57 protein-coding genes and 1 pseudogene (1 of these 58 running past the window's edge) are annotated in these 55,010 nt (G+C 61.9%); 26 read left to right on the top strand and 32 right to left on the bottom strand.

What is annotated here, in order from left to right; translation table 11 throughout:
- Positions 1-5: the start of an XAC2610-related protein gene (locus tag AACU78_RS28935; RefSeq protein ID WP_106579022.1), read on the bottom strand. 1,381 nt of this gene lie to the left of the window's left edge; 5 of the gene's 1,386 nt are visible here — the first part of the coding sequence; its start codon is at positions 3-5; the stop codon falls past the left edge of the window.
- Positions 6-131: 126 nt separating this feature from the next.
- On the opposite strand from AACU78_RS28935, the gene AACU78_RS28930 reads away from it, so the two are divergent.
- Positions 132-692, top strand: coding sequence for a cysteine hydrolase family protein (locus AACU78_RS28930; protein WP_106579021.1), 561 nt, complete (start codon positions 132-134; stop codon positions 690-692).
- Here AACU78_RS28930 and AACU78_RS28925 read toward each other — a convergent pair.
- Together AACU78_RS28925 and AACU78_RS28920 are read right to left on the bottom strand one after the other, a co-directional pair.
- Positions 689-1,144 (bottom strand): NUDIX hydrolase, encoded by a 456-nt coding sequence (locus AACU78_RS28925; protein WP_106579020.1) that lies wholly within the window; start codon positions 1,142-1,144, stop codon positions 689-691. The genes AACU78_RS28930 and AACU78_RS28925 overlap by 4 nt on opposite strands.
- Positions 1,145-1,149: 5 nt before the next feature.
- Positions 1,150-1,794 carry a TetR/AcrR family transcriptional regulator gene (locus AACU78_RS28920; protein WP_106579019.1) on the bottom strand — a complete coding sequence of 215 codons (645 nt, stop codon included), beginning with the start codon at positions 1,792-1,794 and terminating at the stop codon, positions 1,150-1,152.
- Between the two features lie 72 nt (positions 1,795-1,866).
- Between AACU78_RS28920 and AACU78_RS28915 the strand changes: the two genes are divergently transcribed.
- Positions 1,867-2,733 (top strand): aldo/keto reductase family oxidoreductase, encoded by an 867-nt coding sequence (locus tag AACU78_RS28915; RefSeq protein ID WP_106579217.1) that lies wholly within the window; start codon positions 1,867-1,869, stop codon positions 2,731-2,733.
- Positions 2,734-2,741: 8 nt separating this feature from the next.
- On the opposite strand, the gene AACU78_RS28910 is transcribed toward AACU78_RS28915, so the two are convergent.
- Both AACU78_RS28910 and AACU78_RS28905 read right to left on the bottom strand, forming a co-directional pair.
- Entirely contained in the window at positions 2,742-3,188 is a 447-nt protein-coding gene (locus AACU78_RS28910) for a bleomycin resistance protein (protein WP_106579216.1), read from the bottom strand.
- Complete coding sequence (locus tag AACU78_RS28905; protein WP_106579018.1) at positions 3,188-3,634, bottom strand: HIT family protein; 447 nt, start codon at positions 3,632-3,634, stop codon at positions 3,188-3,190. Before AACU78_RS28905 ends, AACU78_RS28910 begins: the two co-directional genes overlap by 1 nt.
- Before the next feature lie 174 nt (positions 3,635-3,808).
- Between AACU78_RS28905 and AACU78_RS28900 the strand changes: the two genes are divergently transcribed.
- On the top strand, positions 3,809-4,453 hold the full coding sequence (locus AACU78_RS28900; protein ID WP_106579017.1) for an aspartate/glutamate racemase family protein: 645 nt from the start codon (positions 3,809-3,811) through the stop codon (positions 4,451-4,453).
- 22 nt (positions 4,454-4,475) lie between these two features.
- Here the strand turns inward: AACU78_RS28900 and AACU78_RS28895 are convergent, their stop codons facing one another.
- On the bottom strand, positions 4,476-5,966 hold the full coding sequence (locus tag AACU78_RS28895) for an FAD-dependent oxidoreductase (RefSeq protein ID WP_106579016.1): 1,491 nt from the start codon (positions 5,964-5,966) through the stop codon (positions 4,476-4,478).
- Between the two features lie 79 nt (positions 5,967-6,045).
- Between AACU78_RS28895 and AACU78_RS28890 the strand changes: the two genes are divergently transcribed.
- On the top strand, positions 6,046-6,513 hold the full coding sequence (locus AACU78_RS28890; RefSeq protein WP_145161118.1) for a MarR family winged helix-turn-helix transcriptional regulator: 468 nt from the start codon (positions 6,046-6,048) through the stop codon (positions 6,511-6,513).
- Positions 6,514-6,530: 17 nt separating this feature from the next.
- Here the strand turns inward: AACU78_RS28890 and AACU78_RS28885 are convergent, their stop codons facing one another.
- Complete coding sequence (locus AACU78_RS28885) at positions 6,531-7,217, bottom strand: SDR family NAD(P)-dependent oxidoreductase (RefSeq protein ID WP_106579014.1); 687 nt, start codon at positions 7,215-7,217, stop codon at positions 6,531-6,533.
- A 241-nt stretch (positions 7,218-7,458) separates the two neighbouring features.
- Between AACU78_RS28885 and AACU78_RS30210 the strand changes: the two are divergent.
- Positions 7,459-8,580 (top strand): annotated as a pseudogene (locus AACU78_RS30210) (cache domain-containing protein); the annotation flags it as partial.
- An 87-nt stretch (positions 8,581-8,667) separates the two neighbouring features.
- Positions 8,668-9,435 (top strand): methyl-accepting chemotaxis protein, encoded by a 768-nt coding sequence (locus AACU78_RS30205; RefSeq protein WP_371924178.1) that lies wholly within the window; start codon positions 8,668-8,670, stop codon positions 9,433-9,435.
- On the opposite strand, the gene AACU78_RS28875 is transcribed toward AACU78_RS30205, so the two are convergent.
- The 5 genes from AACU78_RS28875 to uvsE form a co-directional block, all read right to left on the bottom strand.
- Positions 9,432-10,232 carry an alpha/beta fold hydrolase gene (locus tag AACU78_RS28875; RefSeq protein WP_106579013.1) on the bottom strand — a complete coding sequence of 267 codons (801 nt, stop codon included), beginning with the start codon at positions 10,230-10,232 and terminating at the stop codon, positions 9,432-9,434. The genes AACU78_RS30205 and AACU78_RS28875 overlap by 4 nt on opposite strands.
- Positions 10,233-10,312: 80 nt before the next feature.
- Positions 10,313-11,215: a LysR family transcriptional regulator gene (locus AACU78_RS28870; protein ID WP_106579012.1), complete on the bottom strand. Its 903-nt coding sequence runs from the start codon at positions 11,213-11,215 to the stop codon at positions 10,313-10,315.
- Between the two features lie 44 nt (positions 11,216-11,259).
- Positions 11,260-12,030: a nucleotidyltransferase domain-containing protein gene (locus tag AACU78_RS28865; RefSeq protein ID WP_106579011.1), complete on the bottom strand. Its 771-nt coding sequence runs from the start codon at positions 12,028-12,030 to the stop codon at positions 11,260-11,262.
- The gene (locus AACU78_RS28860; RefSeq protein WP_106579010.1) at positions 12,027-12,506 is read right to left on the bottom strand and encodes an AAA family ATPase; all 480 of its coding nucleotides are present in this window, start codon (positions 12,504-12,506) and stop codon (positions 12,027-12,029) included. Before AACU78_RS28860 ends, AACU78_RS28865 begins: the two co-directional genes overlap by 4 nt.
- 41 nt (positions 12,507-12,547) lie before the next feature.
- Positions 12,548-13,576 (bottom strand): UV DNA damage repair endonuclease UvsE, encoded by a 1,029-nt coding sequence (uvsE, locus tag AACU78_RS28855; protein ID WP_106579009.1) that lies wholly within the window; start codon positions 13,574-13,576, stop codon positions 12,548-12,550.
- A gap of 253 nt (positions 13,577-13,829) precedes the next feature.
- Between uvsE and AACU78_RS28850 the strand changes: the two genes are divergently transcribed.
- The 3 genes from AACU78_RS28850 (at position 13,830) to AACU78_RS28840 (ending at position 15,956) form a co-directional block, all read left to right on the top strand.
- On the top strand, positions 13,830-14,153 hold the full coding sequence (locus tag AACU78_RS28850) for a hypothetical protein (protein ID WP_106579008.1): 324 nt from the start codon (positions 13,830-13,832) through the stop codon (positions 14,151-14,153).
- Between the two features lie 88 nt (positions 14,154-14,241).
- Positions 14,242-14,667 (top strand): DUF2231 domain-containing protein, encoded by a 426-nt coding sequence (locus tag AACU78_RS28845; RefSeq protein WP_106579007.1) that lies wholly within the window; start codon positions 14,242-14,244, stop codon positions 14,665-14,667.
- Positions 14,664-15,956, top strand: a complete 1,293-nt coding sequence (locus AACU78_RS28840; protein ID WP_106579006.1) for a PQQ-dependent sugar dehydrogenase — start codon at positions 14,664-14,666, stop codon at positions 15,954-15,956. Before AACU78_RS28845 ends, AACU78_RS28840 begins: the two co-directional genes overlap by 4 nt.
- 30 nt (positions 15,957-15,986) lie before the next feature.
- Here the strand turns inward: AACU78_RS28840 and AACU78_RS28835 are convergent, their stop codons facing one another.
- On the bottom strand, positions 15,987-16,895 hold the full coding sequence (locus tag AACU78_RS28835; protein WP_106579005.1) for a LysR substrate-binding domain-containing protein: 909 nt from the start codon (positions 16,893-16,895) through the stop codon (positions 15,987-15,989).
- Between the two features lie 92 nt (positions 16,896-16,987).
- Between AACU78_RS28835 and AACU78_RS28830 the strand changes: the two genes are divergently transcribed.
- Together AACU78_RS28830 and AACU78_RS28825 are read left to right on the top strand one after the other, a co-directional pair.
- On the top strand, positions 16,988-18,010 hold the full coding sequence (locus AACU78_RS28830) for an EamA/RhaT family transporter (RefSeq protein ID WP_256587003.1): 1,023 nt from the start codon (positions 16,988-16,990) through the stop codon (positions 18,008-18,010).
- Between the two features lie 142 nt (positions 18,011-18,152).
- Complete coding sequence (locus AACU78_RS28825; protein ID WP_106579004.1) at positions 18,153-19,070, top strand: bifunctional helix-turn-helix transcriptional regulator/GNAT family N-acetyltransferase; 918 nt, start codon at positions 18,153-18,155, stop codon at positions 19,068-19,070.
- Positions 19,071-19,109: 39 nt separating this feature from the next.
- On the opposite strand, the gene AACU78_RS28820 is transcribed toward AACU78_RS28825, so the two are convergent.
- Together AACU78_RS28820 and AACU78_RS28815 are read right to left on the bottom strand one after the other, a co-directional pair.
- Complete coding sequence (locus AACU78_RS28820) at positions 19,110-20,513, bottom strand: MFS transporter (protein WP_106579003.1); 1,404 nt, start codon at positions 20,511-20,513, stop codon at positions 19,110-19,112.
- Between the two features lie 143 nt (positions 20,514-20,656).
- Positions 20,657-21,187: a GNAT family N-acetyltransferase gene (locus AACU78_RS28815; protein WP_106579002.1), complete on the bottom strand. Its 531-nt coding sequence runs from the start codon at positions 21,185-21,187 to the stop codon at positions 20,657-20,659.
- Between the two features lie 153 nt (positions 21,188-21,340).
- Here AACU78_RS28815 and proP point away from each other — a divergent pair, with 153 nt between their 5' ends.
- Both proP and AACU78_RS28805 read left to right on the top strand, forming a co-directional pair.
- Positions 21,341-22,843, top strand: coding sequence for a glycine betaine/L-proline transporter ProP (gene proP, locus AACU78_RS28810; protein WP_106579001.1), 1,503 nt, complete (start codon positions 21,341-21,343; stop codon positions 22,841-22,843).
- 52 nt (positions 22,844-22,895) lie between these two features.
- The gene (locus AACU78_RS28805) at positions 22,896-23,402 is read left to right on the top strand and encodes a GAF domain-containing protein (protein ID WP_106579000.1); all 507 of its coding nucleotides are present in this window, start codon (positions 22,896-22,898) and stop codon (positions 23,400-23,402) included.
- A gap of 222 nt (positions 23,403-23,624) precedes the next feature.
- Here the strand turns inward: AACU78_RS28805 and AACU78_RS28795 are convergent, their stop codons facing one another.
- A complete protein-coding gene (locus tag AACU78_RS28795) occupies positions 23,625-24,446 on the bottom strand; it encodes an AraC family transcriptional regulator (RefSeq protein ID WP_106578999.1) in 822 nt (273 codons plus the stop codon).
- Between the two features lie 97 nt (positions 24,447-24,543).
- Between AACU78_RS28795 and AACU78_RS28790 the strand changes: the two genes are divergently transcribed.
- Both AACU78_RS28790 and AACU78_RS28785 read left to right on the top strand, forming a co-directional pair.
- Positions 24,544-25,755, top strand: coding sequence for an MFS transporter (locus AACU78_RS28790; RefSeq protein ID WP_106578998.1), 1,212 nt, complete (start codon positions 24,544-24,546; stop codon positions 25,753-25,755).
- Between the two features lie 111 nt (positions 25,756-25,866).
- A complete protein-coding gene (locus AACU78_RS28785) occupies positions 25,867-27,033 on the top strand; it encodes a GGDEF domain-containing protein (protein WP_106578997.1) in 1,167 nt (388 codons plus the stop codon).
- Positions 27,034-27,335: 302 nt separating this feature from the next.
- Here AACU78_RS28785 and AACU78_RS28780 read toward each other — a convergent pair whose 3' ends face one another.
- Positions 27,336-27,665 (bottom strand): DUF2834 domain-containing protein, encoded by a 330-nt coding sequence (locus AACU78_RS28780; RefSeq protein ID WP_106579214.1) that lies wholly within the window; start codon positions 27,663-27,665, stop codon positions 27,336-27,338.
- Positions 27,666-27,748: 83 nt separating this feature from the next.
- Between AACU78_RS28780 and AACU78_RS28775 the strand changes: the two genes are divergently transcribed.
- Positions 27,749-28,537 (top strand): helix-turn-helix domain-containing protein, encoded by a 789-nt coding sequence (locus AACU78_RS28775; RefSeq protein ID WP_106578995.1) that lies wholly within the window; start codon positions 27,749-27,751, stop codon positions 28,535-28,537.
- A 55-nt stretch (positions 28,538-28,592) separates the two neighbouring features.
- Entirely contained in the window at positions 28,593-30,302 is a 1,710-nt protein-coding gene (locus AACU78_RS28770; protein WP_106578994.1) for an amidase, read from the top strand.
- 1,327 nt (positions 30,303-31,629) lie between these two features.
- Here AACU78_RS28770 and AACU78_RS28765 read toward each other — a convergent pair.
- Genes AACU78_RS28765 through AACU78_RS28755 form a run of 3 tightly spaced genes read right to left on the bottom strand, consistent with a single transcriptional unit; the run spans position 31,630 to position 33,060 of the window.
- Positions 31,630-32,367, bottom strand: a complete 738-nt coding sequence (locus AACU78_RS28765; protein ID WP_106578993.1) for a CPBP family intramembrane glutamic endopeptidase — start codon at positions 32,365-32,367, stop codon at positions 31,630-31,632.
- Positions 32,368-32,374: 7 nt separating this feature from the next.
- The gene (locus AACU78_RS28760; RefSeq protein ID WP_106578992.1) at positions 32,375-32,845 is read right to left on the bottom strand and encodes a RidA family protein; all 471 of its coding nucleotides are present in this window, start codon (positions 32,843-32,845) and stop codon (positions 32,375-32,377) included.
- 5 nt (positions 32,846-32,850) lie between these two features.
- Positions 32,851-33,060: a DUF6434 domain-containing protein gene (locus tag AACU78_RS28755; protein ID WP_106578991.1), complete on the bottom strand. Its 210-nt coding sequence runs from the start codon at positions 33,058-33,060 to the stop codon at positions 32,851-32,853.
- Positions 33,061-33,318: 258 nt separating this feature from the next.
- Between AACU78_RS28755 and AACU78_RS28750 the strand changes: the two genes are divergently transcribed.
- Positions 33,319-33,750, top strand: a complete 432-nt coding sequence (locus tag AACU78_RS28750) for a nuclear transport factor 2 family protein (protein WP_106578990.1) — start codon at positions 33,319-33,321, stop codon at positions 33,748-33,750.
- 29 nt (positions 33,751-33,779) lie between these two features.
- Here the strand turns inward: AACU78_RS28750 and AACU78_RS28745 are convergent, their stop codons facing one another.
- Positions 33,780-35,105, bottom strand: a complete 1,326-nt coding sequence (locus AACU78_RS28745; protein WP_106578989.1) for an aminotransferase-like domain-containing protein — start codon at positions 35,103-35,105, stop codon at positions 33,780-33,782.
- Positions 35,106-35,194: 89 nt separating this feature from the next.
- On the opposite strand from AACU78_RS28745, the gene AACU78_RS28740 reads away from it, so the two are divergent.
- On the top strand, positions 35,195-36,085 hold the full coding sequence (locus AACU78_RS28740) for a DMT family transporter (protein WP_106578988.1): 891 nt from the start codon (positions 35,195-35,197) through the stop codon (positions 36,083-36,085).
- Here AACU78_RS28740 and AACU78_RS28735 read toward each other — a convergent pair.
- Positions 36,082-36,648, bottom strand: a complete 567-nt coding sequence (locus AACU78_RS28735) for a YceI family protein (RefSeq protein ID WP_169366914.1) — start codon at positions 36,646-36,648, stop codon at positions 36,082-36,084. The two genes, AACU78_RS28740 and AACU78_RS28735, sit on opposite strands and share 4 nt — an antisense overlap.
- A 121-nt stretch (positions 36,649-36,769) precedes the next feature.
- On the opposite strand from AACU78_RS28735, the gene AACU78_RS28730 reads away from it, so the two are divergent.
- A complete protein-coding gene (locus AACU78_RS28730; protein WP_106578986.1) occupies positions 36,770-37,264 on the top strand; it encodes a PaaI family thioesterase in 495 nt (164 codons plus the stop codon).
- Positions 37,265-37,308: 44 nt separating this feature from the next.
- Positions 37,309-38,196 (top strand): YghX family hydrolase, encoded by an 888-nt coding sequence (yghX, locus tag AACU78_RS28725; protein WP_106578985.1) that lies wholly within the window; start codon positions 37,309-37,311, stop codon positions 38,194-38,196.
- A 204-nt stretch (positions 38,197-38,400) separates the two neighbouring features.
- Here yghX and AACU78_RS28720 read toward each other — a convergent pair whose 3' ends face one another.
- Positions 38,401-39,585 carry a DUF2252 domain-containing protein gene (locus AACU78_RS28720; RefSeq protein WP_106578984.1) on the bottom strand — a complete coding sequence of 395 codons (1,185 nt, stop codon included), beginning with the start codon at positions 39,583-39,585 and terminating at the stop codon, positions 38,401-38,403.
- A 75-nt stretch (positions 39,586-39,660) separates the two neighbouring features.
- Positions 39,661-40,551: a LysR family transcriptional regulator gene (locus AACU78_RS28715; protein WP_106578983.1), complete on the bottom strand. Its 891-nt coding sequence runs from the start codon at positions 40,549-40,551 to the stop codon at positions 39,661-39,663.
- Positions 40,552-40,679: 128 nt separating this feature from the next.
- On the opposite strand from AACU78_RS28715, the gene ampC reads away from it, so the two are divergent.
- A complete protein-coding gene (gene ampC / locus AACU78_RS28710; protein WP_106578982.1) occupies positions 40,680-41,834 on the top strand; it encodes a class C beta-lactamase in 1,155 nt (384 codons plus the stop codon).
- A 25-nt stretch (positions 41,835-41,859) separates the two neighbouring features.
- On the opposite strand, the gene dctM is transcribed toward ampC, so the two are convergent.
- The 8 genes from dctM to AACU78_RS28670 all read right to left on the bottom strand — a co-directional run bounded on the left by dctM (position 41,860) and on the right by AACU78_RS28670 (position 50,594).
- Positions 41,860-43,140: a C4-dicarboxylate TRAP transporter large permease protein DctM gene (gene dctM / locus AACU78_RS28705; protein ID WP_106578981.1), complete on the bottom strand. Its 1,281-nt coding sequence runs from the start codon at positions 43,138-43,140 to the stop codon at positions 41,860-41,862.
- The gene (locus tag AACU78_RS28700; protein ID WP_106578980.1) at positions 43,140-43,772 is read right to left on the bottom strand and encodes a TRAP transporter small permease; all 633 of its coding nucleotides are present in this window, start codon (positions 43,770-43,772) and stop codon (positions 43,140-43,142) included. Before AACU78_RS28700 ends, dctM begins: the two co-directional genes overlap by 1 nt.
- 193 nt (positions 43,773-43,965) lie before the next feature.
- Entirely contained in the window at positions 43,966-44,949 is a 984-nt protein-coding gene (locus AACU78_RS28695) for a TRAP transporter substrate-binding protein (RefSeq protein ID WP_106578979.1), read from the bottom strand.
- A 240-nt stretch (positions 44,950-45,189) separates the two neighbouring features.
- Positions 45,190-46,005: an HpcH/HpaI aldolase/citrate lyase family protein gene (locus AACU78_RS28690; protein WP_106578978.1), complete on the bottom strand. Its 816-nt coding sequence runs from the start codon at positions 46,003-46,005 to the stop codon at positions 45,190-45,192.
- A 15-nt stretch (positions 46,006-46,020) separates the two neighbouring features.
- Positions 46,021-47,214 carry a CaiB/BaiF CoA transferase family protein gene (locus tag AACU78_RS28685; RefSeq protein WP_106578977.1) on the bottom strand — a complete coding sequence of 398 codons (1,194 nt, stop codon included), beginning with the start codon at positions 47,212-47,214 and terminating at the stop codon, positions 46,021-46,023.
- Positions 47,215-47,223: 9 nt separating this feature from the next.
- Positions 47,224-48,573, bottom strand: coding sequence for an MmgE/PrpD family protein (locus AACU78_RS28680; RefSeq protein WP_106578976.1), 1,350 nt, complete (start codon positions 48,571-48,573; stop codon positions 47,224-47,226).
- A 10-nt stretch (positions 48,574-48,583) separates the two neighbouring features.
- Positions 48,584-49,747, bottom strand: a complete 1,164-nt coding sequence (locus AACU78_RS28675) for an acyl-CoA dehydrogenase family protein (RefSeq protein ID WP_106578975.1) — start codon at positions 49,745-49,747, stop codon at positions 48,584-48,586.
- 28 nt (positions 49,748-49,775) lie between these two features.
- Entirely contained in the window at positions 49,776-50,594 is an 819-nt protein-coding gene (locus AACU78_RS28670) for an FAS1-like dehydratase domain-containing protein (RefSeq protein ID WP_106578974.1), read from the bottom strand.
- A 258-nt stretch (positions 50,595-50,852) separates the two neighbouring features.
- On the opposite strand from AACU78_RS28670, the gene AACU78_RS28665 reads away from it, so the two are divergent.
- From AACU78_RS28665 to AACU78_RS28650, 4 genes are all read left to right on the top strand, one after another.
- Positions 50,853-51,743, top strand: coding sequence for a LysR family transcriptional regulator (locus AACU78_RS28665; RefSeq protein ID WP_106578973.1), 891 nt, complete (start codon positions 50,853-50,855; stop codon positions 51,741-51,743).
- Positions 51,744-51,775: 32 nt separating this feature from the next.
- A complete protein-coding gene (locus AACU78_RS28660; RefSeq protein ID WP_106578972.1) occupies positions 51,776-52,264 on the top strand; it encodes a GFA family protein in 489 nt (162 codons plus the stop codon).
- Between the two features lie 94 nt (positions 52,265-52,358).
- Complete coding sequence (locus AACU78_RS28655) at positions 52,359-54,182, top strand: serine hydrolase domain-containing protein (RefSeq protein ID WP_106578971.1); 1,824 nt, start codon at positions 52,359-52,361, stop codon at positions 54,180-54,182.
- Between the two features lie 17 nt (positions 54,183-54,199).
- Positions 54,200-54,991 carry a MipA/OmpV family protein gene (locus AACU78_RS28650; protein ID WP_106578970.1) on the top strand — a complete coding sequence of 264 codons (792 nt, stop codon included), beginning with the start codon at positions 54,200-54,202 and terminating at the stop codon, positions 54,989-54,991.
- The last annotated feature ends 19 nt before the right edge of the window (positions 54,992-55,010 follow it).

Raw genomic sequence — 55,010 nt, 5'->3', positions numbered from 1 at the left:
CGCATTCAGAGCATCCTTGCTGAAATGGGGGCCCGCAGTGTAAAGGCAAACAGCGACGGGTTCGAACAAATCCCTGTTGGCGTGCCTGCAATCGCTGATATGTTCGCTCCAGATCAGCAAAAGGATGTGCCATGGAACCGTTAGCGACAAACGCAGCATTGGTAATCATCGACATGCAACAGGGCATGAACCATCCCAAGCTTGGGCGCCGCAACAATGCAAAGGCTGAGTTGCACATGCAGCAGCTTCTGGGCGCCTGGCGGCAGTCGCAACGCCCGGTCGTGCATGTCCGGCATATGTCGCGCACGCCTGGCTCGGTATTTTGGCCAGGCCAGCCGGGCTGTGAATTCCAGGAAGCGCTGGCGCCGCTCACGCATGAGCAGGTGCTGGAGAAAAACGTGCCGGATGCGTTCGCGGTCACCGGCCTGGAGCGCTGGCTGCAAATACGCGCGATCAGGCAGTTGGTGATCGTCGGCGTGATCACCAACAACTCCGTCGAGTCTACGGCGCGGTCCGCCGGCAACCTGGGTTTTGACGTGATCGTGGCGGCAGACGCTTGCTATACGTTTGATCAGACCGACTTGTCGGGGCGGCTCTGGCCTGCCGAGGATGTGCATGCGCTGTCGCTAAGTAACCTGGCGATGGACTACGCCCGGGTCATGGACACACTCGATATCCTTGCCGCGGCTTAAGCGGCAAAAATGCCCGCGTTGACCAGCATTTCAATCAGTCCCTGGGGCCATACCGTGTCCTCGGTCGATCGCAACGCCTGAGCGGACCACCAGCGATGGTCCGCCATCACCTGCGTCTCTTGCGGCGTCCACTCTGCCCTGGAAAGCGCCTCGCTCGCGACGTGAACGATAAAGTAGTGCTCAATCGCCAATACCGTTTCACCGCTGGGCAGCATCAATTCGAAGCTGCTTTGTGCCACTGGCGCTTCAACAGTGCTGAGCACAATGCCTGTCTCTTCGCGCAGTTCGCGCAGAGCTGCCGCGTGGAAGGTTTCGCCCTCCTCGACGCCGCCGCCGGGCGTGGCCCAGTAATCCCTACCGGCCAGGGCGCCGTCTTTATGCACAAACCTGAACAGCAGCACTTCATCCGCCGGGTTTATAACCAACAATCGTGACGCCTTACGCTCGCGCATTCGCTTTATTCCTTGCTTGAAATCGGGTGCTGATGGGCTTGCAGATAGGCCCGTAACAGCAGTGTGGTCTGCTGCTCTAGTCCTGCTTCGAACGCAGGCGATGCGTTGCCTTCGAGCAGGGTCCGTACCGGGCCGACGATAGCGCTCAGGGAAATCCCGGCGGTCAGGATCGGGTCTTCAAAATGCGCATCCGGCGCCGTCTCCAGCATGGCGGCGATCACCGCCACCATGCGCGTGTTGATGCGCGCGACCAATTCGGCACCGCCCCGCTCGCCCGCAATGGCATACAACGCCTTGGAAACGCCCTGGTCGCGCAACTTGGCGGTGACCAACGCGCTGACCAGGCCGCACGCCATTTCCGCCACCGGCCTGCCTTGGTGCCGGTCGCACGCCAACTCAACCGCTTCGGCCACCCACTCGAGGTGTTTTTGCAGTACGGCGGCAAGCAGCGCGTCGCGGTTGGGGTAGTACTGGTAGAGACTGCCCACCGACATGCCGGCGCGCTCAGCCACTCGGGTGGTGGTGCAGCGGATCAAGCCCTGCTGGGTCAAAACCTGAAGCGTTGCGGTGTGCAGTGCCTCGACGGTGGCGACTGAGCGCGCCTGAACCGCTGATTTTCTTGGCTTTAAGGTGGCTTTGACGGTGCTCATGGAATGCGAATTCCAAAATCTGAAGGATCCTTCATATTAGAGCCTTACTCAGATGAAGCAAGGGTGATGGCTATGACGGACTTGGCAAACAGCGGCACTTTCAGATTGGGCGACCGCCAGGTAAACCGCATCGGTTACGGCGCGATGCAATTGGCAGGCCCCGGCGTATTCGGCCCGCCCAAGGATCGAGCGGCCGCGCTGGCCGTACTGCGCGAGGCCGTCGAAGCCGGCGTGAACCACATCGACACCAGCGACTTCTACGGGCCGCATATCACCAATCAGCTGATTCGCGAGGCGCTGCACCCTTACCGCGATGACCTCACCCTCGTCACCAAGATCGGTGCCCGCCGTGACAGCGAAGGTGGCTGGCATGCCGCGCCTTCGAGGGAAGCGCTAATACAGGCCGTGCATGACAACCTGCGCAACCTGGGCCTGGATGTACTGGACGTGGTCAATTTCCGCGCGTCCCACAACCTGATGGGCCCCGGCGAAGGCTCGAACGAAGCGTCATTGACTGCGCTGGCAGAACTGCAACAGAAAGGCCTGGTGCGCCATATCGGCATCAGCAACGTGACGCCGACGCAGGTGGCCGAGGCGCGCAACATCGTCAAGTTCGTGTGCGTGCAGAACCTGTACAACATCGCGCATCAGCACGATAACGCCCTGATCGACGAGTTGGCACAGCAAGGCATTGCCTACGTGCCGTTCTTCCCGCTGGGCGGTTTCACACCGGTGCAGTCATCGACACTGACGCGTGTTGCACAGCGCCTAGGTGTGACGCCCAAGCAGCTGGCGCTGGCGTGGCTGCTGCATCGCTCACCGAACATTTTGCTGATTCCCGGCACCTCGTCGGTGGCGCACTTGCATGAAAACCTGGCGGTGGGCGAACTGGCATTGACCGATGAGACTGTCGCTGAGCTGAATGCCATCGCGCACTGAACCACCCGCTATGTGGACACCCCGTCATCGAGCCGGCGTGCCCTTTCGCCAAGTCTTTCGACCAGCCTGACCAAATAACCGTCCGGGTCCTGCACGAGAAACTCACGCTGCCCGACCTCGACCTCACCGGCCCTGTACCAGACATCCTTGCAGCGTTTGAACACGGGATACGCCACAGCATCGAGCCGCTCAATGACCGGACCAACCGCCGCCACATAAATCTGCAGATTCATACCGCGCCCCAGCGGCAGGTCCAATGCCGCCGTTTGCCACTGATTGGCGCGCGGGTCGATTTGCTCGAGCATCACCTGCGCGCCGTTGAGGTCAAGGTAGGCAAAGCCTTCTTCCAAACGCTGGTAAGCCACCGTGAAGCCAACCCATGACACCCAGAATTCGAGGCTGGCATTCAGGTCAGTGACCATCAATTCCGGGACCAGCTTATTTCTTTGCATCATCATCCTGCGTCCAGTGTGGAGGTCAGCAATTGCGCGAGCTTCTTGCGCAGGTCACCGTGCTGCTCTTCAGCGTAAGGCGGTGCCGTTTTCCAGTCGTAGAACCATGCGGGCATCGTGCGCTTGTCGTCCGGCTCCGTGGCGTAGCGAGGGAAAATATGGCTGTGCAACTGCGGTTCCGAGTTTCCCAGAATCTCGTAATTGATGCGCAACGCACCGGTGGCGGCCAACAGGGCATCGCCGATGCGCGCCATGTCGAGCAGGTAGGCAGCGCGGGCGTTGGCGTCCAGGTCATTGAGGCTGGCGACCACGGGATCGGGCAGCAGCAGGCAGTAACCGGGCAAAAACTGTACGTCGCCCATGACCGCCCAACCCGAGGCCATGCGGCAGATAACCTTGTCGTTGGCACCCTTGCGGGCCAGTTCTACGCGGTGTGAAATCAGCGGCATGCATTGTCCTTAATGACGCAGGCAAGAAAAGTGACAGGCTATGTGAACCGGGCGCATCCATGCAAACATAGGCCGGGCTGACGCTGCCAGCCCAGCAATCGAACGGGTGCACGCCGTGCCGACTGACGAGTGACTCCGATAAACATTGCAGCGCAGCCAACGTGGAATAGCCCGATGCGAATGACCTGTCTGCATACCGCTTCCAGCAATATCAAGGTCTTCGATGCCGCCGCAGACAAGCTGGGGATCGCGCCCAATGTTCTGCATCATGAAGTGCGCGCAGACCTGCTCGCCGCCGCCGAACAGGCCGGTGGCCTGACCGTGGACATTGCCAACGCAACCGCCTCGGCACTGCGCCTGCTCGCGCTTGAGGCCGACGCCGTGGTGCTCACCTGCTCGACCTTGGGCCCGGTGGTCGACGGGCTTTCACCAGGCACAGCCATTTTACGTACTGACCAGGCACTGGCCTTCGCGGCGGTTCAGGCAGGCGGCAACATCGCCGTCCTGTGCGCCGTGGAAACGACACTGGAACCCACCGCTCGCCTGTTCCGGCAGGCCGCGCAACTCACCCGCGCGTCAGTGGATGTGCAATGGGTGCCAGGCGCGTGGGCGCTGTTTAAGGCAGGCGATCTGGACGGCTACCTGGCCGTCATCGCGGACGCGGCCAATCGCGCCTATACGAACGGCGCGTCCACCGTTGCACTGGCCCAAGCCTCCATGAGTGGCGCCGCCGCGCGGGTCACCGCAGGGCCGCCGCCCCTCACCAGCCCGACGGCAGGCCTGAGTGCCGCCCTGCAAATCCTCCTCAAGGGTCGATGACGGGCGGCAGTTAGCAGGCCTTTTACGGCAGCACCGGCGATAGCCCGACCTGCAACAAGTAAGCCTCCAGCGATTGGAGGCTGCCCGATGAAACAATCGCACCGACATAGCCATCTGGACGCACCAGCACCCACTCGCCAAGCGCCAGTTCGTAAGCGTCTTGAAACTGCCCTTGCTCATCGATTACCTCACCGTGTGCACCGATGAGGTGGATATGCAGCCCGGCCCGAGGCGACACCAAGCCGGGTGCAACGCCGTATCCCAACAGCGTCCAATGCGCGCCCTTGAACAGATCAAACAGGCGCAGTGATTGCCCGCCGGCGCCACGCAGTCGCGCATCCGGCGCACGGTTGCCGACGCGTTCGGCGTGCCCCAGCGCGAGTGACGATTGCGGGTAACCGAGGTCGAGTTGATGCACGTCCCTGCCCCGGCGCATGTCGCCGCGTTGCATGCCCTGGAGCAACTGGGTCGACAAGCCCAGCACCGAAGCGGCTATCGGGCGTCGCTCTTGTTCGTAAGTGTCGAGCAGCGTTTCAGGTGCACCGTTGGCCACCGCCGCCAGTTTCCAGCCCAGGTTGTAGGCATCCTGCACGCTGGTGTTGAGCCCTTGACCGCCGGTGGGTGGATGAATATGCGCAGCGTCGCCGACCAAAAATACCTGGCCGACGCGGTAGTGATCGGCCAAGCGGGCATTCATGCTGTAGGCCGACGCCCAGGACACGGCGTGCACCTGGATGTCATCGCGCCCGGTGCGTTTTGCGATGAATGCCGTCAGGCCCTGGGCGCTGAGGTCGACCTGAGCCTCGAGCGCAATTGGCGCCTGAATCTGGAACAGCTCGGTGCCGGCCAGAGGGCACACGGCGACCTGCCGTAGCAGGTCGCCTTCACCGAAGCGGTGCCAGCAGTCCCGCGTAAGCCCCGACAACTGCACATCGGCGACCAGCGCACGCACGCCCAGCGTCTTACCCGCAAACCCGATTTCAAGGGCGTGACGCACAAAACTGCGGCCGCCGTCGGCGCCCACCAACCAGCGCGCGCGCACTGATTGCGTGCCTGCCGCGCTGGCCAGTTGTACGCTGACGCCCTCGTCATCCTGTTCGAATGCCACCAGCTCGCAACCAAACTCCGGCCGGTGACCGAGCTCGAGCAAGCGTTCGCGCATCACGCGCTCGGTCAGAAATTGCGGCACCATCAACGGTTGTTGATACGGCTCGGCCGCCGTCGAGGCGTTGCGCTCGATGGAATCGGCCTCGGTGTAGCTGCCATCGTCGCGGTAGCGCCGCTCAGTCGGATAGACTCCACCCACGGCGAACAGGCGATCCAGAATCCCGAGGTCTTCGAAAATTTCCTGTGACCGCGGCTGGATGCCCTTGCCACGCGAGCCGTGAAAAGGCTCGGCGTTTTTCTCGACCAGGCGGAACGTGATACCCCGTCGCGCCAAGTCGATCGCCAGGGTCAGACCGGCCGCGCCGGCACCGCAAATCACTACATCGACAGCGCATCGCTCGTTCATACGGATCACCTATATGTGCAATACGCACATATTAAGACGGAGAGACACAGTGTCAACAAAAAGCGTGCAAAACGCACATATGAGCGCACAACTGCGTGACTTGCACGGCTCGCTCGTGGAGATCGTTGGGGTGATGAACCGCCCGCAGCGTGACGAAGCCATGGTGCGCGAGGCCGGGATTTCCCTGGACCGCGCGTTGTTTCCGCTGCTGGTGCTGGTTGAACGGCTGGGCCCGATTGGCGTTGTCGAACTGGCCGACCGCGTGGGCCGCGACTACACCACCGTGAGCCGCCAGGTGGCGAAACTGGAAAGCCTTGGCCTGATCCTGCGCCAGGAAAGTGCCGTGGACCGGCGTGTACGCGAGTCAGTCATCACCGAAAAGGGCAAGGCGATGACCGACCGCGTGGATGACGCCCGCGAGCGCATGGGTGTGTCGATCTTCTCGACCTGGGAGGAAGGCGATTTCGAAAACCTGGTACGCCTGATGCGCAAATTCGCCGAGGACATCAAGGACGATTCGATACGGGCAACCAAAGGTCTACGCTGATAACCCTCGGGCAAGGTTCACCAGGGTAAGGTCACGCCGTGCCGATCCGTGAACGTCAGGCCGGGCACACCGGCGTGCCCTTCCACGGTGTCCACCACCAGCGGGATGCTTTCGCCGATCTCGAGCAGCGCGCCGGGGCCGCCCATTTGCGTGCGCACCCAGCCGGGCGCTACCAGCAGATAGGCCAAGGAGTCGCCCTGATGGCGGCTATAAAAGGTCTTCATCAACATGTTCAAGGCGGCCTTGCTGGCGCTGTACAACTCCCATTGACCGCGGTTGCCTGCAACGCTGCCGAGTTCCGATGACATCACTGCCACGACGCCGTTGCGCTCGACATTGCCATGGAACAGCTCGACCGCGCGCATCGGGCTCAACGCATTGGTGAGCAGCATGTCGACAAAGTCCTGTTCGTCGACCTGCAGCGTGTTCAACTCATTGGCTTTGCAGATGCCCGCATTGATAAACAGCGTGTTCAGGCGATAGGCCGCCAACCGGCCCTGCAGCGCACGCACCGACGCCAGGTCGGCGATATCGACGTGCTCAAGGGTCAATTGCTTGGGGTAACAAATCTTCAGGTTCTCCAACGGTGCGCAATCGCTGCGGTACGTAGCAATGACGTGGTAACCGCGGGCGCAGTATTCTTCGGCGAGGGCCAGGCCGAGCCCACGTGAAGCGCCGAGGATCAAACAGGTTTTGTGGCTCATGACAACGTTCCTTCACACTTGGCTGACAGGCCGGCAGTGAAGCATCGCGCTTGGCGCGCCTTCAATATCCCGACCGTCATGGGGCAAGTGCTGCCACGTCATCAATCGAATGGGCGTGTTCTGCCGCTCGCACCCACAGAACAAAAACTATTTTTGTTGTACACAAAATACCGCTAAAGATTTACCACCTCCGAGCCGAAACAAGCAGTGATAGCAAATCGCCGCCTCTCAAGCCGAGACGATGATTTGGCCGCCCTCCCTGCCGATGGTCGTCTCGATGAAAATAAAAAATAAGCTGGTACTCGCGTTCGTCTCCGTGGCCTTTATCCCGGTCAGCCTGGTCGCGCTGATCTGCGTGATGAACACACGAACCCAGGCGGTGGAGCAATTCATCGACGGCAGCACCCGCGAAATACGCCAGATCGATGGCAACATCCGACAATTCTTTGATGGCACACTGCAGAACGTCGATCAAATGTCCGAAGATCCTGTATACACTTCGGTGAACACGCTCAAGAATTATCAGCCTGCCAATGCCGCCAGCCAGCCGCTGCCGGCCCAGGCTCAGCAGGTCATTGACCAATTCGCACGCTTTGGCGCCACCCACCCTTCGGCGGCGATTCTGTCCATCGGCCTGGAGGACGGCACCTACGCCAAATGGCCCGATGACCCGCAACTGTCCCAGTACGATCCGCGTACCCGCCCCTGGTACAAGGCCGCGATGGCCAGCCCCAACAAAACCGTGCGCACCCCTGCTTACTATTACGACAAGGATGACGTGGCCCTGGTGGGCACCGCGCGCGCGCTGCTGGACACCACCGGCAAGGCCAAGGGTGTGTTCGTGGTAAGTGTGTCGCTGAAGAACCTCACCGAGTTGCTCAAGAGCATCAAGCTGGGTGAAAGCGGCTACGTGATGCTGATCGAAGACGGCGTGGTGCTGGTCGACCCGCGCGATGCCGCGCACAACTTCAAGCCGCTCAAAGCGCTCGGCGCGCCTTATGCGCGCCTGGCCGAAACGGCCCAGGGTTCCACCGAGGTGGTCATCGATGGCGTGCGCTACATGGCCAACGTCTGGACCTCGCCCGGCCTCGGCTGGCGCTATGTCGGGCTGATCGAATACAACGAGGTGATGGCGGCTGCCACGCGCATGACTTACCTCACCGCAGCCATTGTGGCGGTGCTGGTGTTGATCTTCGGGCTGATTGCAGCCGCGTTTTCCAAGGTGATCGTCAAGCCGATCGGCCAGGTCAGCACCGGTTTGCAGTCCATTGCCCAAGGCGAAGGCGATCTACGCCATGAATTGCAGGTGCAGGGCAAGGATGAAACCGCCGAACTGGCTGGCTGGTTCAACAAGTTTCTCGCTGCTATCCGTCAGCTGATCCAGCATATCGGTGCGGCCTCGACCAACTTGCAGGACGCCTCACGGGTCAACAGCCAAGTGGCGCACAACATGAACGAAGCCGCTGGGCGCCAACGTGAGGCGGTGGAACTGGTATCCACCGCGTTCAACGAGATGGTCGCCACCGCCAACGAGGTCGCGCGCTCCTGCAGCGGCGCGGCAGAGTCGGCCGAGAACGGTCATCGCCGCGTGGCCGAGGGCAAGCAGCAGATCGAAGTCACCACCGATAACGTCAACCGCCTGGGCCGCCGCCTCACCGAGTCGTCCCAGGCGATGGTCGAGTTGGAAGCCGGCAGCCGCAGCATCAACCAGATCCTCGGCACCATTCGCGCCATCGCCGAACAGACCAACCTGCTGGCGCTCAACGCGGCGATTGAAGCCGCCCGCGCTGGTGATCAAGGCCGTGGGTTTGCCGTGGTGGCCGATGAAGTGCGTGCGTTGGCCAAGCGCACCTCGGACTCCACTGGCGAGATCGAGCAACTGCTCGGCACCCTGGGCAGCAAGACCGTGGAAGTCACGCAAAAGATGAGCAGTTGCCTGGACCTGTCACGCGCCAGCGTGTCGTCGATTGAAAACGCGCGAGACAGTTTTGAAGGCATTCAGCTGTCGGTGAATGAAATCCGCGACCAGAACCTGCAGATTTCCGCCGCCGCCGAGGAGCAACACAGCGTCGCCGAAGAGATCAACCGGCACATCCAGCAGATCTATGACGAGGCGCGACTGGTCGAAAGCCTGGCCCATTCAGCCCAGGACGATTCGGGGCGATTGGCAGGTTTGTCGGATGAGCTGAACGCCTTGGTGGGACGCTTCAAGTCCTAAAGCGTGCGACTTTGGAAGTCTGCAATCTGCTGCCACATCGCCGCCGGATTGGAATACATCGGGAAGTGCCCGCACTGGGCAATCGGCGCCAGGCGCACGCCATTGGCCTGGATGTGCGGCAAGTAGGAGAGCGTGGCGTTCTGCTCGCCGTACATGAACATCGTCGGGCACGGCAGCCCGAGGAACTTACTCATCAGTTCGGCGTGGTCAGACAGCTCGACCATCGACGCGAAGATCCCGCGCACTGCGCCGGCTCGTACTTTATGGCGCAGGCTCGCCGAATACAGCGCGCTGGCATACGCCGGTGCCTGGCGCGTGCGGTCGATGAAAGCGCTGAAAAACGCATCGGGATCATCGGCCGGGAAATCGACGATTTGCCGGCTGAGGAAACAATCCTCGGGGGCGATATTGCCTTCGATATCGGTGAAGCTCAGTACCCGCTCCGGAAAACGATGCGCAAGCAGCAATGCGGTCAAACCGCCCATCGAGTGGCCCACCAGATGGAAGCGCTCGACATCGAAATGCTCCAGCACCTGCAAAGCCGTCTCCAGCAGGAAGGGAATGCAAATCTTCGACAGATCGGCGCACTCGCTTTCACCGCAACCGGGCGCGTCAAAAGCGACAACGGCATGCCCGTCGAACGCTGGGTGCAGGACGATATCGGCGTAGTCTTCCTTGGTCGAACCAAACCCATGCAAAAACACAATGGGCGCGCGCGTGCCACTGCGATACAGCGCAGCGATGCTCAACGCAACGCCGTCTACCGTCAGCGGCACAGCGGTGTGGACAAACGACATGGTGGGCACTCCTTGAACAGACAGGCGGCGCATTTCAAGGCTTTCCCGGCCTTATGTAAATGACGGATAACAGAACAGACTCATACGCCAATCGTATGAGCCTGCAAGTGCGCGATCACCTGCGTGACCAATGGGTTGGGCCGTTCGCTATTCCACGCCACCGCCGTCGTCACCACGTTGAGCTTTTGTGTCAACGCGCGCAGCACTACATTGTCCGGTGCAAGCTTCTTCAGTGACGCCGGCACCAGGGCGATGCCCTGGCCACAGCTGACGAATGCGATTTGCGACGCCACGGAACGCACCTCATGCAGCACGCGCGGCGAAAACCCGCTGGCGCGACACGTGGCGATTAGGTTGTCGAAATACACCGGGCTGACCCTGCGCGAGAACATCACCAGTGGCTCGCTGGCCAGGCTCGACAGACTGATGCGAGTGCGCGCTGCCAGCGGGTGGTGGCTGGGCAAGGCCACCATCAGGCGATCCTCGAGCAATGGCAGCGACTGGATCGCGGGGCCCAGGTCGCCATCGAGCCGCGCAAAGGCCAGGTCGATATCCCCCGCCTCCAGAGCGGGCACGGCCTCGACACTGTCAATCTCGCGCACCGACACGGTGAGGTGCGGGTAGTGCTGTTTGAGTTGGTTGATCAACCCCGGCAACACATCAAACATCGCCGTGGAAATCGCGCCGATGGTGAGCAGGCCCGACTGCCCCGCCACCGCCTCCTCGACCGCCAGCTCCAGGCGTTCCAACTGCTCGGCGAACTTGCGCACCGCCGGCAGGATCGCCGCGCCCACCGGCGTGAGTTTGGCGCCGCGCCGCGAGCGTTCGAACAAGGTGACCTTCAGTGCCTGTTCCAACACCTGGATCTGCTCGCTCAACGGCGGTTGCGACATGCCCAAGCGCTTGGCGGCACGGCCGAAATTCTGTTCTTCGGCTACGGCGAGGAACAGCCAGAGGTGGCGAATCAGGCGAAAGTTGATCATAGGCTCGGCGTATGCAAAGTGAGGTTGAGCGCCAATATACCTATCTAAACCTGCTCTGAAACCATCCAGCTGACAAAGGCCTGCAGGCGCGCGGAAAACGCCGCGCATTCGGCACTCGGGTTGCGCGCTTCAAACAGGAAGTAGGCGATCTGGACACGCATCGACGGGTAATGCTGCACGAATAACGCCACGTGCTCTTCAAGGGTTTGCGGCCAGCCCGACGCATCTGCCGCGCGCAGAATGTGCGTCGACCGAATCAACTTGCGCGCCGCTTCGCGTTGCAGGCGAAGTCGCTCGGGTGGCGAGCTGGCGTGTTCAATGCGTGTGAGGTAACCGCCCAACACCGGCTCGAAGTCAGCATTGAGCGCCATGGCGATGTCACGTGAGGGCCGAAACGGCTCAAAGCGCAGCGACAGATCATCGCCCCACACGCAACGACAATGGTGCTTGAGCCAGAAGCCCCAGCGGTTGCGGTTCTCGGGCGCCAGCACCTCGGCGCGGTGGCCGATGTCGAAGTCGATCTTGCTCACCACCTCGTGCCGTTGCTCCAGGGCCTGGCGAAGCTGTTCCAGCGCCTCAAGCACGTGCGCATCCGGCGGATCAGTCAGCACCAGCGTCACATCAAGGTCGGACTCGCCTGGGCTGGCATCGCCCCTCGCGACACTGCCGTAGAGGTAAAGGCTGTGCAAGCCCAGCCCTGCGCCTGCCAGCGACTCGCGCACATCGGCCAGCAGCGGTTGAAATTGAGCTTGAATGGGCGCATCGGCCATGATCAGCACACAACCATTGGCATCGACACCTTGAGGCGCGCTCATGGGCGATGCACCTCAATCACCAGGCCTTCCGACTCACTGGGCACACAGAAATGGCGCGTGATCAGGTCGAACTCGGCATCCGTGGCGGCAAAATCATGCTCACCCTGAGCATTGCGCGCATGCAAGCGAGCGCGGCAGGTGGCGTCATCCAGTTCCAGGTAATGCAGGCGGTGCGGCGCTTGAGCCGCGTGTGCCAGGCCCAGCAACCATTCACGGTTGGCCAGTGTGTTCGCCGGAAAATCGAGCACCACATTGATGCCTGATTGCAGCAGATTGATCACCAACGGCCCCACCACCGCGCGAACACGCTGGGCGCAGCGCAGGTAATCGGCAATCGACACAATCTCACCCGGATAGAGCTGCGCCAGCCACTGGTCTTCGCTGAGCACAAAGGCCGCGTGTTCGGCGGCCAGGGTTTGAGCCAGGGTGGATTTGCCGGAGGCAATCTTGCCGCACAACAGATGCAGGGTTGGCATGGAACGGTTCCTTATGTCGGGCCACCCAGCATGCCATTTTTTCACGCCGGACGACGCTGCCAATACTCATAAAATGCCAGCGCCGCGACGTTCTTGTCTTTGGCTTCCAGCATGATGTCGAAGCGCTCGAGAAACTGCAGCGCGTAGTCATTGGTCCAGCGGTTCCACATTTGCGCGCTGTGGGCGTACAGATCGCGCTTGGCGACCACCTTCAGCAGCGCGCCCATTTCCAGCTTGTGCTCGGCGTCAAACCCCAGCGCTTGCAGGCTTTCCTGGGGCTGGGAGTAATGCATCGTCGGGCGTACGCCGCGCCAGCTCTCGATGACGCGGGCAACCCGCGGTGAATCGGGGTCGATGTATTCGTCTTCGTTGATCCAGCAGTGATGAATGTCCAGCACCACCGGTGCCAGGTCGGCGACTTGCAGACAGTGGTCCAGGCCGTAGGTTTTTTCGTCGTTTTCAAAGGTGATGCAGTTACGCGCCACCTCGGACAAGCGTGACCACACCGCGCGGGTGCCTTCAACGCCTAAGCGGCCGGCGATATGGACGTTGCACTTGAGGTCCTGAAAGCGGCGGCCGTAGCCCATCATGCGGATCATGTCGGCGTGGTATTCGAACTCGGCCACGCTGTTTTCCACCACACCGGGGTTTTCCGAGCCCAGCACGCAATATTGCCCAGGGTGGAAGGACAACCGGATATCCGAGGCGCGAGCCAGGTCGCCGATGGCGGCGAACCCTTCGCTCAACTGACGCACAAGGGCCGGGTCTTTGTAGACATCCGCCACTTTCGGGTGGCTGTAGAACGGCAGCAGGTCACTGCTCAAGCGCAGCATGCGCAGCGTCGCAGGCAGCTTGGCGACATACGCCAGCAGGCGCAATTGCGCCGCGAGGTTGTGGGTCACCACCTCGACCAATTTGCTGCGGGCGACCCGAGGTTCGACGCTCTCCATCCAGCGCAGGGTGGTGGTACGCGGGTTGTAGGGGCCTTCGATTAACTTGAGCGCACTGGCCGACGGCAGGCGTTCAGGGTGCTTGTACTGGCAGGCAAAGCCGATGCGAGGATGGGTCATGGAAAGGCCAGGTCATAAGTGAGCGTGAGGACAACACAATCTTAGGCGCATGCCGCCGCCAGGGGTTCATTCAACCCGCGTCGTGGGTGAATCAAGTTGAATCCCGGTTTCACCTGGCGGTCATCTATAAGGAACGATAACGCAATGGAGGTGACGATGAACCTTGCAATGACACTCTGCAGCCTGTTTGCCGGCTGGATGGCGATTGTGTTCTCCATGACGTGGGGCCTGTTGCGCGTCCTGCGCTGGCACCATGCTTAACACCCCCGACGGGCGCTACTTTGTGGTCAAGGGTCAGCTGTGGCGCTGCACCAACCCCGCGCTGGATGAAGCCACGCGCCAGCACTGGGTCAACGCTTTGATGGACGCGCGCCGCGCCGTCAAGTCGGCCAAGGCCAGCGGCGACGCCAGCCAATTGCGCGCGGCTCGCCAGCAGGTGCAGCAGGCCAAGGTCGCACTCGGTGAGCGTGGCCCGGTGTGGTGGCGCGATGGCAGCCCGGACTACAACCGTTACCAGGTGGCCAATACGCCGTATGCGGCGTGGTTTGAAAAACATCTCGACACGAAGCCCCACTGAACTTTCTTACAAATGCCAGGCTCCTTTCCTATGCGAAGTCACCGTGCCCTGATCCCAGGGTGCTGAACGATAAGGAGCCGCCACCGACATGACTACCCTCCCCGCCTATCCCACCGTCAGACCTGGCCCGCTGCACTCGATCTTGCTGGCCGGCGCCGTGCCATTGTTTTTGGGTGCGTTGCTCAGTGACATTGCCTACGGCCAGACCTACCAGATCCAATGGGCCAACTTTGCGTCCTGGCTGATCGCCGGCGCGCTGGTGTTCAGTGGCTTTGCGCTGTTGTTTGCGCTGGTCAACCTGCTGCGTGCCGAACGCAAGGCCGGGCGCCCGGCGGCTTATTTCCTGTTGCTGTTGGCGACGTGGGTGCTGGGGCTGGTCAACGCCTTTCAGCATGCCAAGGACGCCTACGCGATGATGCCTGGCGGGCTGATCCTGTCGGTGATTGTCACGGTGCTGGCCATTGCCGCAACGTGGATCGGCCTGACTAACCTGCGCTCGGGAGTTGCCCAATGAAACCATTCCACACCCTGAGCGTATTGAGCGCCGCCCTGTTGCTGACCGCCTGTGGTGGCGAAGGCGACAAGACCCAGGCCCGCGGCCCCGACCCGAAATTGCCCGAGCAACAAAGCAGCCTGCTGCCGAGCATGAAGATTGCCGAGCCAGCCCCCTGGGGCGAGCAGAAACCCAAGGTGCCCGAGGGCTACAGCGTTACCGCCATCGCCACCGACTTGGCTATCCCGCGCCAGACCCTGGTGCTGCCCAACGGCGACATCCTCGTCGCCGAAGGCCGTGGCGGCAGCGCGGCCAAGCTCAAGCCCAAGGACGTGATCGCCAGCGTGATCAAGGCCGAGGGCAACACCAAGGTCAAGGGCGGCAACCGCCTGACGCTGCTGCGCGACGCCGACGGTGACGGCACCTATGAGTTGAAAACGGTATTTGCCGACAACCTCAACGCGCCTTATGGCCTGGCCTACGCCGACGGCAAACTCTACGTCGCCAACCAGGACGCACTGGTGCGCTTTGACTACACCGACGGTCAGACCAAAGCCAGTGGCCCGCCGACCACAATCACCGACCTGCCGGCGCAGATCAACCACCACTGGACCAAGTCCCTGGCGGTGAGTGAGGACGGGCGCCAGCTGTACGTAGGCATCGGTTCCAACAGCAACATCACTGAGCGCGGCATGGAAGTGGAAATCGACCGGGCGATGGTCTGGCAGATCGATGCCGCCACCGGCGCGCACAAACCCTACGCCACTGGCATTCGCAACCCAACCGCGCTCACGATTCAGCCCGGCTCCGGGCAATTGTGGGCAGTGGCCAACGAGCGTGATGAACTCGGCCCGGACCTGGTGCCCGACTACCTGACGTCGGTGCATGAAGGTGCCTTTTATGGCTGGCCCTACAGCTACTGGGGCCAGAACGTCGACCCGCGCGCGCAACCGCAGAACCCGGCGAAAGTCGCCGCCGCCATCAAGCCCGATTACAGCCTAGGCTCCCACGTTGCAGCGTTGGGTGTGGACTTTTCCATCCCAGCGATGGGTGAGCAATTCGCCGACGGTGCGTTTGTCGGCGAGCACGGCAGCTGGAACCGCGATAACCCGGTGGGCTACAAAGTGATCTTCGTGCCCTTCAGCAATGGCAAACCGGCGGGTGAACCGATTGATTTTGCCACCGGTTTTCGTGGCGATGACGGCAAGACACGTGGGCGCCCAGTGGGGGTGACGGTGGACCCCAAAGGTGCGCTGATCATCGCCGATGACCTGGCCAATACCATTTGGCGCGTAACGCGTAATCGCTAGCCCGTGCATGACAGGGGCGATTCGCCCCTGTCAGCCCTCACCGTGCAATTGCATTTCAAGCCAGGCCAGCAGCGCCGCAACCTCGCTGCGCGGGTCTGCACCTTGCTGCCTGTAGACCGAAATCGCCTCGGGTAGCTGCACACTCTCGGCGCAGGGTCTTACCAGCGCCCCACTTTCAATCAAACGGCTGGCGGTGCGACGCCAGCCCATGGCGATACCGTGCCCTTCCACGGCGGCCTGCAACATCAACGGGTAGCTATCGAAGGTGGCGCTGCGCGTATCCGCGGCCAATCCCTGACCAAATGCCTGCAACCACTCGTCCCACTCCATCAAATGCGGTGGCGCGGCGCTGTGGTGCAAAAACGTATGGGCGTGCAATTCGGTGAGTGGCAAGGGGTGTTCAGCGTTCAGGTACGCAGGACTGCAGACCGGAAATACCTCGTCAGAGGCGGTGAGCATCAACGGGTGGGCGCCACTGGGGCGTCGGGTACTTTGCAGGGCCACGTCGAAGTGGTCATTGAACTCCGTGAGGGGCCGGGTCGAGGTCACCACCTGGATTTCGATGTGTGGGTATTGCTGGTGAAACGTCGACAGGCGCGGCATCAGCCAATAAAACGCCTCGCAGAGCTGGCAGAGCAGCACCACACGACGCTGCGCCGTGGACGCACGCAAACCCGCGGCGCCGTCACTGATGCTGTGCAGCGCCTGGCTGACCACCTGCCCCAATTCACGCCCTTCCTGGGTCAGGAAAACCGCACGACTACGTCGATAGAACAGCTTCACCCCGAGGTTGTCTTCCAGCCCACGAATTTGCCGGCTGACCGCCGCCTGGGTGATGTGCAGCTCGTCCGCCGCCCTGGAAAAACTCTCCAGGCGGGCTGCCGCTTCAAACGGTAGCAGGCTGGCGAGCGGCGGCAGGTTTTTACCAAGCGTATTCATAATCTGAGGTTATGCATCCGGGGCCGAGAACTCGTTTGTAGCACAGCCCGGCGGGTGTGCACCATTCATCCATGACTTCACGGATACCTGGGATGAACGCAATACGAACTTCTGTTTTTGTCGGCGTGCTGCTCGCGTGTGTCGCCACATTGGGCTGGGCGCTGAACTTCATCGCCCCTTACGTCACCGGTGACTACAGCCTCTATGACCTGATGGCGGTGCGGTTCCTGGAAGTCGGCGTGCTGGGCGTCGGCGGAGTGATCCTGTGCCGCGCCCAACTGAAATGGCTCAGCCCAAGGCAACGCTGGCTGGCCGCAGCGCTTGGCGCGGCAGGTTGCCTGGCTTACGGCGTGTGTATTAGCGCAGGCGTGATGTTCGGCGGCCCGGTATTGACGCCCGCCTGTGTCGGCATGGTGCCGGTGTTACTGGCCCTGGTTGGCAATGCCCGGAACAAGGCCGTGGCGTGGGGTCGGCTGGCGGCGCCTTTAGCGTGCCTGACGCTGGGGCTTTTGCTGTCGAACATCAGCAGCCTGCACCAACCGGCGTTGAGTGCCGTTTCGTGGCTGGCCGGCGTGTTTTTTTCGTTGAGCGCCGTTGCCTTGTGGCTGGGGTTCAGCGTGATCAATCAAAAACACCTGACAACCCTTCCAGCAACCGCCACCGGCCTGTGGACCGCGTTGATGCTGGTGGGCGCCGGCGGCACTGCCCTTTGCCTGCTGCCGTTGCTCTGTGCATTCAACCTGCTGCGCCTGCCAACCCTGGGATTTGGCTTCGCCCAGGCCGGTGCGCTGTATGCCTGGAGCCTGATCATCGCGCTGATGTCCACGGTGGTCGGCGCCTGGGCCTGGAATGCCGCCACCCGAAGGCTGCCGATGGTGCTCAGTGGCCAATTGATTGCCCTCGAATCACTCTTCGCGACCCTGCTCGGCCTGTGGTTTCACGGTCGCGGCCCTTCGTTGATGGAAGCCACCGGCCTCGCGGCGGTGCTGATCGGCGTGGTCATGGCGGTGCGCATTATCCTGACAGGCACGAAGCCCGCCGCAACGCGCGACACTGACGGAAGCGCCGAGGATGACCCACAGCATCGGCTCACTTGCACCCACCGAGACCTTTGAGCGTCACGGCCTGGCTATCTGATGAAAGCAGTGAAGATCGATCGTCGGCGGTGCCGTGCGCTGCCGTCAGGTGTTTAAAGCTGTTGACTTAATTGCCTCAGGCAACAATATAATTGCTCAAGGCAACCAATCGAGCACTGCGATGACCACGTCCCTTGTCGAACGCGCCGCGATCATTCGCGGTTTCAACCGTTTTTACACTCATCAGATCGGCGTGCTGCAGGAACACTTGCTGCAAAGCGATTTCTCGCTGACCGAAATCCGCGTGATGTACGAACTCTCCTCCCGTGGCGACCTGACCAGCGCCGACCTGTGCCAGATGCTCGGCCTTGATGCGGGCTACCTGAGCCGGCTGATCAGCGGGTTCGAAAAGAAAGGGCTGATCCAGAAAGTCCGCTCCGTCACCGATGCGCGTGCGGTGCAACTGCACCTCAGCGACCTCGGTCGATCAGTGCTGGCGCCGTTGGAAAACCAGACCCAACAGGAAGTCATCGCCTTGCTCCAGGCCTTGCCCGAGCAGCAACAGCAGCAACTCACGGCGTCGATGCAGCGTATTCAAACACTGTTGCAAGGCGGCGCGCCAAGTTACCTGCTGCGCGACCCGCAGCCAGGCGATATGGGCCTGGTGGTGCAACAGCAATCGGCGCTGTATGCGCGTGAGTACCACTGGAATTGGGAGTTTGAGGCGTTGGTAGCGGAGATTGTCGCCAAGTATTTGCGCGAATTCGACCCGAGCGCCGAGCGTTGCTGGATCGCAGAGAAGGACGGTGAAGTGGTGGGTTCAATCTTCGTGGTGCGCCATGACGAAACCACCGCCAAGCTGCGCATGCTCTACGTGGACGCCAGTGCACGGGGCATGGGCATCGGTCAGCGGCTGGTGGAGGAATGCCTGCGTTTTGCGCGCAATGCCGGTTACAAAAGCATGCTGTTGTGGACGGTCGACGCGCTGACCGATGCGCGCAAGCTGTATCAGAAAGCCGGCTTCCGCCTGGTAGACGAAGAAGCGACGGTGAGCTTTGGCAAATCGTTGATCAGTGAAACCTGGGCCCGCGAGCTGTAAGGCGTTCCCGCGCCGTCGCCAGCGCGGGCGTTTGCGCGCTTAGAGGTCAGTGATTTCTTTATGGCGCGGCACCAGCGCCTTCATCACGCTCCACGCCACCAGGTAGGCCAGGGCACAGATCGCAAACATGATCATGTAGCCGGTGTGGATGTCGTTGATGGACTTGTAGTAGTCGAACACCCAGCCACCGATCTTGGTCATCACCACACCGCCCAAGCCCCCGGCCATGCCGCCGATGCCAACCACCGAGGCCACGGTTTTTTGCGGGAACATATCGGACACCGTAGTGAAGATGTTGCACGACCACGCTTGGTGCGCCGAGGCGCCCACACCGATCAGCAGCACCGGCACCCAGAAGCTCAGGTAGCCAAAGGGCTGCGCCAGCAACACCACCAGCGGGAACAGCGCGATCACCAGCATGGCTTTCATGCGCCCGTCGTAGGGTGCATCGCCACGGGCCATGAAGTAGCTGGGGAACCAGCCGCCGCCGATACTGCCGACCATGGTCATGCTGTACAGCACCGCCAGGGGCATCACGATGTCCGCGCCTTTCATGCCGTATTGCGCCGACAGGTAAGTGGGCAGCCAGAACAGGAAGAACCACCACACGCCGTCAGTCATGAACTTGCCGAAGGCAAAAGCCCAGGTCTGGCGGTAGGTCAGCAGTTTGAACCACGAGACTTTTTTCGCGGCAGCACCCGCAGGCTCTGGCGTGAACGGCTGCACTGTCTGGTCGCTACGAATGTAGGCCAGCTCTTCGGCCGACAGGCGTTTTTGCTGCTCCGGTTTTTCGTACACCGCAGCCCACACCGCCACCCAGATGAAGCCCAGCATGCCGATGACCATAAAGGCCGCTTCCCAGCCCCATATGCCGGCAATCAAGGGCACGCAAATCGGCGCCAGGATCGCCCCCACGTTAGCCCCGGAGTTGAAGATACCGGTGGCCAGCGAGCGTTCTTTTTTCGGGAAGTATTCGGCGGTGGCCTTGATCGCGATGGGGAAGTTGCCCGCCTCGCCAATCGCCAGCACGGCGCGTGACAGCATGAAACCGGCAATCGACACCGGGATCACCGCCAGGCCGATAGCGCCGCTGACCGCAGCGATGCCCTGACCCATCGGCACCGAAAACGCATGCATGATGGCGCCAGTGGACCAAATGCCAATCGCCACTACGTAGGCGGCCTTGGTGCCGATCTTGTCGACGAAGCGTCCGGCAAACAGCATGGAAATCGCGTAGACAAACTGGAACACCGCCGCGATGTTGGCGTAGTCCGTGTTGCTCCAGCCAAACTGCGTCGACAGCTGCGGCGCGAGAAGGCTGAGGACCTGGCGGTCGAGGTAGTTGACGGTCGTGGCAAAGAACAACATCGCGCAGATGGTCCAGCGATAGTTGCCGACGGCCGTGCCGACGCGATGGGCGTTGATGGGCTCATTCAAATTCATGGCATCACTTTTTATTTTTGTTAGGTAGGACATACGTAACGTCATATGTCGTCGTACAACTGTGACTTTTATATCGGGCCGCCTACCCGGTGTCAATCTCGAAGATTGCCTTTTAACGAGGGATTACGCAGACCTGAAAGTACTTAACTACGTGCAGTTGTAGGATGACAAATCCTGAATACCCGGCTGGGTGCTTTGCCGGGCACATCATCAAGCAGGCCGAAGGGCTGCATACCGAGCTTTTCCAGCACACGGATCGACGCGGCATGATCCGGCCGCACCAACCCGAATACCTGAGGCAAACCCAGCGTTTGAAACGCCATCGTCAGCGCATCGCGGCCAAGCTCGGTGGCATAGCCTTGCCCCCAGGCATCGACCGCAAAGCGATAGCCCAGGTTGATGCGCCGCTCGGTCAGGTAATTGAGCGGCGCCACGCCGCCAAAGCCGATGAGGTGATCGGGCGCCTCGCGGCGGGCAATGGCCCACCAGCCATAGCCCTGGCTGGCCCATTGTTCGAGCCAGTGGCTGAGCAAGCGTTGCGCGTCGTCGAGGCTGGCCATTGGGCCACTCGGGTTAAACAGGTTTGTCTGCGGGTCGCCGAAGATCGCGAACAATCGGTGCACATCGCTGGGCTCGGGCTTGCGATAGATCAGGCGGGAGGCGGTGGCAGGCATTCTGATATTTCCCTGGTCAGGTCGTGAAGTTCAATTCATCTGCAAAAAAAGGTAAATAGCGGTGAATTATTTCATGTCCGCTTGTATCTGAACTGACAGAGCGGTGCCATCGCAACGATGGCACCTCCCCTGTTCTGTTTTAGAGTGGCCCGCATGAAATTACGTAAGAAAAGCGTCAAACCCATCGGATTGAAAGACATCACCATCGTCGACGATACCAAGGTGCGCAAGGCGATTACCGCCGCCGCCCTGGGTAACGCCATGGAGTGGTTCGACTTTGGTGTCTACGGTTTCGTCGCCTATGTGCTGGGCAAGGTGTTCTTCCCGGACGCCTCGCCGAGCGTGCAAATGATTGCCGCCTTGGCCACCTTCTCGGTGCCCTTCCTGATTCGCCCGCTGGGTGGCCTGTTCTTCGGTGCGCTGGGTGACAAATACGGACGGCAGAAAGTCCTCGCCGCAACCATCGTCATCATGTCCTTGAGCACCTTTGCCATCGGCCTGATTCCCGGGTATGCCTCGATTGGCATCTGGGCACCGATCCTGCTGTTGCTGTGCAAAATGGCCCAAGGGTTCTCGGTAGGCGGTGAGTACACCGGCGCCTCGATCTTCGTCGCCGAGTACGCCCCGGACCGTAAACGCGGGTTCCTCGGCAGCTGGCTGGATTTTGGCTCGATTGCCGGTTTCGTACTCGGCGCCGGTGTGGTGGTGCTGATTTCGACGATCCTCGGTGAAGCCGATTTCGAAGCGTGGGGCTGGCGCCTGCCGTTCTTCCTCGCCCTGCCTTTGGGCATTATCGGCTTGTACCTGCGTCACGCGCTGGAAGAAACCCCGGCCTTCCAACAGCACATGGACAAGCTTGAACAAGGCGACCGCCAAGGCCTGACCCACGGCCCCAAGGTGTCGTTCAAAGAGGTGGCTACCCAGCACTGGCGCAGCCTGCTGACCTGCATCGGTATCGTTGCGGCCACCAACGTGACGTACTACATGTTGCTCACCTATATGCCGAGCTACCTGTCGCATAACCTGCATTACAAAGAAAACAGCGGCGTGCTGATCATCATCGCGATCATGGTCGGCATGCTGTTCGTGCAGCCGTTCATCGGTTTTGTCAGCGACAAAATTGGCCGTAAACCCTTCATCATCGCCGGCAGCGTCGGGCTGCTGTTCCTGTCTATCCCGGCGTTTATGTTGATAACCAGCGGCAAAATCGGCCTGATTTTCGCCGGTCTGCTGATTCTGGCCGTGGTGCTGAACTTCTTTATCGGCGTGATGGCCTCCACGCTGCCGGCTATGTTCCCGACCCACATTCGCTATAGTGCGCTGGCCAGCGCGTTCAACGTCTCGGTACTGATCGCCGGCCTCACCCCCACCGCGGTGGCCTGGCTGGTGGAAAGCACCAACGACCTGTACATGCCCGCCTACTACCTGATGGTGTTTGCGGTGGTCGGCCTGATTACCGGCCTGACCATGAAGGAAACCGCGAACAAGCCGTTGCGCGGCGCGGCGCCAGCAGCGTCCGATATGGCAGAAGCCAAGGAAATACTGCAAGAGCACCATGACAATATCGAGCAGAAGATCGAAGACATCGACGCCGAAATTGCCGCTCTGGAAGCCAAGCGCCAGAATCTGGTGCAGCAGCATCCGCGAATCAACTGATACCTGACCGTGCATGGCGGCCCCCGCCGCCACGCCTTTGGAGTGCCCAAACATGGTTCCAAGCGTCACCGCAGCCCACTCGTTACTCAGCGCGGACGAACGCGCCGCCATCGCCGAAATCGAAGCCACCACCAGCATTCTGCAACTGGTAACCCGCCTGACCGGCATGCGCTTTGCCGGCATTGCCAAATTCACCGACCTTGAATGGGTGGTGTGCTCGGTCCATGACCCGCTGCACATGGGGATTCATGTCGACGACGTACTCGACCTGGAAACCACCCTGTGCAGTGAGTTCTGCGTCGACCCGCAGGCACTGTTCATTCCGCAGATCAGCCAGAATGGCCGCTTTGCCACCCGCCCGGTGGTCAAGCAGTACGCCATCGAAAGTTACGCCGGCGCGCCGATCTTTCTGCCCGATGGCCGCCTGTTCGGCGCGCTGTGTGCACTGGACTCGCGGGCGATGCTGTTTGACGACCCCAACCTGCCGGAAACCCTTAGCCTGTTTGCGCGGCTGATTGGCTGTATTTTCTTCGCTAACCTGACAACGCCTGATCAGTAACCGCCGCCCTGCCCCGCAGTGCAGCAATATCGCGCTTTGGCGGCACGCCAAACAATCGGCTGTACTCACGAACTGTAAAGGGCTTTCATAGCCACAGCGCTAGTAGGCTGGTGGATTTGGCTTTCCAATCGGCAATCGATTCGGGTGCCACCCTGGGTATCGCCAGCCTGTTGGCTTATCTGACCTCGCGGCGTGCTAAAGCGACCTACGTGAGCCGCCGCGCTACCTGAAAAACTGACTCGGGGTTTTGCCAAACTGTTTCTTGAACATGCTGGTAAACGCGCTCGGGCTCTCATAGCCCAGCTCGATGGCCACATCGATGATCTTCTCCCCCACCGCGATGCGTTCCAGCGCCAGCAGCAACCGCGCCTGCTGGCGCCATTGGCCGAAGGTCAGGCCGGTTTCCTTGCGGAACAGGCGCTGGATGGTTTTCTGGTCCAGGTCCAGGCGATCACTCCAATCGGCGACTGTCGAGGCATCACCCGGCTCCTGCTGCAGCGCCTGGCAGATACGGTTGATGCGCAGGTCGGCCGGCTGGGGCAGTGACAACGGCAAGGCCGGCAGGATCGCGAGTTCGTCGAGGATCAAGTGCATGATTCTCGCCTCGCGCGAGTCCTCGGCATACGGCGGCTTCAAACTCACCGAGGCTTTGATCAGCTCACTCAGCAACGGCGACACACTGACGGTCTTGGGCTCGCTCGGCAGATTGGGGAAACGGTCCGGGCGCACAAACACGCTGCGCATCTTCAACGTGCCCACGCAACGCAGCGAATGCACCTGCCCGCTGGGCATCCAGAACCCGCGATTGGGCGGCACCGTCCATTGGTTCAACGCCGAATACACCACCATCACGCCTTCGACGGCGTACAACAGTTGATGCTTTTCGTGACTGTGGTCGGGGATCACCCAGTTTTCGGGGTAATCGGTCGCGGAACTGATGACAGCCCAGTCGCCCTCGTCGATCTCCCGCAGAAATACATCCAGTGGTTTGATGATTTCGCCCTTTTTGCGATGGTTGGCGCCCGAATTACGCGAGACAGGCATTTTCAGCGAATCTAGCATAAACGCCGCAACATTTAGAAACGGGCAGCGCGCTAAAGTACGCACTGCCCCTGTTCGCTGCCTTGTATGGAATGCCTGCATGTCGAGCCTGACCGCGCCACCCGCCACTGCAACCGCTACGCCGCAAATAAGCCCCTTGGTCATGCGTGTCCTGGGCGCCTGCGCCCTGGCGCACATGATCAACGACCTGATCCAGGCCGTGCTGCCGTCGATCTACCCGATGCTCAAGGCCAACTACGGGCTGAGCTTCACCCAGGTCGGCCTGATCACCCTCACCTTCCAGTTGACCGCGTCCTTGCTGCAACCCTGGATCGGCTACCACACCGACCGCTATCCCAAGCCCTGGCTGCTGCCGGCGGGCATGGTGTGCACGCTGATCGGCATCCTGCTGCTGGCGTTTGTCGGCACCTTCCCGTTGATCCTGTTGGCGGCGGCGCTGGTCGGGGTCGGGTCGTCGACCTTCCACCCGGAAACCTCACGTGTGGCACGCCTGGCCTCGGGCGGGCGCTATGGCCTGGCACAATCGACCTTCCAGGTCGGCGGCAACACCGGCAGCGCGTTCGGCCCGTTGCTGGCGGCGGCGATCATCATTCCCTACGGCCAAACCCATATCGCCTGGTTCGGGCTCTTCGCCGTGTTCGCGATCATGGTGCTGTATGGCTTGAGCCGCTGGTACAGCCACCACCTCAACCTGTTCAAACTCAAGCAAGGCGGCAAGGCCACCCACGGTTTGTCCAAAGGCCGCGTGACATTTGCCCTGGTGGTACTGGCGTTGCTGGTGTTCTCCAAGTACTTCTACATGACCAGCCTGACCAGCTACTTCACCTTTTACCTGATCGAGAAATTCCACCTGTCGGTGGCCAGCTCACAGATGTACCTGTTCCTGTTCCTCGGCGCGGTGGCTGTCGGCACCTTTGCCGGTGGACCGATTGGCGACAAGATCGGCCGCAAGAAAGTCATCTGGTTCTCGATTCTCGGCGCCGCGCCCTTCACCCTGGCCCTGCCCTACGTCGACCTGTTCTGGACCGCCGTGCTCAGCGTGGTAATCGGCTTCATCATCGCCTCGGCCTTCTCGGCCATCGTGGTCTTCGCCCAGGAACTGGTGCCGGGCAATGTCGGGATGATCGCCGGGATCTTCTTCGGCCTGATGTTTGGCTTCAGCGGGATAGGTGCCGCGCTGCTCGGCTTGCTCGCCGACAACCACGGCATCGAGTACGTCTACAAAATCTGTTCGTTCCTGCCACTGGCGGGCATCCTGACGATCTTGCTGCCCTCGACCAAAGGCGTCTGACCGGCCGATCATCGGCTGGCCGTGTGCTATCACGCGGAATGCTCTGAAAAACCTGCGTGTGCGCTTACAATCCCGATTTTCAAGCGCACACCCAGGCAGACCCGGCACGACATGACGCTCGACCCTCCTACGATTCTGATATTGACCATCGCGCTGGCTGCCGCTGCTGCCCTGTATCTGGCGGTGGAATGGCGCAGTGTGCGCGAGCCTTCGCTGCTGTTCTGGGCGGCAGGTTTCGCGATCATCAGCGTCGGCTCCACCCTGGCCCTGCTGCGCAGCAACGGCCTGTTGATGATCGGTATCTGGTTTGCCAACGGCTTGCTGGTGGCCGCGCACTGGCTGTTTTTGCTCGGCGTGGCACGTTTTACCCAGGTGCGCTTGTCGCGTGCGTGGCTGCTGATGCTGGTCGCCTGGCTCGGCGTGCTGCTGTTGCCCAGCGACCTGGCGTGGTCCAAGGCCATGCTGATGGTCAACTCATTGCTGGTCGCGTTGCCGACCTTGCGCGCCAGTTTTCTGCTGCGCCCCCACGGCAAATCCCTGAGCATCGGCGCGGTGCAACTGCGCTATGTATTGCTGCTTCACGGCGCCTTTTATATGGCCAAGGCGCTATCGGTAATCATCCCCGGCACGCTGATCGATCTTGCCGCGTTCAAGGGCGAAATCATCCAGGTTTCCTTGGTGGAGGGCGCAATGGCGATCATGTTGATCGCGTTGTCGATGACCGGCTCCGAGCGCTACCGGCGCGAACAGCAGATCGCCCGGCTGGCGGCCCGTGACCCGCTGACGGCACTGTACAACCGCCGCGCCCTGGATGTGCGTGCGCCGCAGCTGTTGGCCCAGGTATCGCCGCAACAGCCGGGCGCTTTGCTGTTGATCGACATCGACAACTTCAAACTGGTCAACGATCTCTACGGGCATATCGCCGGCGACCGTTTGTTGATTGCCCTGAGCGAGATGATCCGCACGGTGGTGCCCGAAGGCGCGCTGGCGGCCCGCTTGGGCGGAGATGAGTTTGTGATCCTGTTGACCAAGGCCTCGACCGCCCAGATCGTCGAACTGGGCAGCCGCTTGCGTGAGCAGTTCCAGCAGTTGGCCGCACACACCTTCACCACCCCGGCACCGGTAACCCTGAGCATCGGCGCCAACCTGTTCGACCAGCCACCGCCGAGCCTGACGGCGCTGATCGAAGAAGGCGACACTACACTCTACGAAAGCAAACGCGGCGGGCGTGACAGCATTCGGCTGGTGGACCGAACGGGAACCGGTTCGTACGGTTAATGGCTTGTTGTGGCGGACGGGATTGTTGTGGCCAGCAGGCTTGTTGTGGCGAGCGGGCTTGCCCCGCGTTGGGCTGCGCAGCGGCCCCATAACGGACGCCGCATTGTTTCAGGGACACCGCGTCGGCAGTTTTTTGGGGCTGCTGCGCAACCCAACGCGGGGCAAGCCCGCTCGCCACTGGCAGCCCGCTTACCACTGCCAGCCCGCTCACCACCGCTAGCCCGCTCGCCACTGCAAACCCGCTCACCACCGCTAGCCCGGTTGCCAGTGCGGGCTTGCTTATTGCCCAAGGTTTGCGCCTCTCAGGCGGGCGCGCGAGTGCTCGGCGCTTGGCGTGAGAACCCATTCACGACGATGTAAAGCAACGGTCCCACCGACACAAACACCGCCGTCAGCAAAAAATACGGCACCAGCGACGCCATCGACCGCCCTCGCCCGCGCGCATCCCGATACATCCACACGCACGCAAGTACCGCCATCAGGTACAGGTCAATCACTACCTGCGCGGTGTCCGGCCGCGACATCAATTCCCGCCCAAATTCCAACAGCGACTGCTCGGCCGTGAGCATCGTAGCCAAGGTGTACAACGAAAATCCGAGCAAACCGGCCAGGGCTAAATAAGGTCTGCGCATGGTGCCTTCCTTGAAATGATCGAGGCTCAACATAGTGATAAGGTTGCGCCTCTCGCAATGACCTCGGAGGTCATGATCAGGCCATGGACACCCCTTCTACTGCCGGCCAGCACCTGCGCCAATTGCGTCGACACGCCAAGCTCAGCCAGTTGGACCTGGCCTTGATCACGGGTGTTTCCCAGCGCCATCTCAGTTGCATCGAAACCGGCCGGGCCAAGCCAGGCCCGGGCACTTTGCATTCTTTGCTGACGGCGCTGGAGGCCCCGCTGGAGCACTGCAACCAGGTGTTCCTCGCCGCCGGATACGCGCCGCGTTACACCGCCACTCCACTCGCCGCCCCGGCCATGGCCGCCGTCCGTGGCGCCGTCAGCCATGTGCTGCACGCCAATAACCCCGCCCCGGCGATTATGCTGGACAGCGAGTGGCAAGTGCTCGCCGCCAACGCCAGCACCGGCCTGTTGTTTGAGCTGGTCGGGATTGAGCCGAATGCCGCCCAGGGGCTGAACCTGCTGACCACGCTGTTGCAAACCGGCGGCCTGGGCGATCACCTGATCAACGCCGAAGAAATCCGCTCCGTCGCCTGGCAACGCGCAACCCGCGAAGCGCTGGGTAATCCTGCACTGGCCGGGTTACTGGCCCGTTTGCCGGTGCCGAGCAGCACGCAGTTGCCCAATGAAATGCCGCCGCTGGTGTTCACCCGCATCCGCTCACATCGCGGTGAGCTGAATTTCCTGTCGACCTTCACCACCTTCGGCATGCCCCAGGACATCACCCTCACGTCACTGCGCATCGAACATCTGATTCCGGCTGACGCGCCCACGTGGCAAGTGATGCGCGCCGCTTACGCGGAGTATGCGGCGCTGGTTTTGTGAAATATCTGTACGTAGACTGCCGCCATACCTCCCACTTGAAGGCGGCGAAAAAAACGTGATGCAAGTTACCGAAGTCTCCATTGCCCAATTGCGCGCGGCGCTTGAAAGCGGCCAGACCACTGCCGTTGAACTGGTCCAGGCTTACCTGGCGCGGATCGAGGCCTATGACGGCCCGCAGACCGCGACCAAATTGAACGCCGTGGTGGTGCGCAACCCGCAAGCACTTGAAGAAGCCAAGGCCGCCGATGCGCGCCGGGCCAAGGGCGAAACCTTGGGGCCATTGGACGGCATTCCCTATACCGCCAAGGACAGCTACCTGGTCAAAGGCCTGACGGCGGCCTCTGGCAGCCCGGCCTTCGCCTCGCTGGTGGCGCAGCGCGACGCCTTCACCATCGAGCGCCTGCGCGCCGGCGGCGCTATCTGCCTGGGCAAGACCAACATGCCGCCGATGGCCAATGGCGGGATGCAGCGCGGCGTTTATGGCCGTGCAGAAAGCCCGTACAACGCTGACTACCTGACGGCACCGTTTGCCTCCGGCTCGTCCAACGGCGCGGGCACCGCAACGGCTGCCAGCTTCGCCGCCTTCGGTTTGGCCGAGGAAACCTGGTCGAGCGGGCGCGGCCCGGCGTCCAACAACGGCCTGTGTGCCTACACGCCATCGCGCGGGATCATTTCCGTACGCGGCAATTGGCCGCTGACGCCAACCATGGACGTGGTAGTGCCGTACGCACGAACCATGGCCGACCTGCTCGAAGTACTCGACGTCGTGGTCGCCGAAGACACCGACACGCGCGGCGACCTCTGGCGCCTGCAACCGTGGGTGCCGATTCCGAGCGTGGCGTCGGTGCGCCCGGCCTCTTACGCTGAGCTGGCTGTGGGCAGCGAATCCCTGGCCGGCAAGCGTTTCGGCGTGCCGCGCATGTACATCAATGCCGACCCCGAGGCCGGCACCAGCGAGAAACCCGGAATCGGCGGGCCAACCGGGCAAAAGATCCACACCCGTGCCAGCGTGATCGACCTGTGGCACGCCGCGCGCCAGGCGTTGGAAGCGGCCGGCGCCGAAGTGATAGAAGTCGACTTCCCACTGGTCTCCAACTGTGAAGGCGACCGTCCTGGCGCGCCGACGGTGTTTACCCGTGGCTTGGTGTCCAAGGAATTTTTGCACGACGAATTGTGGGAGCTGTCGGCCTGGGCGTTCGATGATTTCCTGCGCGCCAACGACGACCCGGCGCTGAACCGCCTGGCGGATGTCGACGGGCCGAAAATCTTCCCGCACGACCCCGGCACCCTGCCCAACCGTGAAGACGACCTGGCCGCCGGCATGGACGAATACGTGCGCATGGCCGAGCGCGGCATCACACCGTGGAACGAAATCAGCACCGTGCCGGATGGCCTGCGCGGGCTGGAACAGACCCGACGCATCGACCTGGAAGACTGGATGGACGCACGGGGGCTGGACGCGGTGTTGTTCCCGACCGTGGCCGATGTCGGCCCGGCCGATGCCGACGTGAACGAAGCCTCGGCGGATATCGCCTGGAGCAACGGCGTCTGGGTGGCTAACGGCAACCTCGCGATCCGCCACCTGGGCGTGCCGACCGTCACCGTACCGATGGGCGTAATGGCGGACATCGGCATGCCCGTAGGGTTGACCTTCGCCGGGCGTGCCTACGACGATTCGGCGCTGCTGCGTTTTGCTTCCGCGTATGAAGCCACCGGCAGCAAACGCCTGATCCCGCCGCGTACACCACCACTGGCAGCAGGCTAAACACGGTTCAATTGTGGGAGCGGGCTTGCCTGCGATAGCGATCGATCAGTCAGCCTATTTTGCACTGACAGACCGCCTTCGCGGGCAAGCCCGCTCCCACAGTGTTGACTGCATTTCAGGCCGGGCCGGTCAGCAGCTGGCTAAACACACTCCAAATGTGGGAGCTGGCTTGCCTGCGATAACGGTGGATCAGCCAACCTGTTTTTAACGACAGACCGCCCTCGCGAGCAAGCCCGCTCCCACAGTGTTGACTGCATTTCAGGCCGGGCCGGTCAGCAGCTGGCTAAACACGCTCCAAATGTGGGAGCTGGCTTGCCTGCGATAGCGGTGGATCAGCCAGCCTATTTTTCACTGACAGACCGCCTTCGCGGGCAAGCCCGCTCCCACAGTGTTGACTGCATTTCAGGCCACGCCGATCAGCAGCTAACTAAACACGCTCCAAATGTGGGAGCTGGCTTGCCTGCGATAGCGGTGGATCAGTCAGCCTGTTTTTCACTGATAGACCGCCTTCGCGGGCAAGCCCGCTCCCACAGTGTTGACTGCATTTCAGGCCACGCCGATCAGCAGCTGGCTAAACACGCTCCAAATGTGGGAGCTGGCTTGCCTGCGATAACGGTGGATCAGCCAGCCTGTTTTTCACTGACAGACCGCCTTCGCGAGCAAGCCCGCTCCCACAGTGTTGACTGCATTTCAGGCCGGGCCGGTCAGCATCTGGCTAAATACACTTCAAATGTGGGAGCTGGCTTGCCTGCGATAGCGGTCGATCAGTCAGCCTGTTTTTCACTGACAGACCGCCTTCGCGGGCAAGCCCGCTCCCACAGTGTTGACTGCATTTCAGGCCAGGCCGGTCAGCAGCTGGCTAAACACACTTCAAATGTGGGAGCTGGCTTGCCTGCGATAGCGGTGGATCAGTCAGCCTGTTTTTCACTCATAGACCGCCTTCGCGAGCAAGCCCGCTCCCACAGTGTTGACTGCATTTCAGGCCACGCCGATCAGCAGCTGGCTAAACACGCTCCAAATGTGGGAGCTGGCTTGCCTGCGATAGCGGTGGATCAGCCAACCTGTTTTTCACTGATAGACCGCCTTCGCGGGCAAGCCCGCTCCCACAGTGTTGACTGCATTTCAGGCCGGGCCGGTCAGCAGCTGGCTAAATACACTTCAAATGTGGGAGCTGGCTTGCCTGCGATAACGGTGGATCAGCCAACCTGTTTTTTAACGACAGACCGCCTTCGCGAGCAAGCCCGCTCCCACAGTGTTGACTGCATTTCAGGCCGGGCCGATCAGCAGCTGGCTAAACACGCTCCCACAAGTTTTACTGCATTTCACATCAAGTCAGGTAGGGCACGGCAATCAACAGGATGGCCGTGCCATGGGCCACGGTTGCCGGCAACACGCCATAGCGCATGCGCACCAGCGCGCAGGCCAGGCCTTCGATCAGGGTGAACAGCAATACCGGCCAGCCCAACTGGGTGACACTCAAGGCCAGAAACGCGTGGCAGGCCGCAAAGGCTACGCCGCTGATCAATGCCGCGCGCAATGGCGTCACCTGCTGTTCGAGGTAGCCCTGCAAAAACCCGCGAAACAGCACCTCCTCCAACGCATTCGCGCCATAGGCCAGCACCACCATCCCCGGCAGCCAGACCCAGTAGCCGTGAATCTCGAACGCCTCGATGCCCTGGTAAACCCGCAGCGGCACACCGAGCAAACAGCCCACCACAAGCCCCACGGCCAAACCCAGCGCAGGATTGCCGATGGTCCAGCGCATCAGCCGCCATAACTCCGGCGCCGTGCGTGCAAGCACCATAATCAGCAGCACTGACATTCCACCCAGCGCCGCCAACACGAAGGCATTCGCGCTGAACGCGATCTGCACTTCGCTGCTGAGCGACCACATCCCGAGCGGCGTCATCGCGTCACGCATCAACACAAATGCCGTCAGCAGGATCAGGATGCGCATCGCCAGCATCGCCCTGGGCGTCAGCGCAAACCATAGCCCAAACAGCACCAGCCCCGGCGCCAGGTGAACGCCGTAGTTGGTCAGTACGCCCATGCCTTGGGTGATCATGCCGGCCTCAACCGTGGGCGACAGCAATCATGTCGATCTCGACCGCTGCCGATTTCGGCAACTGCATCACCCCCACCGACGTGCGGGTGTGCGTGCCGGCGCTGCCGAGAATTTCATGCAGCAGGTCCGACGCACCGTTGGCCACCTCGCTTTGCTGATCAAAGTCTTCGGCGCTGCGCACGTACACGGTGATACGTGCGATGCCCTTGACTTGATCCAGCGAGCCCAATGCCTGCTTGAGCAAGCCCAGGCAACGCAGCGCGCTGATGCCGGCGGCGATTTGCGCCTGGGCCAGGGTCAGGCTTTCGCCGACTTTGCCGGGCAGCACGATCGTGTCGCCGACCCGGGGGATCTGGCCGCTGATGTACAGGTGGTGACCATCGCGCACCAAGGGTGTGTAGTTGCCACCGATTTTGAACTCGTCCAGTTGATAGCCGAGGCGCTGCTGGGCTGCCTGGTATTTTTCGTCTGCTGTCATGCTCGTCAAACCTCGTTGCGACGTTGCCACTCATCCACCACATCGCCCAGGGTCTTGGGGATGTCGCTGCGAATCCAGGCCATGAAGGGCCGGTCGAACTTGAACCCCGGGCCGCAGTGTTCAAGCATGAAACGGCGAACGTTCTGGGTAGTTTTGTAGTGTGGGGTGACGGGGGTGGCGCGGGTAATAACGTCGCTGTGCCAGTTAAAATCCATTTTTCCCTCGGGGGTTCTTGTTGTGCCGGCAGTAGCATAGCGATGTGCTACTTGAGCAGGAAGCGTCACCGTAAAACTCCCACCCCCACACGACGTGTTGAGATGTCGTACAAGACTCTAAAGCGCTTATAACGCGTCACCGCCTAACCTTTTCAAGATATTTCAAAATTTCACTTTCCTTCCCCATCAGAAATATTGCATGGTTGTACGACGACTTAAATAATCGTGCCCGACCCCAACAACAATAAGGAAACACCCATGCAAAACGTCAAAGTGCTGATCGGTTTTCTGTGCCTGTTCACCGGCTACGTCGCAGCTGCGCCTGCCCCCGCCGAAAAGGATGTGGCCCAAGCGGTCGACCAACTGACCCAAGCCATGTTGCACCTGGACCTCAAGCAGCTTCATGCGTTGACCTCCGACAAACTCACCTACGGCCACTCCAGCGGCAAGGTGCAGAACAAAGCGCAATTCATTGCTGATCTGGAAACCCACACCAGCGCGTTCAAGACCCTCGAAATGCAGAACCAGACCATTACCCTCGACGGCGACACGGCCCTGGTGCGTAACCACTTTCACGCACTGGCGGTGAACAGTGGCGTAGACACGCCGACCGACATCGACAACTTCCAGGTCTGGCAGAAGCAAAAAGGCAAGTGGCTGCTGATCGGGCGCCAGGCTTACAAATACTGATGAACGGTGGTGAGCTGGCGCGCGTCAGCTCACCATTGCACCACCTCGCGGACCGTCACCAGCGCCTCGCGCAGCGCCGACATGCTCACCGAGCCCAACGCCAAACGCAGCGCGTGGGGCACGGTTGCCGAGACCGCAAACGGCTCGGCGGTGGACACCGAAATGCCTTCGCGCTGCAGGGCCATGGCGATCTGATCGGCCCTGGCCTCTTCACCCAGCGGCAACCACAGAAAATACGATGACGGGTGGCTGATGTAATGCACGCCCTTGAGCACGTGCGCCGCCAAAGCCTGTCGCGCTTTGGCATCCTGGCGCTTTTGCGCTTCCAACTGATCGACCGTGCCGTCCTCGATCCAGGCCACGGCCATCGCACTCATGACGCCGGGTACGTTCCAGGTGGTGGCCATGATGGTGCGTTCCAGTTTCTTTACCCAGGCCGGGGGCGCGGCAATAAAGCCGACCCGCAACCCGGTCGCGACGCTCTTGGAAAACCCGCCGACGTACACCGTGCGCTCAGGCGCCAGGGTTGCCAATGGGGGCGGCGCCTCCTGCGCCAGAAACGCGTAGGCCGCGTCCTCGATGATCATCAGATTGTGTTGTCGGGCAATGCCGACTAATCCCTCGCGCTGTTCCAGGCTCATCACCCAACCCAACGGGTTATGCAAGGTCGGAATGCTGTACACCGCGCGCACCGGCCGTTTGCTGCACAGGCGTCGCAGGGCGTCCAGGTCCGGGCCACTGGCGGTGACCGGGATCGCGACGATTTCCAGGTGCAGGGTTTCGGCCAGCACCTTAAAGCCTGAATACGTCAGGGCATCGACGGCAATCACATCCCCCGGCTTGAGCAATGCCATCATCGTCACCGCCAAGCCGTGCTGGGCACCGCTGACCACCAGCACTTGCTCGGCCTCCACCACCAGCCCTCGGCTCAACAGGTGCCGCGCCACCGCTGCCCGCTCGTGCAGGCGGCCGGCATGGGGCTGGTAGCGCAGAAGCGCCTCCAGGTCGCCCGACAGCGCCAGTTGGCGCAACGCCGTACGCAGCAAATCGGCCTGGCCCGGCAGCGACGGGTAGTTGAAATTGAGGTCGAGCATGCCCGTCGCTACCGTCATCTGCCCACTGCCCTGCCCCGGCGGCAACGAGATTTCGCGCACGAAAGTGCCGCGCCCGGTTTCGCCACTGACCAGGCCCATCGCCTCAAGCTCGCTGTACACACGGCTGGCCGTGACCAGCGCCAGGCCATGGTCGGCGGCTAATTGGCGGTGGGTGGGCAGACGCGTGCCGGGTGGCAGCGTACCGCTGCGGATATCCCCGGCAAACGCATCGACCAGTGACTTGTAGCGAGCACGTGGCATAAGCGATGTATCCATGACAATTTTTTGATTGTCCTAATCTTCGACCCTAGGATGGCCGAACGCAACTTATCCTTTTCAGGCACGCCCTCATGGAACGCACCTTTGGCCTCAACAGGCTCGACAGCAGCACTCAAGGTTGGATAAACGGTTTTATCGGCGTGCTCATTTTCAGCGGCTCACTGCCGGCCACGCGCCTGGCGGTGATGGAGTTCAACCCGGTATTCCTGACCATGCTCCGCGCCACCCTCGCCGCCGCGCTGGGGCTGTGCCTGCTGAGACTGTTCAAGGAGAAACGCCCATCGCGCGCGCAATGGTTGCCGCTGGCAATCGTCGCGCTCGGCGTGGTGATTGGCTTTCCGCTGCTCACGGCACTGGCGTTGCAATACGTCACCTCGGCGCACTCCATCGTCTTCATCGGCCTGCTGCCACTGGCCACGGCGGTGTTCGGCGTGCTGCGTGGCGGCGAGCGGCCGCGCCCGGTGTTCTGGCTGTTTTCGATACTCGGCAGCCTGTTGGTGATGGGCTACGCCGTCGCCCAAGGCTTGAGCGCCGCGCCCGTGGGTGACGTGCTGATGCTGTTGGCGGTGCTGGCATGCGGTTTGGGCTATGCCGAGGGCGCCAAATTGTCACGCACCCTGGGCGGGTGGCAGGTGATCTGCTGGGCACTGGTGGTGTCGCTGCCGGTGGTGGCGCCGCTGAGTCTGATCCTCGCCCCCGCGACCTTCAGCGGCATCAGCCTGCCGGCCTGGCTGAGCCTGGGCTATGTGGCGTTGTTCAGCATGCTCATCGGCTTTGTGTTCTGGTACCGCGGCCTGGCTCAGGGTGGCATCGCCGCCGTCGGCCAGCTGCAGTTGCTGCAACCCTTCTTCGGCCTGGCGCTGGCGGCGGGCCTGCTGCATGAGCAGGTCAGCCTGGGCATGGTGCTGGTAACGGTTGCAGTGATCGGCTGCGTGGCCGGCGCGAAACGGTTTGCACGTTAACGCTGCGGCGCGACCATCTTGAACTTGATGGTGATGTCGTTGGACACCACGCTGTTGCCCGCCCACTCACCTTCGCCAATCTTGAAGTCGTCGCGCTTGAGCACGAACTCACCGTCGAACACGCCGATGCCGCTTTGCTCCTTGAGCAGCACAGTGATGTTCACCGGCCGCGTGATGCCCTTGATCGTCAGGTTGCCGGCGATCGTGTAGCGGTTGTCGCCCAGTGCTGTGGCGCCGTTGGATTCATACACGCCGACCGGATAGGCCGTGGTGTCGAACCACGCGGGCTGTTGCAGTTGGGTATTGGCGTCCGGGCTGCCGGCGTCGATGCTGGCGAGCTGGATCTTGAGCAACGCATGCGCCGCCTCGGGCTTTTGCGTATCGAACGTCAGGGTGCCTTCAAAGTCGCTGAAGGTGCCATACACTCGCTGCCCGAACTGCTGGAAGGTAAAGCTGATCTGGCTGGCGGTGCGGTTGACGTCTTTGTATTCCACAGCCTGCGCGCTGGAAAACCAACCGAAGACGAGGGCCAGCAAGAACACCTTGGACATTCGACGCTTCATGAAACGCTCCGCGAGAGAAAAGGACACACGTGCTGAGCTAACACGCCATGGCATGGATTTATTCCCATCGGGCGCGCGTCCTGCTAAACAGAGTAGTCGCGAAAAACAATAAGGACTTTTCATGCCCACCCCTTCTCTGCAGGACACCACCGCCCCCGAAGGCATCTGCTACGGCTGCGGCGGCAGCAACCCGCATGGTCTGCACATCAAAAGCCGTTGGGACGCCGATGGCATCCATGTCATCGCCGAGCATCAGCCCGAGGCCAAATACAGCGGCTGGCCCGACCTGGTCTACGGCGGCCTGATCGCCATGCTGGTGGACTGCCATTCCAACTGGACGGCCATGGCTTATCACTACCGCGCTGAGCAACGTGAACCCGGCAGCTCGCCGCGCATCGATTGCGTCACCGGCAACCTCGGCATCAAATTCATCAAGCCCACGCCCATGGGCGTAAAGCTGAGCCTGCGCGCGCGGGTTGAGGGCGAGGTGGGGCGCAAGAGCCGCGTGGTCTGCGAGGTGTACGCCGGTGAGGTGCTCACCGCCATCGGTGACTCGGTGTTCGTGCGCGTCGATACCGGCCAACTGGCGGCTGCCGCCCATGGTCGCGCGGGCTGATCCTGGTCTACATTGATTGCCACCGCTAATCGAGGAATGCACCGATGACTCGTCTCACCGCGAAAGACTTTGCCCCCGAACTGCTGGAACTCTACGACGGCTACGCCCACGGCAAGCTCAACCGCCGCGAATTTCTCGACCGCGCCGCACTGTTCACTTTTGGCGGCCTCACCGCCTCTGCGCTGTTGGCGGCCCTGAGCCCCAACTACGCGCTGGCCGAACAGGTCAAGTTTACCGACCCGGAGATCATCGCCGACTACATCACCTACCCCTCGCCCAAAGGCAACGGCACGGTGCGCGGCTACCTGGTACGCCCGGCCAAGGCCAGCGGCAAGGTCCCGGCGGTGGTGGTGGTTCACGAAAACCGTGGCCTGAACCCCTACATCGAAGACGTCGCCCGCCGCCTGGCCAAAGCCGGCTTCATCGCCCTGGCGCCGGACGGCCTGACCTCGATGGGCGGCTACCCCGGCAACGATGAAAAAGGCGTGGAACTGCAACAGAAAGTCGACCCCGAAAAACTCATGAACGACTTCTTCGCCGCCATCGAATGGCTGATGCACCACGACAACAGCACCGGCAAAGTCGGGATTACCGGCTTTTGCTATGGCGGCGGCGTGACCAATGCGGCGGCGGTAGCCTATCCGGAGTTGGGCGCCGCGGTGTCGTTCTACGGCAAACAGCCGGAGGCCAAAGATGTGCCGCGCATCAAGGCGCCGATCATGCTGCACTACGGCGAGCTGGATACGCGCATCAACGAAGGTTGGCCAGCGTATGAAAAGGCGTTGAAGGCGGCGGGCACGACGTACGAGGCGTACATCTACAAGGGCGCCAACCACGGGTTTCACAATGACTCAACGCCCCGGTATGACGAGGCGGCGGCGAATCTGGCGTGGGAAAGAACCCTAGGCTGGTTCCACAAATACCTGGCCTAGCCCCGATCTGAAATGTGGAAGCCAGCTCGCCACAAAAAGTCAGCGCTCAGCTTGGAAATAACCAGGATTCTCCTGTCACGACACAGAACCCATGTGGGAGCGGGCTTGCCCGCGAAGGCGGTGGGTCAGCGCCCAATCAGCCGGCTGGCACACAGCCTTCGCGAGCAAGCCCGCTCCCACATCAAGTAGTCGCTGTTTTCCAGATCAGTGCTCGAGGGCATACCGCCGGCAATGGTTGAGATAACCCTGCTCATGACTCCCCACCAACTGCACCACACTGGTCCATAACCACGACGGCGCATCCAGCTGTTTGGAGCGGTTTTCCTGCAGCACCGCCATCCACTGCTTGCGCGTGTCACGGTCCATCTGCCGGGCATGGGCGATGCCGACCACGCGGGCCAAGTAACCGGCGGCGTGCATGGCGTCGGTTTCGCTGAGTTCATCCAGTTCCAGCTTCATGTCCTGGGGCAGCAATTCACGGATAAAAAAACCATGGTCGAGAAAACGCGTCGCCAGCATGCGTTCTCCAAGGCCCGGTGACAGCTGACGCGCGCCCTCCACCACCCGCCGCCCATTGTCGCGGGGCATCTTCGCGCGCGGTGTACGCGGTGCAGCCGCGCCAACCGCCTCCTTGATATCGATCAGGCAATATTCCTGATCATCCTTGTCGCCCACGCCCAGCAGTGCTGCATAGCGCAGCAAGCCCAGGGAACTGCAGCCCTTGACCCAATAGGCTGAGTCCAGCAGTTCGACCTTGGCGTCTTTGGGCCGGCCTTTGAGCGAGGTGACCAACTGGTGGATTTCATCCGAGGCGCAGAGGGTTTGCAGGGCGCCCTTTTCAGCCCGCGACAAAGCCCAGAAGTGCTTGCCCAGTGGAATCGTCGGCCGCACGTTTTCAATGCGTTCACGCGCCAGGTTTTTCCAGGTGCGCTCCACCGCGCTGCGCATGCCGGCCTTGACCTGGGAGGGACGTGGCGGTGCTTCGTCGGGCTTGTCTTTGAAGGCTTGTTCGTAGCCGCCGATCATCTCTTCGAGCATGCGCGCGGTGGTCACCCCCGGCAGGTCCGAGCCGCGGGCGGCGGTGGCCAACGACAAGGCCAGGCGCACCAGGTCGTGCGCCGGGTTGCCGATCACGGTCTGGTCAAGGTCGCGGATGTGCATGTCGATACGGCCCTTGATATCGCCGGTCGGGCCCAGGTTGCCTGCGTGGCAGTCGCCGCAAATCCAAATCGCCGGGCCATGCGGCAAGCGACGGCCGGGCTGGCTGTGCAGCCATTCATAAAACTGCACCGTGCTGCCGCGCACATAGGCGTGGGCAGAGCGCGCCATTTTCAAATTGCGCAGTTGCGTGAGGTGGGGCATGCGGTCGGCGGGGCGCGGGGTCTTCATGGATGAACTCAGTGCGGGAGATACAGTAGAGCTTCGCCGCCAAGAGATGTTTCATTTTGTTTCAGGATAGTGGCATTAAGACAGTTTTCCCGGCTGTGCACACACGTCCTGCAGCCACACCTTGAACGCCAGCATCGCCGAGGTTTCGGCCCGCGACTGCAAACGCGTCAGCCAATAACTGCCGGTGGTGATGCCGATGCCGAACGGCTGGCGGATCACATCGCTTTCAAGTTGCCGCGAAAACATCATCGCCGGCGCCAGCGCAACGCCGATGCCTTGCAGCGCCGCCTCCATCATTGCCAGTGAAGAGTCGAACACAATGCTGCGCGGTATCAGGGTATCGGCGGGCAAACCGGCGGCCTGGAGCCACAGGCTCCATTCATCGGCGCGGTAGGAGCGCAGCAAGGTGTGTTTCAACAAATCGACGGGCGCGCGCAACTGCTCGGCAATGCTGGGCGTACACAGCACGGTCAACGGCGCCGCCAGCAGTTCGCAGGCGTCGGTGCCGTGCCATGCGCCGGCACCAAAGCGGACCGCGTAATCCAGGCCTTCGGCGGCCACGTCGACGCGGTTATTGTGGGTGGACAGGCGCAGGTCGATAAACGGGTAGCGCGCGTGGAAGTCCGGCAAGCGCGGCAGCAACCAGCCCACGGTAAAGGTGCCGACGGCCCCCACCGTGAGCACTTCGCGGTAATGCCCGCCTTCGAACTGGCTGAGGGTCTGGGCAATACGATCAAACGACTCACGCACCACCGGCAGCAACGTTTCGCCTTCACGGGTCAGCATCAAGCCGCGTGGCAGGCGCTTGAACAAGACTACATTGAGTTGGGCCTCCAGGCTTTTGACCTGGTGACTGACCGCCGCCTGGGTCACGCACAGCTCAATGGCCGCGCGAGTAAAACTCAAATGGCGGGCCGACGCCTCGAAGGCGCGCAAGGCATTGAGCGGCAGATGGGAACGCAGCATGCTTGACCCCAGATTTTCTAATGGCTGGTGCGAGATATCATCGGTTGTTCGCGGTGGGCAAACTGCCTACATTTGCGGCGCCTGCGCAGGCTATCTATTCAATCGATCATTCTCATGGAAGCCACATCATGCCCCAACTGTCTCTGTTTGGAGTGCGTAATTTAACCGCGCTGGCCATATTGGCGGCGGCCGGCAACTGCTTGGCCGCCACCGACCTGCAGGCCGTGGTAGATGCCAACGTAAAACCGTTGATGCAACAACAGGCCATTCCGGGCCTGGCAGTCGCCGTGGTCCAGGACGGCAAGGTGCAATACTTTAACTACGGCACTGCATCAAAGGAAGCCAAGCAGCCGGTCAGCGAACACACCCTGTTTGAAGTCGGCTCGGTGAGTAAAACCTTCACCGCCACCCTCGGCGGCTACGCCCAGGCGACCGGCAAGCTCAAGCTCTCGGACACCGCCAGCCAGCACCTGCCGGCATTGGCCGGCAGCGCCTTCGACAAGATCAGCCTGCTGCAACTGGCAACCTACACCCCCGGCGGCCTGCCCCTGCAATTTCCCGACGCTGCCGACAGCGCCGAGGCCATGCTCGGCTACTTTCAGCACTGGAAGCCCACTTACGCACCGGGCTCACAACGCCTGTATTCCAACCCAAGCATCGGGCTGTTCGGCTATCTGGCGGCGCAAAGCCTGGGCCAGCCGTTCAACGTGGCCATGGAAAAAACCCTGCTGCCCAAGCTGGGCTTGACCAACACCCACGTCAGCGTGCCCGCCGACAAATCCGGCTTGTACGCCCAAGGCTACGACAGCAACCAGAAGCCGGTACGCGTCAGCCCCGGCGCGCTCGACAGCGAAGCCTACGGCATCAAGACCAGCGCCCAGGACCTGGCTCACTACGTGATGGTGAACATGCACCCGCAAACCCTGGAAAAACCCCTGCAACAGGCGATTGCCACCACCCACGCGGGCTATTACACCGTGAACGGCATGACCCAGGGCCTGGGCTGGGAGCGCTACCCTTACCCGGTCACGCTGCAAGCCTTGCTGGAGGGCAACTCCACGCCTATGGCGATGGAGCCGCACAAGGTCAACTGGCTGACGCCCGCACAGCCGCAACCGGCCAACGTGCTGTACAACAAAACCGGCTCGACCGGCGGTTTCGGGGCGTACGTGGTGTACGTGCCGAGCAAGGACATGGGCGTGGTGATGCTGGCGAACAAGAATTACCCCAACGCTGAACGAGTCAAAGTGGCACACGCGATCTTGAGCGCGATAGATCACTAAGGCCTCGCCCACATTTTTGACCGTGCTACATCCCCAGCCAGTGCGGCAGCGCCAGCGAGATAAACGGCAAGTAAGTCACCATGATCAGGAACACCAGCAGAATCATCAGCCACGGCAATGCCGCGCGGATAGTCTGCCCCAAGGTCAGGCCAGTCACCGCCGAGGTCACGAACAGGTTCAACCCCACGGGCGGGTGCACCAGGCCGATTTCCATATTCACCACCATCACGATCCCCAGGTGAATCGGGTCGATACCCAACTTCATGGCAATCGGGAAGAAGATCGGCGCCAGGATCAGCACAATGGCCGACGGCTCCATAAAGCTGCCCGCCACCAGCAACACGATATTGACCATGATCAGAAAGCCGATCGGCGTGAGGCCTTCAGAGATCACCCAGGCCGTGATTTCCTGTGGGATCTGTTCAGTGGTCAGCACGTGGGCGAACAGCATGGCGTTGGCGATGATAAACATCAGCATGATCGCCAGGCGCCCGGACTCCAGCAGCACCTTGGGGCAGTCACGCAGCTTCATGTCCTTGTAGATGAACAAGGCCACGAACGCCGAGTACACCGCCGCCACCGCTGCGGCTTCGGTCGGGGTGAACATGCCGCTGTAGATGCCGCCGAGGATGATCACCAGCAACAGCAGGCCCCAAAACGCGCGGCGCGCACAGGTCAGCCATTCGCGAAAGGTCGCGCGCGGCTGCGCCGGCAGCTTCTTGATGCGCGCAACAATGTAGATCGCGACCATCAGCATCAAGCCCAGCAGCAACCCCGGAATGACACCGGCCATAAACAGCTTGCCCACCGAGGTTTCGGTGGCCGCCGAGTACACCACCATCACTATCGAGGGCGGAATCAGAATGCCCAGGGTGCCGGCATTGCAGATAATCCCCGCGCCGAATTCCTTCGGGTAACCAGAGCGCACCATGCCCGCCACGGCAATCGAACCCACCGCTGCTACCGTCGCCGGCGATGAGCCCGACAGCGCGGCAAACAGCATGCACGCCAACACCGCCGCAATCGCCAGGCCGCCACGGATGTGGCCGACACAGGCGTTGGCAAAGTCGATCAGGCGCTGCGCCACGCCGCCGGTGGTCATGAACGCACCGGACAGCAGGAAGAACGGAATCGCCAGAAAGGTGTAGGCGTCGGAGGTTTCAAACAGCTTGATCGCCAGCGAACTCACCGAGTCCTGGCTGAACATCAGGATCGACACCGCGCCGGACAGCCCGAGGGAAATCGCAATCGGCACGCCGAGGAACATGAACACGAACAACAGCAAAAACAGACAGAGCACGGCCATCAGTGACGCTCCTCATGGCTGCCGGCCAACTTGCTGGCCTCGCCGGCCTCGTCGGCAAGGCCCAACCCGACCTGACGGTGGGTGAAAATGCGGTAGAAAATTTCCAGGTAGCGGATGAACACCAGGGCAAAACCAATCGGCACGATGATCACGATATCGCCGACGTCCACGCCGTATTGGTCGAGGTCTTCGGCGCCAATATGGGCGCTCATCACCGCGCTCACCCACTTGTAGCTGGCGATCATGAACAGCCCGGCGTAGGCCAGGCAGCACAGGCACGCGAGCATGCCGAGCAAGCGTTGCACCGGGCGCCTGGTCAGCTTGACCAGCGCGTCCACGCCAAGGTGGCCGGCAGTGCGCACACCGTAGGAGATGCCGAAGAAAATCAACCAGCCGAACATGGCCTTGGTCAGCGCCACGCTCCAGGTCATGTCCTGGGCCCAGGTCATGGTGTGATCGCCCAGGGCATTGAAGAAATTGCTGCTCCACGCCCACTTGTCCGCCAGGGAAAAGAACAGCGTGTAGATGTTGTTGAGCATGACGTAGACAAATGTCACCAGGGTCATGGCGGCCAGCAGGAAGGCGATAAAACCTTCCTCCAGGTGCTCCCAGACGCGCCTTAGCGTTTGCATGGCAAAACCTCGCGAAGCGGGAATGATGTCGGGGTGAAAACCGGATCAACAGGTGTGAGCGAACCACTGTGGGAACCGGGCTTGCCCGCGATGGGATCAACCCGGTTCCACAGATACACCGAGTCGCCTGCATCGCAGGCAAGCCAGCGCCCACATAAAGCCGTTTCCACAGTAGGTTTGAGGGCTCGCCCAACTACTGGTTGGACGCGTCCGCCGCCTTGATCAGCTCAGCGCCAATCTCGCCCTCAAACTTCTGCCACACCGGGCGCATGGCTTCGCGCCAGAGCTGGCGTTGCTCGGGGGTCAGTTCGATGATTTCGCTGGTCTTGGCGTCGATGATCTTCTGCTTGGCCGACTGGTTCAGCGCCTCGGCCTGCTTGTTCACCTCCACAGTGACCTCCAGCATGATCTGGTCGAGGGTGGCGCGGATGTCCGGCGGCAGGCCGTTCCAGAACGTGGCGTTGGTGATCACCATGTAGTCGATCAGGCCGTGGTTGGACTCGGTGAAGTACTTCTGCACCTCGTTGACCTTCTGGCTTTCATAGTTCGACCAGGTGTTCTCGGTGCCGTTGACGGTGCCGGTCTGCAGGCCTTGGTAGACCTCGGCAAAGCTCATCTTGCGCGGGTTGGCGCGGATCGCCTTGAACTGCTCCTCAAGCACGCTGGAAGCCTGCACGCGGAACTTCAGGCCACGGGCGTCCTTGGGTTCGTGCAGGGCTTTGTTTGAGGACAGTTGCTTGAGGCCGTTGTGCCAATACGCCAGGCCGAGGATGTTCTTGTCCTGCATCGAGGTCAGCAGATCCTTGCCCTGGGCGGCCTGGAAGCGGTCGACGGCGGCCAGGTCGTTGAACAAAAACGGCAGGTCGTAAATCTGCACTTGCTTGGTGTACTGCTCGAACTTGGCCAGGGACGGCGCCAGCATCTGCACGTCGCCCAGCAACAGCGCTTCCATCTCCTTGCCATCGCCGAACAGCGACGAGTTGGGGTACACCTCAACCTTGACGCGGCCCGGCAGGCGCTCTTCGGCGAGCTTCTTGAACAGCAGCGCGCCCTGGCCTTTGGGGGTGTTTTCGGCGACCACGTGAGCGAACTTGATCACAATCGGGTCCGCCGCCTGGGCCAGGCCCGCGGCAAACAAAGTGGCGGCGCACAGCAGCGCCCGAGAAAGCTTGAGCATGGACAATCACCTTCTTATTGTTGTGTTGTAGGGCAAGGTGCCTGATGTCACGTGTGTAGTGAATTTCGAATTTTAGATACCTGCGTTCGGCGTGGGCGAACGCCGATCCTGTAGACGCTGGTATTCCAATGTGGGAGCGGGCTTGCTCGCGAATACGGTGGATCAGTCAATAAATTCAGTGCCTGACCCACCGCTTTCGCGAGCAAGCCCGCTCCCACAGTTTTGATTCGTTTTGGTCAGTTAGAGTTGGGCGGCGAGCAACCTCTGCGCACGCAGCAGCACCGGCGCATCCACCATCTGCCCATCAATCTGATAGGCCCCTGCCCCATGCGCGCCGGCATCCACCACGCGTTTGGCCCACGCCAGGTCTTCAGCACTCGGCGCCAGGGCCGCGTGGATCACCGCCACCTGCTTGGGGTGAATACACAACGCGCCGGCAAAGCCCATCTCGTAGGCGTGCCGGATCGAACGCCGTAAACCTTCCGGGTCATCGATAGCCGGGTGCACGCCATCCAGCGGCGCAACCAGCCCTGCCGCACGCGAATGCACGATCAACGCCAGGCGTGCCTGGTCGAGGGCGAACTGCGCGGCCGGGGAATGGCTGCTCAGGTTCAAGTCCAGCGCCAGGTCCAGGCCCCCAAACGACAGGCGCTCCACCTGCGGCGCACGAGCGATTTCAGCCACCGCCAACAACCCCCGCGCACTTTCGATAATCGGCCAGATCAGTTTGCCGGTGGCCGCCACCACGGCGACCTGCGCCGCGCTCTCGACCTTGGGCAACAGCACGCCTGCCACATTTGCATGGGCTTTGCAGAACGCCACGTCCGCAACATGCTCGGCATGCTCCGGCGCGTTGATACGCACCCACACCTGGGCCTGAAGATGGCCTTGCAGAAACGCCCCGAGGTTATCCCGCGCCTGGCGTTTGAGCGGCTCTTCGACCGCGTCTTCAAAATCGACAATCACCGCATCGGCGCCACTGGCCAACGCTTTGGCAAACCGCTCCGGGCGACTGCCGGGCACAAACAAGGCCGAACGAACCAAAGGCTTTGGCATCACTTGAATTCCTTATTAGATAACGCCGCGCGCACGCAAAGTATCGATGGCTTCACCCGAGTAGCCGAGCTGTTCGAGGATGCCCTGGCTGTGCTGCCCCAGCGCCGGTACGGCATCCATTCGCGGGCTAAACGCGGCATTGCGCGCCGGTGGCAGCAGCGACGGCAATGGCCCGGCCGGGCTCTGGACTTCGCGCCAGCTGCCTCGCGCCTTGAGCTGCGGGTGGTCCCACACGCCCTGCATGTCGTTGACGCGCGCACTGGCAATCTGCGCGTCTTCCAAGCGCTGGATCACCGCCTCGGCGTCCAGCTGCGCGAAGCTGTCGACGATGATCTGGCGCAGCACCTCACGGTTGGCCGAACGCTTGAAGTTGGCCGAGAAACGCGCATCGGTGGCCAATTCAGGCGTGAGCAGCACCTTGTCGCAGAACGCCGCCCATTCGCGCTCGTTCTGCAAACCGAGCATCACCGTGCCGCCGTCGCCGGTGGGAAACGGCCCATACGGGTAAATCGTCGAATGCGCCGCGCCGGCGCGCGGGGGTTGCGGCGCGCCGTCGAACGCGTAGTACATCGGGTAGCCCATCCACTCCACCAGGCTTTCGAGCATGCTCACGTCGATGCGGCTGCCCTTGCCCGTTTTGCCGCGCAACAGCAGCGCCGAGAGGATGCCGCTGTAGGCGTACATACCCGCAGAGATATCGGCGATGGAACATCCGGCCTTGGCCATCTGGTCGTCACCGGGGCCGCCGGTCACCGACAGGAAGCCGCCCTCGCTCTGGATCAGCAAGTCATAGGCCTTCTTCTTCTCGTAAGGCCCGCCCTCGCCATAGCCGGAAATATCGCAGACGATCAGCCGCGGGAAACGCGCGTGCAGCGCCTCGAACGACAAGCCCATGCGCGCCGCCGCGCCGGGTGCGAGGTTCTGCACCAGTACGTCGGCGTCGGCCAGCAGGGTGTCGAGGATGGCGCCCGCCTCGTCCTGCTTGAGGTCCAGGGTCAGGCTTTCCTTGGAGCGGTTGGTCCACACAAAATGCGAGGCCAGGCCGCGCACGCGCTCGTCGTAGCCGCGGGCAAAATCACCGGCGCCAGGGCGTTCGATCTTGATGACGCGGGCGCCCAAATCGGCCAGTTGCCGCGTGCAGAATGGCGCGGCAATCGCGTGTTCCAGGCTGACGACAGTGATGCCGTCCAGCGGTCGTTGATGAGTCATCACAATTCCTCAAAGCCAGTGGGCCATGGACGCGGCGTTACGCAGGTTCCAGGCTTTATCGATCAATGCATCCGCCTGGGCCGGAGTGCGGGCGTCGCTGAAGCGGGTCAGGCGCTGGAATTTGTCCGCCAGCGCCTCACGGTTCAAGGTGTTGCCCGGGTCGCCCTTGGGCTCATCGATGGCGCCGTGCAGCGTGCGCCCGTCGGTGGTGGTGACGCTGACACGGCCCAGCCAGCGTTGCGGGTAGGCGCCGTCCACTTCAGGGTCCAGCGTCATGCTGACCTTGTCGCGAAAGCTCGCAACGGCGGGATCGGTCAGCGCCAGGTGGTGAAACTCGGTGAGCCCGGCCTTGCCATGCACGGCGATCAGGCCGAGCACCGTGCCCATGGAGAACTTGGCCTGGTGCACGGTCGCGGGCACTGCCACGCGGCCCAGTACATCAATGGCGCCCTGATGCACATGGGTTTCCACGCGCGCAATCTGATCGGCGCCCAGCCCTTCGCGCTGCATCAAATCCAACAGCGCATCGGCGGCAGGATGGGTGTGGCGGCACGAGGCGTGAAACTTGAACGAGGTTTCCAGCAGCGCCCAGCGCGTGCCCAGGCCGGCCGACAATCGGCTCGGCTGCGCATCACTGGACATGCCCGCGGCCAACCCTTGGTCGCCTTCAAGAATATTGCGCGCGCCGGTCAGGCCGTCCGCGGTCAGGTACGCGGCGAGCAAACCATCGGCGGCAGCCTTGGCGGTGTGCAGTTGCTTGGAGTCGGCAGCGTCGCGCAGGAATTCCCACAGCCCAGCGGCCTGTGTGCCGGCGCTGCCGAGCAGATTGATGAATTGTTCTTCGTTGAAATCCAGCAGCTTGCCCACCGCAACGGCCGCCGCCAGGGTGCCGACAGTCGCCGTGGTGTGGAAGATGCGGTAGTGAGAACGCCCCATGAATTCGCCGATGCGAATCCCGGCCTCATAACCGGCCACCGATGCCAGCAGCAACTCGCGACCGGATTTGCCGAGGTCTTGCGCGGCGGCCAAGGCTGCTGGAAACACCACCGTGGCCGGGTGCAGCACCGAGCTGTTGTGCAGGTCATCCTGCTCCACCAGATGGGACGAAGCGCCGTTTACCAGCGCGGCAAAATACGCGCTGCTGCTGGCGCCACTGACGATAATCTGCGCCGGGCCGCTGCTCGGACCCATCTTGTGCGCATAGCGCTCGAACAAAGGAATCGGGTGCGCGCCCTTGCTCGCCAATGCGCAGGCGAGCCAATCCAGGTACAGGTCTTCGGTGCGCGCCAGCACGTTTTCGGGCAACTGTTCGTCGTTCAACTCGGCGAGGAACCGACACAGGGCTTGGGTATGGCTCATGGTCGGGCCCTCAGAAACTGCGTGGCAGTTCGAGCAAATGCTCGGCCACGTAAGACAGGATCAAGTTGGTGGAAATCGGTGCCACCTGGTACAGGCGGGTTTCGCGAAATTTGCGTTCCACGTCGTACTCGCAGGCAAACCCGAAACCGCCGTGGGTTTGCAGGCAGGCGTTGGCCGCTTCCCACGACGCCTTGGCTGCCAGGTACTTGGCCATGTTGGCGCTGGCCCCGGCATTCTGGCCGTTGTCGTACTCCTCGCACGCGCGCCAGCGCATCAGGTCTGCCGCTTCGATCTCGATGTGCGCTTCGGCAATCGGGAACTGCACGCCCTGGTTCTGCCCGATAGGTCGGCCAAATACCACGCGGTCGCGGGCATAAGCGCTGGCCTTTTCGATAAACCAGCGGCCGTCGCCGATGCATTCGGCGGCAATCAGCGTGCGCTCGGCATTCAGGCCGTCAAGGATGTATTTGAAGCCCTTGCCCTCCTCGCCGATCAGGCTGTCGAGCGGCAGCTCCAGGTTGTCGAAGAACAGCTCGTTGGTTTCGTGGTTGACCATGTTGGCGATGGGCTGCACGGTCAGGCCGTTGCCGATGGCTTCGCGCAGGTCCACCAGGAAGATCGACATGCCCTCGGACTTTTTCTTCACCTCGGCCAGTGGCGTGGTGCGCGCCAGCAGGATCATCAGGTCGGAATGCTGCACCCGCGAGATCCAGACTTTCTGGCCGTTGATCACGTATTTGCCGCCGCGCTGAATCGCGGTGGTTTTGATCTTGGTGGTGTCGGTGCCGGTGGTGGGCTCGGTGACACCCATCGATTGCAGACGCAGTTCGCCGCTGGCGAGCTTGGGCAGGTAGAAGCTTTTCTGTGCGTCGCTGCCATGGCGCAGCAAGGTGAACATGTTGTACATCTGGCCGTGAACCGTGCCGGAATTGCCGCCGCAGCGGTTCACTTCTTCAAGAATCACCGAGGCTTCGGCCAGGCCCAGGCCGGAGCCGCCGTATTCTTCCGGGATCATCGCCGACAGCCAGCCGGCGTCGGTCAGGGCTTTGACGAAGGCTTCGGGGAAGCCTTTTTGTTCATCGACCTTGCGCCAGTAAGCGGCATCGAATTCGGCGCACAGGGCGCGCACGCCTTCGCGGATGGCATTGAGTTCTTCGTTGTCATTGGGGTTCATTAACGGCTCTCCGCCTGTTGTTCTGGTTTTATTCGAAATGCAGTTCGGCTGTTTGCGCCACGCCCTCGGCATTGCCGGCCCACAACTGCGCCACGCCGGGTGCCGTCACGCGCCCGCTCAGTGCAAACGGCTGCGGCGCGATCAAAGGGCGCACGCCGCGATAGGCAAACCGGCGCAGGGTGGCTTCGGGATGGGCACGGCAAAACGCGCGCAGGCTCAAGGTGGCGATCAACGGCCCGTGCACCACCAGGCCCGAATAGCCTTCGGTGCCGGTGACGTAGGGGTAGTCGTAATGGATGCGGTGGCCGTTGAAGGTCACGGCGCTGTAACGAAACAGCAGGGTTGGCGTGGGGTCGACCGTCTCCTGCCATTGACCCTGGGCCAGTGCCTCGCCGCTGCCCTGCTTGGGAGGCGTGGGTTCGCGGTAGACAATGTCCTGTTCTTCGCGAATCGCCAGGCGGCCGCCCTGGGAATAGTCATGGCGCACGGTGACAAACAGCAGCGAGCCGGTGCGGCCGGTCTTTTCTTCGACGTGGGTGATGGTCGATTCGCGGGTGGCCGCCTCACCGGCGCGCAAGGCCTGCAGAAACTCGATGCGCCCACCGGCCCACATGCGATTGCGGTTATCCGCCGGCGGCAGGAAGCCGCCACGCGCCGGGTGGCCGTCGGTGCCCAGCGCCGATTCCGGCAGTGGGTCTTGAAAGAAGCACCATTGCCACAACGGTGGGACGGCCTCGCCCTCCTGAGGCACCGCTTCGCCGAAGGTTGCGGCAATACGCTTGAGCAGGTTGTGGCTCAGGTGGTCGTGGGCGGTTTCACTTCGGCCGATCCAATCGGTGGCGCTCATGGGGTAAAAATCCTCGGGCAGTGGCTGTCTGCCCCGGATCATGCAAGCGCGTGCCCGTTCTGAGAATTTGCATTTCAATAAACCAGCGTTCGGTTATGCTGAACGCCGACTAACCGATGCACACCCTATATCCCTGTGGGAGCTGGCTTGCCTGCGATGGCGGTGTGTCAGCTAGCACATGCATTGCCTGCTCCACCGCTATCGCAGGCAAGCCAGCTCCCACAGTTGATCTTCCCCGTTGCCGAATAGGTGTTCTGCATGCACTTCGATCTCGCCGACCTGCGCCTGTTTATCCATATCGCCGAATCCCCCAGCCTGACCCAAGGCGCCAAGCGCGCGTTTCTCTCGCCGGCCGCCGCCAGTGCGCGGATCAAGGCGCTGGAAGGCCAACTCGACACGCGCCTGCTGTACCGCGACAGTCGGGGCGTGGAAATCACCCCGGCGGGCGAACGTTTGCTGCACCATGCGCGGCTGATCATGCGCCAGGTGGATTACCTGAAAAGCGAGTTCACCCAATACGGCGTGGATTCGGCCGGGCACATCCGCATCTTCGCCAACACCACGGCGGTCACCGAGTTTTTGCCGGAGGTGCTGGCGGGCTTTTTGTCCCAGCGCCCTGGCGTGACCGTCGACCTGCAGGAGCGCCTGTCGCGCGATATCGTGCGCGGCGTGCTCGATGGCACCAGCGACATGGGCATCATCGCCGGGCCGGTTGAAGCGGCAGGCTTGCAGGTGCTGCACTTCAGCACCGACGAACTGGTGCTGATGGTGCCCGTCGGCCACCCCTTGGCCGACCAGCCTTCAGTGACGCTGGACCAAACCCTCGCCTACCAACATATCGGCCTGCACGAAGGCAGCACGCTGTTGAGCTTTTTGCGTGAACACGTGGAGCGTCTCGGCAAACATTTGTCGTTGCGTATCCAAGTGTCGAGCTTTGAGGCGATCTGCCGGATGGTCGAGGCCGGCGTGGGCATCGGCATCATTCCCGAGTCGGCCGCCGTGCGGCACAGCCGGACCATGCAGTTGGTGGCGGTGAAACTCGATGAGCCGTGGGCGATTCGCGAGCGCAGCATTCTGGTGCGCGAATTGGAAGCGCTGCCGGGCACCATTCGGGCGCTGATTGCTACCTTGATGCCACAAAGCGCCTAAGCTCAACAGTCACTTTGCCAGAGGAGATTGCCATGCAACTCGAAGGATCCTGCCATTGCGGCGCTGTAACATTCAGCCTGAGCAGCCAGCACCCGTACCCCTATCAGCGTTGCTACTGCTCGATCTGCCGCAAAACCCAAGGCGGCGGCGGTTATGCGATCAACCTTGCCGGCGATACGCAAAGTTTGAAGGTGCAGGGACGCAAGCACATCTCGATCTACCACGCCCGGCTCAAGCCCGAGGGCGCCAGCCGTGCGCACGCGAGCACTGCCGAACGGCATTTTTGCTCGCAGTGCGGCAGTGCCTTGTGGCTGTTCAGCCCGGAGTGGCCGGAGCTGATCCACCCGTTTGCCTCGGCCATCGACACGCCGTTGCCGGTGCCGCCGGAGCACACGCACCTGATGCTCGGCTCCAAGGCGCCGTGGGTGGAAGTCAGCGTGCGCAAAGGCGACCTGCAGTTCGACGAATACCCCGAAGAATCCATCGCCCAATGGCATGAGCGCCTCGGGTTGACCCGTTAACAGTCTTTGACAGTTTCCCGACAAAGCTCCCAAAGATTGTTGGCCCGCGCAGCCCTAGCATTCGAGCATCCAACTCACCATTCGGGTGCTCTTCATGTTTCGCACATTGCGCGGTATTCCGCTGTTGGGTTGCCTGCTGGGTACGCTCGGTTGCCACGGGCAATCGCCTGCCCCGCCGCCGATTCCCAAGGGCGATTACGGCGCGATCATCCGTTACCTGCAAGCGCGTATTCCGCGTGAGATGGGCCGGGAAAATGTGCCGGGCCTGTCCATTGCGCTGGTCAATGGCCAGGAGCTGATCTGGGCGCGCGGCTTCGGCATGGCCGACAAAGCCCAGGGCGTGCCGGTGACAGCCAATACGGCGTTTCGCGCTGGCGGCATCTCCAAACTGCTCACGGCCACGGCGGCCTTGCAGTTGGTCGAGCAACAGCGTCTGTCGCTGGATGCGCCGATCCAGCAGACCCTGCGCGAGTTCCATGTCCGCTCACGCTTTCACGACGACCCGGCGGCAGCGGACCGCGCGATCACCTTGCGCCGCTTGCTCAGTCACCAGTCCGGCTTGCCCAGCGAACACTTGCGCGACCTGCGCAGCACCTTCGCCATGGGCCAGATGCCGATGCGTGTATCCGGTGTGTGGCTGAGCAGCCCACCGGGTGCGCAGGTGGCCTACTCCAACCTGGGTTATTCGTTGGTCGGCGCCGCCATTGAACGCAGCAGCGGCAACGCTTTTGAAGCGCAGTTGCAAGGCAGCCTGCTCAAGCCATTGGAGATGAACCAGTCGAGTTTTGTCGGTACCGGTGCGCAGATGAGTTACCGCGCGCTGGGCTACGAAGACGGCGTCGCCAGTGCCGATGCGCAAGTGCGCGACCTCGCTGCCGGCGGTTTGTGGGCAAGCCCGAAAGACCTCAGCCGCTACGTGCAGATGCTGTTTGCGCATGGGCTCTACAAAGGCAACCGGGTCATCGGCAGCGCGTCGATCGATGAGATGTTCACCCAACAAAACACCGGCAATGCGCTGGACTTCGATTGCCAGGTGGGCCTTGGCTGGTTCCTGGCACCCTGTGGCGATGAACCGGTTGCCCCGGGGATACGCACGTATCAGCACAGCGGGGGTGGCGACGATTTTGCCGCGCAACTGAGCGTGCTGCCTGATCAGCAAATGGCCGTGGTCGTCATGGCCAATGACAGTAACGCCGAAGACCTGGTGGCCAGCCTTGCCACCGACACCCTGCGCTTGATGCTGCAGGCACAGACCGGCCAAGCGGTCTGCGCCGACGACTGCCAGGCACCCAGTCACGGGCTCAAATTGCGTCACGTGCCGGCTGCCATCGACCGCAAGCGCCTGGCCGGCTTTTATGCCACGGCCTGGGGCGTGTTCCGGATCAAGGATGAGCCTCATCAGTTGTCGGGCGAGTTGGCCGGTTTGAGCTTCGAGTTGTTACGCGACGATCAGGGCTGGCTGCGCGCACAGAAAAAAATCTTTGGTTTCTGGCTCAAGGACCTCGGCGACCTGGGCCGCGTGCAGCTTGATGTGGTGAAGGTGCAGGGGCGCCAGATGCTCACTGCGCGCACTCACGGCCAACGCATCGCCATCGGCGAGCGCATCGACCCGACGCCGCTGCCCCTGGCCTGGGCCGACACCATCGGCACGTATCAAGTGCTCAACACCCACGAGCCCGATGCGCCATTGAGCGGCATCAGCGTGCGCCTGGAAGAAGGATTTCTGGTGATACGCGGCCAGTTGCGCGAGGAGCCGCTGACCGACTACATCCTGCTCCCCGTCGACAACGCCCACGCGGTGCTGGCCGGCAACGGCTATGGCCTGGGCGACACCGTGAGCCGCCAGGTCAATGGCCTCAGCGCGTCGGGCTACGCCTTCAAACGCACGAATTCTCCCCACAACCGCTTGAATTTCTGACACGGACGAACCCTCTGATGCGCTCAAAACATTTCTGCCTGTCGTTCACCTCGCTGTGCCTGCTCGCCGCTGCCGACACCGCGTTTGCCGAAGACTGGCAATACAGCCTCAAGGCCGGCGTGGCCAACGCGCCGCGCTACAGCGGCAGCGACGAACGCATGACCGCGCCGCTGCTGGGCGGCGCCATCGTCAGCCCGTGGGGTATTTTTCTCGACACTGACAAGGGGCTTGGCTGGGGTTACGAAGGCCACGCCCTGAGCGTGAGCGCGTATGTGGGCGCCAGCGGCGCGCGCAGGGACAAAAACCAGAGCTTGCATGCCGGCTCCAAGCGCCTCAAAGGCATGGGCGAGATCAAGGCGCGTCCGCAACTGGGGGTGAGCGCCAGCTATAACCTGGGTGGCGTGATTGTTGGCGCGACCCTGGAACATGCGCTCAAGGAAGACGACCACGCGGACACCGGCAGGGCTTACACCCACCTGGAGCTGAGCCTGGGCACCAACCTGTATGAAGGTCGTTACGGTTCGGTCGAGGCCAGCTTGAGCAGTCACTTTGGTGATCGAGCGTACTTGCAGACCTGGTACGGCGTGACTACCGGGCAGGCGGCGCAGAGCCGGTTCAAGGCCTACAAGGCGGGCGCGGGCAATATCAGTAATGGCATGAACCTGGTGTGGAGCGTGCCGATCAGCGAGCACACGCAGTTCTCGACTTTGCTGGATGTGCAGTATTTGGCGGATGAAGCGGGCAAGAGCCCGATTGTGGAGCGGCGGTTGCAGGCGTCGGTGGTGGGGATGGTCGAGTACGCGTTTTGATGGGGTAATGGATGGGTGG

It is taken from the genome of Pseudomonas sp. R9.37 (assembly GCF_963878885.1).
GTDB lineage: Bacteria > Pseudomonadota > Gammaproteobacteria > Pseudomonadales > Pseudomonadaceae > Aquipseudomonas.
Note: the sequence above shows the minus strand (reverse complement) of the source record. Positions and strands in the feature narration are given on the sequence as shown.

Bases quoted from the DNA above. Each gene is read 5' to 3' on its own strand.
- AACU78_RS28730 (WP_106578986.1), top strand. From the start codon at position 36,770: ATGCCCACCCCTTCTCTGCAGGACACCACCGCCCCCGAAGGCATCTGC.
- AACU78_RS28695 (WP_106578979.1), bottom strand. From the start codon at position 44,949: ATGCTCAAGCTTTCTCGGGCGCTGCTGTGCGCCGCCACTTTGTTTGCC.
- AACU78_RS28865 (WP_106579011.1), bottom strand. From the start codon at position 12,030: ATGAGCGCGCCTCAAGGTGTCGATGCCAATGGTTGTGTGCTGATCATG.
- AACU78_RS28690 (WP_106578978.1), bottom strand. From the start codon at position 46,005: ATGCCAAAGCCTTTGGTTCGTTCGGCCTTGTTTGTGCCCGGCAGTCGC.
- AACU78_RS28930 (WP_106579021.1), top strand. From the start codon at position 132: ATGGAACCGTTAGCGACAAACGCAGCATTGGTAATCATCGACATGCAA.
- AACU78_RS28820 (WP_106579003.1), bottom strand. From the start codon at position 20,513: ATGAATTTGAATGAGCCCATCAACGCCCATCGCGTCGGCACGGCCGTC.
- AACU78_RS28885 (WP_106579014.1), bottom strand. From the start codon at position 7,217: ATGAGCCACAAAACCTGTTTGATCCTCGGCGCTTCACGTGGGCTCGGC.
- AACU78_RS28750 (WP_106578990.1), top strand. From the start codon at position 33,319: ATGCAAAACGTCAAAGTGCTGATCGGTTTTCTGTGCCTGTTCACCGGC.
- AACU78_RS28650 (WP_106578970.1), top strand. From the start codon at position 54,200: ATGCGCTCAAAACATTTCTGCCTGTCGTTCACCTCGCTGTGCCTGCTC.
- AACU78_RS28925 (WP_106579020.1), bottom strand. From the start codon at position 1,144: ATGCGCGAGCGTAAGGCGTCACGATTGTTGGTTATAAACCCGGCGGAT.
- proP (WP_106579001.1), top strand. From the start codon at position 21,341: ATGAAATTACGTAAGAAAAGCGTCAAACCCATCGGATTGAAAGACATC.
- AACU78_RS28795 (WP_106578999.1), bottom strand. From the start codon at position 24,446: ATGCCTGTCTCGCGTAATTCGGGCGCCAACCATCGCAAAAAGGGCGAA.
- AACU78_RS28850 (WP_106579008.1), top strand. From the start codon at position 13,830: ATGCTTAACACCCCCGACGGGCGCTACTTTGTGGTCAAGGGTCAGCTG.
- AACU78_RS28700 (WP_106578980.1), bottom strand. From the start codon at position 43,772: ATGCAAACGCTAAGGCGCGTCTGGGAGCACCTGGAGGAAGGTTTTATC.
- AACU78_RS28870 (WP_106579012.1), bottom strand. From the start codon at position 11,215: ATGATCAACTTTCGCCTGATTCGCCACCTCTGGCTGTTCCTCGCCGTA.
- AACU78_RS28815 (WP_106579002.1), bottom strand. From the start codon at position 21,187: ATGCCTGCCACCGCCTCCCGCCTGATCTATCGCAAGCCCGAGCCCAGC.
- AACU78_RS28720 (WP_106578984.1), bottom strand. From the start codon at position 39,585: ATGAAGACCCCGCGCCCCGCCGACCGCATGCCCCACCTCACGCAACTG.
- AACU78_RS28740 (WP_106578988.1), top strand. From the start codon at position 35,195: ATGGAACGCACCTTTGGCCTCAACAGGCTCGACAGCAGCACTCAAGGT.
- dctM (WP_106578981.1), bottom strand. From the start codon at position 43,140: ATGGCCGTGCTCTGTCTGTTTTTGCTGTTGTTCGTGTTCATGTTCCTC.
- AACU78_RS28735 (WP_169366914.1), bottom strand. From the start codon at position 36,648: ATGAAGCGTCGAATGTCCAAGGTGTTCTTGCTGGCCCTCGTCTTCGGT.
- AACU78_RS28875 (WP_106579013.1), bottom strand. From the start codon at position 10,232: ATGTCGTTTGTCCACACCGCTGTGCCGCTGACGGTAGACGGCGTTGCG.
- AACU78_RS28840 (WP_106579006.1), top strand. From the start codon at position 14,664: ATGAAACCATTCCACACCCTGAGCGTATTGAGCGCCGCCCTGTTGCTG.
- ampC (WP_106578982.1), top strand. From the start codon at position 40,680: ATGCCCCAACTGTCTCTGTTTGGAGTGCGTAATTTAACCGCGCTGGCC.
- uvsE (WP_106579009.1), bottom strand. From the start codon at position 13,576: ATGACCCATCCTCGCATCGGCTTTGCCTGCCAGTACAAGCACCCTGAA.
- AACU78_RS28760 (WP_106578992.1), bottom strand. From the start codon at position 32,845: ATGACAGCAGACGAAAAATACCAGGCAGCCCAGCAGCGCCTCGGCTAT.
- AACU78_RS30205 (WP_371924178.1), top strand. From the start codon at position 8,668: ATGAACGAAGCCGCTGGGCGCCAACGTGAGGCGGTGGAACTGGTATCC.
- AACU78_RS28915 (WP_106579217.1), top strand. From the start codon at position 1,867: ATGACGGACTTGGCAAACAGCGGCACTTTCAGATTGGGCGACCGCCAG.
- AACU78_RS28785 (WP_106578997.1), top strand. From the start codon at position 25,867: ATGACGCTCGACCCTCCTACGATTCTGATATTGACCATCGCGCTGGCT.
- AACU78_RS28825 (WP_106579004.1), top strand. From the start codon at position 18,153: ATGACCACGTCCCTTGTCGAACGCGCCGCGATCATTCGCGGTTTCAAC.
- AACU78_RS28830 (WP_256587003.1), top strand. From the start codon at position 16,988: ATGAACGCAATACGAACTTCTGTTTTTGTCGGCGTGCTGCTCGCGTGT.
- yghX (WP_106578985.1), top strand. From the start codon at position 37,309: ATGACTCGTCTCACCGCGAAAGACTTTGCCCCCGAACTGCTGGAACTC.
- AACU78_RS28765 (WP_106578993.1), bottom strand. From the start codon at position 32,367: ATGATCACCCAAGGCATGGGCGTACTGACCAACTACGGCGTTCACCTG.
- AACU78_RS28670 (WP_106578974.1), bottom strand. From the start codon at position 50,594: ATGAGCGCCACCGATTGGATCGGCCGAAGTGAAACCGCCCACGACCAC.
- AACU78_RS28845 (WP_106579007.1), top strand. From the start codon at position 14,242: ATGACTACCCTCCCCGCCTATCCCACCGTCAGACCTGGCCCGCTGCAC.
- AACU78_RS28775 (WP_106578995.1), top strand. From the start codon at position 27,749: ATGGACACCCCTTCTACTGCCGGCCAGCACCTGCGCCAATTGCGTCGA.
- AACU78_RS28920 (WP_106579019.1), bottom strand. From the start codon at position 1,794: ATGAGCACCGTCAAAGCCACCTTAAAGCCAAGAAAATCAGCGGTTCAG.
- AACU78_RS28790 (WP_106578998.1), top strand. From the start codon at position 24,544: ATGTCGAGCCTGACCGCGCCACCCGCCACTGCAACCGCTACGCCGCAA.
- AACU78_RS28680 (WP_106578976.1), bottom strand. From the start codon at position 48,573: ATGAGCCATACCCAAGCCCTGTGTCGGTTCCTCGCCGAGTTGAACGAC.
- AACU78_RS28755 (WP_106578991.1), bottom strand. From the start codon at position 33,060: ATGGATTTTAACTGGCACAGCGACGTTATTACCCGCGCCACCCCCGTC.
- AACU78_RS28675 (WP_106578975.1), bottom strand. From the start codon at position 49,747: ATGAACCCCAATGACAACGAAGAACTCAATGCCATCCGCGAAGGCGTG.
- AACU78_RS28860 (WP_106579010.1), bottom strand. From the start codon at position 12,506: ATGCCAACCCTGCATCTGTTGTGCGGCAAGATTGCCTCCGGCAAATCC.
- AACU78_RS28805 (WP_106579000.1), top strand. From the start codon at position 22,896: ATGGTTCCAAGCGTCACCGCAGCCCACTCGTTACTCAGCGCGGACGAA.
- AACU78_RS28685 (WP_106578977.1), bottom strand. From the start codon at position 47,214: ATGACTCATCAACGACCGCTGGACGGCATCACTGTCGTCAGCCTGGAA.
- AACU78_RS28895 (WP_106579016.1), bottom strand. From the start codon at position 5,966: ATGAACGAGCGATGCGCTGTCGATGTAGTGATTTGCGGTGCCGGCGCG.
- AACU78_RS28660 (WP_106578972.1), top strand. From the start codon at position 51,776: ATGCAACTCGAAGGATCCTGCCATTGCGGCGCTGTAACATTCAGCCTG.
- AACU78_RS28655 (WP_106578971.1), top strand. From the start codon at position 52,359: ATGTTTCGCACATTGCGCGGTATTCCGCTGTTGGGTTGCCTGCTGGGT.
- AACU78_RS28905 (WP_106579018.1), bottom strand. From the start codon at position 3,634: ATGCCGCTGATTTCACACCGCGTAGAACTGGCCCGCAAGGGTGCCAAC.
- AACU78_RS28780 (WP_106579214.1), bottom strand. From the start codon at position 27,665: ATGCGCAGACCTTATTTAGCCCTGGCCGGTTTGCTCGGATTTTCGTTG.
- AACU78_RS28835 (WP_106579005.1), bottom strand. From the start codon at position 16,895: ATGAATACGCTTGGTAAAAACCTGCCGCCGCTCGCCAGCCTGCTACCG.
- AACU78_RS28900 (WP_106579017.1), top strand. From the start codon at position 3,809: ATGCGAATGACCTGTCTGCATACCGCTTCCAGCAATATCAAGGTCTTC.
- AACU78_RS28665 (WP_106578973.1), top strand. From the start codon at position 50,853: ATGCACTTCGATCTCGCCGACCTGCGCCTGTTTATCCATATCGCCGAA.
- AACU78_RS28910 (WP_106579216.1), bottom strand. From the start codon at position 3,188: ATGATGCAAAGAAATAAGCTGGTCCCGGAATTGATGGTCACTGACCTG.
- AACU78_RS28890 (WP_145161118.1), top strand. From the start codon at position 6,046: ATGAGCGCACAACTGCGTGACTTGCACGGCTCGCTCGTGGAGATCGTT.
- AACU78_RS28715 (WP_106578983.1), bottom strand. From the start codon at position 40,551: ATGCTGCGTTCCCATCTGCCGCTCAATGCCTTGCGCGCCTTCGAGGCG.
- AACU78_RS28745 (WP_106578989.1), bottom strand. From the start codon at position 35,105: ATGCCACGTGCTCGCTACAAGTCACTGGTCGATGCGTTTGCCGGGGAT.